The 57,671-nt window shown below is 57.4% G+C and carries 53 protein-coding genes and 1 tRNA gene (2 of these 54 running past the window's edge); 28 read left to right on the forward strand and 26 right to left on the reverse strand.

The features are described from left to right. Positions 1–1,030: the 5' portion of a hypothetical protein gene (locus ACQE3E_RS21205; RefSeq protein ID WP_427501030.1), read on the reverse strand. The gene continues 215 nt to the left of window position 1, outside the view; 1,030 of the gene's 1,245 nt are visible here — the first part of the coding sequence; it begins with the start codon at positions 1,028–1,030; its stop codon lies beyond the left edge, outside the window. 568 nt (positions 1,031–1,598) lie between these two features. Here ACQE3E_RS21205 and ACQE3E_RS21210 point away from each other — a divergent pair. Then, positions 1,599–2,030, forward strand: a complete 432-nt coding sequence (locus ACQE3E_RS21210) for a hypothetical protein (protein WP_427501031.1) — start codon at positions 1,599–1,601, stop codon at positions 2,028–2,030. Between the two features lie 218 nt (positions 2,031–2,248). Here the strand turns inward: ACQE3E_RS21210 and ACQE3E_RS21215 are convergent, their stop codons facing one another. The 3 genes from ACQE3E_RS21215 to ACQE3E_RS21225 all read right to left on the reverse strand — a co-directional run bounded on the left by ACQE3E_RS21215 (position 2,249) and on the right by ACQE3E_RS21225 (position 7,258). Beyond that, positions 2,249–4,102, reverse strand: a complete 1,854-nt coding sequence (locus tag ACQE3E_RS21215) for a hypothetical protein (protein ID WP_313730378.1) — start codon at positions 4,100–4,102, stop codon at positions 2,249–2,251. A gap of 47 nt (positions 4,103–4,149) precedes the next feature. After that, entirely contained in the window at positions 4,150–4,584 is a 435-nt protein-coding gene (locus tag ACQE3E_RS21220) for a putative lipoprotein (protein ID WP_064026690.1), read from the reverse strand. A gap of 286 nt (positions 4,585–4,870) precedes the next feature. Next, the gene (locus tag ACQE3E_RS21225; protein WP_313730377.1) at positions 4,871–7,258 is read right to left on the reverse strand and encodes a TonB-dependent receptor plug domain-containing protein; all 2,388 of its coding nucleotides are present in this window, start codon (positions 7,256–7,258) and stop codon (positions 4,871–4,873) included. 601 nt (positions 7,259–7,859) lie between these two features. Here ACQE3E_RS21225 and ACQE3E_RS21230 point away from each other — a divergent pair. Together ACQE3E_RS21230 and ACQE3E_RS21235 are read left to right on the forward strand one after the other, a co-directional pair. Further along, complete coding sequence (locus ACQE3E_RS21230; protein ID WP_313730376.1) at positions 7,860–8,627, forward strand: exodeoxyribonuclease III; 768 nt, start codon at positions 7,860–7,862, stop codon at positions 8,625–8,627. A gap of 53 nt (positions 8,628–8,680) precedes the next feature. Further along, positions 8,681–9,229, forward strand: a complete 549-nt coding sequence (locus ACQE3E_RS21235) for a uracil-DNA glycosylase family protein (RefSeq protein ID WP_409521131.1) — start codon at positions 8,681–8,683, stop codon at positions 9,227–9,229. Here the strand turns inward: ACQE3E_RS21235 and leuA are convergent. Continuing rightward, positions 9,210–10,871 carry a 2-isopropylmalate synthase gene (gene leuA, locus ACQE3E_RS21240; protein ID WP_313730374.1) on the reverse strand — a complete coding sequence of 554 codons (1,662 nt, stop codon included), beginning with the start codon at positions 10,869–10,871 and terminating at the stop codon, positions 9,210–9,212. The two genes, ACQE3E_RS21235 and leuA, sit on opposite strands and share 20 nt — an antisense overlap. Before the next feature lie 159 nt (positions 10,872–11,030). Here leuA and ACQE3E_RS21245 point away from each other — a divergent pair, with 159 nt between their 5' ends. After that, entirely contained in the window at positions 11,031–11,504 is a 474-nt protein-coding gene (locus ACQE3E_RS21245) for an Lrp/AsnC family transcriptional regulator (protein WP_313730373.1), read from the forward strand. Positions 11,505–11,521: 17 nt separating this feature from the next. On the opposite strand, the gene ACQE3E_RS21250 is transcribed toward ACQE3E_RS21245, so the two are convergent. Genes ACQE3E_RS21250 through rluD form a run of 3 tightly spaced genes read right to left on the reverse strand, consistent with a single transcriptional unit; the run spans position 11,522 to position 14,050 of the window. Beyond that, positions 11,522–12,394, reverse strand: a complete 873-nt coding sequence (locus ACQE3E_RS21250) for a ZIP family metal transporter (protein WP_064030968.1) — start codon at positions 12,392–12,394, stop codon at positions 11,522–11,524. Then, a complete protein-coding gene (gene pgeF / locus ACQE3E_RS21255) occupies positions 12,391–13,119 on the reverse strand; it encodes a peptidoglycan editing factor PgeF (RefSeq protein ID WP_427501032.1) in 729 nt (242 codons plus the stop codon). Before pgeF ends, ACQE3E_RS21250 begins: the two co-directional genes overlap by 4 nt. Next, positions 13,100–14,050, reverse strand: coding sequence for a 23S rRNA pseudouridine(1911/1915/1917) synthase RluD (rluD, locus tag ACQE3E_RS21260; RefSeq protein ID WP_064030970.1), 951 nt, complete (start codon positions 14,048–14,050; stop codon positions 13,100–13,102). The genes pgeF and rluD overlap by 20 nt, the downstream gene beginning before the upstream one ends. 82 nt (positions 14,051–14,132) lie before the next feature. Between rluD and ACQE3E_RS21265 the strand changes: the two genes are divergently transcribed. From ACQE3E_RS21265 to ACQE3E_RS21275, 3 genes are all read left to right on the forward strand, one after another. Next, positions 14,133–14,975, forward strand: coding sequence for an outer membrane protein assembly factor BamD (locus tag ACQE3E_RS21265; protein ID WP_427501033.1), 843 nt, complete (start codon positions 14,133–14,135; stop codon positions 14,973–14,975). Between the two features lie 70 nt (positions 14,976–15,045). Further along, the gene (locus ACQE3E_RS21270) at positions 15,046–16,200 is read left to right on the forward strand and encodes a hypothetical protein (RefSeq protein WP_427501034.1); all 1,155 of its coding nucleotides are present in this window, start codon (positions 15,046–15,048) and stop codon (positions 16,198–16,200) included. 228 nt (positions 16,201–16,428) lie between these two features. After that, complete coding sequence (locus ACQE3E_RS21275) at positions 16,429–16,983, forward strand: DUF2058 domain-containing protein (protein WP_427501035.1); 555 nt, start codon at positions 16,429–16,431, stop codon at positions 16,981–16,983. 4 nt (positions 16,984–16,987) lie between these two features. Here the strand turns inward: ACQE3E_RS21275 and ACQE3E_RS21280 are convergent, their stop codons facing one another. After that, on the reverse strand, positions 16,988–17,953 hold the full coding sequence (locus ACQE3E_RS21280; RefSeq protein WP_313730369.1) for a helix-turn-helix transcriptional regulator: 966 nt from the start codon (positions 17,951–17,953) through the stop codon (positions 16,988–16,990). Between the two features lie 263 nt (positions 17,954–18,216). Between ACQE3E_RS21280 and ACQE3E_RS21285 the strand changes: the two genes are divergently transcribed. Then, positions 18,217–20,196, forward strand: coding sequence for a TonB-dependent receptor (locus ACQE3E_RS21285; RefSeq protein ID WP_313730368.1), 1,980 nt, complete (start codon positions 18,217–18,219; stop codon positions 20,194–20,196). A 113-nt stretch (positions 20,197–20,309) separates the two neighbouring features. After that, complete coding sequence (locus tag ACQE3E_RS21290; protein WP_313730367.1) at positions 20,310–21,530, forward strand: amidohydrolase family protein; 1,221 nt, start codon at positions 20,310–20,312, stop codon at positions 21,528–21,530. Positions 21,531–21,532: 2 nt separating this feature from the next. Here ACQE3E_RS21290 and trmB read toward each other — a convergent pair whose 3' ends face one another. The 3 genes from trmB to ACQE3E_RS21305 form a co-directional block, all read right to left on the reverse strand. Then, complete coding sequence (trmB, locus tag ACQE3E_RS21295) at positions 21,533–22,222, reverse strand: tRNA (guanosine(46)-N7)-methyltransferase TrmB (protein ID WP_313730366.1); 690 nt, start codon at positions 22,220–22,222, stop codon at positions 21,533–21,535. 144 nt (positions 22,223–22,366) lie between these two features. Further along, positions 22,367–22,690 (reverse strand): hypothetical protein, encoded by a 324-nt coding sequence (locus ACQE3E_RS21300; protein ID WP_168028322.1) that lies wholly within the window; start codon positions 22,688–22,690, stop codon positions 22,367–22,369. 82 nt (positions 22,691–22,772) lie between these two features. After that, complete coding sequence (locus ACQE3E_RS21305) at positions 22,773–23,870, reverse strand: AI-2E family transporter (protein ID WP_313730365.1); 1,098 nt, start codon at positions 23,868–23,870, stop codon at positions 22,773–22,775. Positions 23,871–24,005: 135 nt separating this feature from the next. Between ACQE3E_RS21305 and moaB the strand changes: the two genes are divergently transcribed. The 16 genes from moaB to ACQE3E_RS21385 all read left to right on the forward strand — a co-directional run bounded on the left by moaB (position 24,006) and on the right by ACQE3E_RS21385 (position 40,188). Then, entirely contained in the window at positions 24,006–24,560 is a 555-nt protein-coding gene (moaB, locus tag ACQE3E_RS21310) for a molybdenum cofactor biosynthesis protein B (protein WP_427501036.1), read from the forward strand. Continuing rightward, positions 24,557–24,937 carry a DUF423 domain-containing protein gene (locus ACQE3E_RS21315; protein ID WP_313730363.1) on the forward strand — a complete coding sequence of 127 codons (381 nt, stop codon included), beginning with the start codon at positions 24,557–24,559 and terminating at the stop codon, positions 24,935–24,937. The genes moaB and ACQE3E_RS21315 overlap by 4 nt, the downstream gene beginning before the upstream one ends. After that, entirely contained in the window at positions 24,930–25,475 is a 546-nt protein-coding gene (locus ACQE3E_RS21320; RefSeq protein ID WP_313730362.1) for a phosphate-starvation-inducible PsiE family protein, read from the forward strand. Before ACQE3E_RS21315 ends, ACQE3E_RS21320 begins: the two co-directional genes overlap by 8 nt. 2 nt (positions 25,476–25,477) lie before the next feature. Next, positions 25,478–28,114, forward strand: coding sequence for an aminopeptidase N (gene pepN / locus ACQE3E_RS21325; protein ID WP_313730361.1), 2,637 nt, complete (start codon positions 25,478–25,480; stop codon positions 28,112–28,114). A gap of 48 nt (positions 28,115–28,162) precedes the next feature. After that, positions 28,163–28,756, forward strand: a complete 594-nt coding sequence (gene hisB, locus ACQE3E_RS21330) for an imidazoleglycerol-phosphate dehydratase HisB (protein ID WP_064029236.1) — start codon at positions 28,163–28,165, stop codon at positions 28,754–28,756. 46 nt (positions 28,757–28,802) lie between these two features. Then, positions 28,803–29,444 (forward strand): imidazole glycerol phosphate synthase subunit HisH, encoded by a 642-nt coding sequence (gene hisH / locus ACQE3E_RS21335; RefSeq protein WP_064029234.1) that lies wholly within the window; start codon positions 28,803–28,805, stop codon positions 29,442–29,444. A gap of 54 nt (positions 29,445–29,498) precedes the next feature. Continuing rightward, the gene (gene hisA, locus ACQE3E_RS21340; RefSeq protein WP_064029231.1) at positions 29,499–30,245 is read left to right on the forward strand and encodes a 1-(5-phosphoribosyl)-5-[(5-phosphoribosylamino)methylideneamino]imidazole-4-carboxamide isomerase; all 747 of its coding nucleotides are present in this window, start codon (positions 29,499–29,501) and stop codon (positions 30,243–30,245) included. Between the two features lie 10 nt (positions 30,246–30,255). Beyond that, a complete protein-coding gene (gene hisF / locus ACQE3E_RS21345) occupies positions 30,256–31,029 on the forward strand; it encodes an imidazole glycerol phosphate synthase subunit HisF (protein ID WP_313730360.1) in 774 nt (257 codons plus the stop codon). Further along, positions 31,026–31,412 carry a phosphoribosyl-AMP cyclohydrolase gene (hisI, locus tag ACQE3E_RS21350; RefSeq protein WP_427501037.1) on the forward strand — a complete coding sequence of 129 codons (387 nt, stop codon included), beginning with the start codon at positions 31,026–31,028 and terminating at the stop codon, positions 31,410–31,412. Before hisF ends, hisI begins: the two co-directional genes overlap by 4 nt. A gap of 10 nt (positions 31,413–31,422) precedes the next feature. Next, positions 31,423–31,498 (forward strand) — tRNA-Thr (locus ACQE3E_RS21355). Between the two features lie 131 nt (positions 31,499–31,629). Next, on the forward strand, positions 31,630–33,798 hold the full coding sequence (locus tag ACQE3E_RS21360) for a type I restriction-modification system subunit M (protein ID WP_427501038.1): 2,169 nt from the start codon (positions 31,630–31,632) through the stop codon (positions 33,796–33,798). Positions 33,799–33,803: 5 nt separating this feature from the next. Continuing rightward, a complete protein-coding gene (locus tag ACQE3E_RS21365; protein ID WP_313730357.1) occupies positions 33,804–34,820 on the forward strand; it encodes a virulence RhuM family protein in 1,017 nt (338 codons plus the stop codon). After that, positions 34,817–36,289, forward strand: coding sequence for a restriction endonuclease subunit S (locus ACQE3E_RS21370; RefSeq protein ID WP_427501039.1), 1,473 nt, complete (start codon positions 34,817–34,819; stop codon positions 36,287–36,289). Before ACQE3E_RS21365 ends, ACQE3E_RS21370 begins: the two co-directional genes overlap by 4 nt. Continuing rightward, positions 36,286–36,681, forward strand: coding sequence for a type VII toxin-antitoxin system MntA family adenylyltransferase antitoxin (gene mntA / locus ACQE3E_RS21375; RefSeq protein ID WP_313730355.1), 396 nt, complete (start codon positions 36,286–36,288; stop codon positions 36,679–36,681). The genes ACQE3E_RS21370 and mntA overlap by 4 nt, the downstream gene beginning before the upstream one ends. Beyond that, entirely contained in the window at positions 36,671–37,093 is a 423-nt protein-coding gene (hepT, locus tag ACQE3E_RS21380; RefSeq protein ID WP_313730354.1) for a type VII toxin-antitoxin system HepT family RNase toxin, read from the forward strand. The genes mntA and hepT overlap by 11 nt, the downstream gene beginning before the upstream one ends. 8 nt (positions 37,094–37,101) lie before the next feature. Beyond that, positions 37,102–40,188 carry a type I restriction endonuclease subunit R gene (locus ACQE3E_RS21385; RefSeq protein ID WP_427501040.1) on the forward strand — a complete coding sequence of 1,029 codons (3,087 nt, stop codon included), beginning with the start codon at positions 37,102–37,104 and terminating at the stop codon, positions 40,186–40,188. 198 nt (positions 40,189–40,386) lie between these two features. Here the strand turns inward: ACQE3E_RS21385 and ACQE3E_RS21390 are convergent, their stop codons facing one another. The 6 genes from ACQE3E_RS21390 to ACQE3E_RS21415 form a co-directional block, all read right to left on the reverse strand. Beyond that, a complete protein-coding gene (locus ACQE3E_RS21390) occupies positions 40,387–41,286 on the reverse strand; it encodes a phosphoribosylaminoimidazolesuccinocarboxamide synthase (RefSeq protein WP_071159031.1) in 900 nt (299 codons plus the stop codon). Positions 41,287–41,489: 203 nt separating this feature from the next. Continuing rightward, positions 41,490–41,651, reverse strand: a complete 162-nt coding sequence (locus ACQE3E_RS21395) for a hypothetical protein (protein ID WP_168028338.1) — start codon at positions 41,649–41,651, stop codon at positions 41,490–41,492. Between the two features lie 236 nt (positions 41,652–41,887). Next, complete coding sequence (locus ACQE3E_RS21400) at positions 41,888–42,451, reverse strand: IMPACT family protein (protein ID WP_313730352.1); 564 nt, start codon at positions 42,449–42,451, stop codon at positions 41,888–41,890. A 1-nt stretch (position 42,452) separates the two neighbouring features. Continuing rightward, on the reverse strand, positions 42,453–43,196 hold the full coding sequence (locus ACQE3E_RS21405) for an ABC transporter ATP-binding protein (RefSeq protein WP_313730351.1): 744 nt from the start codon (positions 43,194–43,196) through the stop codon (positions 42,453–42,455). Continuing rightward, positions 43,193–43,951 carry an ABC transporter permease gene (locus tag ACQE3E_RS21410; RefSeq protein ID WP_313730350.1) on the reverse strand — a complete coding sequence of 253 codons (759 nt, stop codon included), beginning with the start codon at positions 43,949–43,951 and terminating at the stop codon, positions 43,193–43,195. The genes ACQE3E_RS21405 and ACQE3E_RS21410 overlap by 4 nt, the downstream gene beginning before the upstream one ends. 2 nt (positions 43,952–43,953) lie before the next feature. Continuing rightward, positions 43,954–44,919, reverse strand: coding sequence for an ABC transporter substrate-binding protein (locus ACQE3E_RS21415; protein ID WP_313730349.1), 966 nt, complete (start codon positions 44,917–44,919; stop codon positions 43,954–43,956). 193 nt (positions 44,920–45,112) lie between these two features. On the opposite strand from ACQE3E_RS21415, the gene ACQE3E_RS21420 reads away from it, so the two are divergent. After that, complete coding sequence (locus ACQE3E_RS21420) at positions 45,113–46,255, forward strand: hypothetical protein (protein WP_313730348.1); 1,143 nt, start codon at positions 45,113–45,115, stop codon at positions 46,253–46,255. On the opposite strand, the gene ACQE3E_RS21425 is transcribed toward ACQE3E_RS21420, so the two are convergent. From ACQE3E_RS21425 to ACQE3E_RS21450, 6 genes are all read right to left on the reverse strand, one after another. Beyond that, entirely contained in the window at positions 46,248–49,529 is a 3,282-nt protein-coding gene (locus tag ACQE3E_RS21425; protein WP_427501041.1) for an EAL domain-containing protein, read from the reverse strand. The genes ACQE3E_RS21420 and ACQE3E_RS21425 overlap by 8 nt on opposite strands. Positions 49,530–49,559: 30 nt before the next feature. Then, positions 49,560–50,033 carry a HugZ family protein gene (locus ACQE3E_RS21430; protein ID WP_064029200.1) on the reverse strand — a complete coding sequence of 158 codons (474 nt, stop codon included), beginning with the start codon at positions 50,031–50,033 and terminating at the stop codon, positions 49,560–49,562. Continuing rightward, a complete protein-coding gene (locus ACQE3E_RS21435; RefSeq protein ID WP_427501042.1) occupies positions 50,030–50,605 on the reverse strand; it encodes a DNA-3-methyladenine glycosylase I in 576 nt (191 codons plus the stop codon). Before ACQE3E_RS21435 ends, ACQE3E_RS21430 begins: the two co-directional genes overlap by 4 nt. After that, the gene (locus ACQE3E_RS21440; protein WP_064029196.1) at positions 50,605–50,964 is read right to left on the reverse strand and encodes a YajD family HNH nuclease; all 360 of its coding nucleotides are present in this window, start codon (positions 50,962–50,964) and stop codon (positions 50,605–50,607) included. The genes ACQE3E_RS21435 and ACQE3E_RS21440 overlap by 1 nt, the downstream gene beginning before the upstream one ends. Positions 50,965–50,979: 15 nt before the next feature. Further along, a complete protein-coding gene (gene moaA, locus ACQE3E_RS21445; RefSeq protein ID WP_427501043.1) occupies positions 50,980–51,993 on the reverse strand; it encodes a GTP 3',8-cyclase MoaA in 1,014 nt (337 codons plus the stop codon). 118 nt (positions 51,994–52,111) lie between these two features. After that, positions 52,112–53,122, reverse strand: a complete 1,011-nt coding sequence (locus tag ACQE3E_RS21450; RefSeq protein WP_427501044.1) for a hydrolase — start codon at positions 53,120–53,122, stop codon at positions 52,112–52,114. A 279-nt stretch (positions 53,123–53,401) separates the two neighbouring features. On the opposite strand from ACQE3E_RS21450, the gene ACQE3E_RS21455 reads away from it, so the two are divergent. Further along, positions 53,402–54,469, forward strand: a complete 1,068-nt coding sequence (locus ACQE3E_RS21455) for a lytic transglycosylase domain-containing protein (protein ID WP_427501045.1) — start codon at positions 53,402–53,404, stop codon at positions 54,467–54,469. Positions 54,470–54,644: 175 nt separating this feature from the next. On the opposite strand, the gene ACQE3E_RS21460 is transcribed toward ACQE3E_RS21455, so the two are convergent. Further along, positions 54,645–55,988 carry an AmpG family muropeptide MFS transporter gene (locus ACQE3E_RS21460; RefSeq protein ID WP_427501046.1) on the reverse strand — a complete coding sequence of 448 codons (1,344 nt, stop codon included), beginning with the start codon at positions 55,986–55,988 and terminating at the stop codon, positions 54,645–54,647. A gap of 41 nt (positions 55,989–56,029) precedes the next feature. Further along, entirely contained in the window at positions 56,030–57,337 is a 1,308-nt protein-coding gene (nhaD, locus tag ACQE3E_RS21465; RefSeq protein WP_175463725.1) for a sodium:proton antiporter NhaD, read from the reverse strand. A gap of 213 nt (positions 57,338–57,550) precedes the next feature. Between nhaD and ACQE3E_RS21470 the strand changes: the two genes are divergently transcribed. Then, positions 57,551–57,671, forward strand: partial view of a nitrite/sulfite reductase gene (locus tag ACQE3E_RS21470; protein ID WP_427501047.1) — the start only. 1,532 nt of this gene lie beyond the right edge of the window; 121 of the gene's 1,653 nt are visible here — the first part of the coding sequence; the start codon lies at positions 57,551–57,553; the stop codon falls past the right edge of the window.

Below are 57,671 nucleotides of genomic sequence, written 5' to 3' on the forward strand. Positions count from 1 at the left end.
TAATTTCAGTCAACAGTTGAATTTTGATCAAATCAGTTAATTCCCGCAATTCCAAGCCAGTGCGCTGATCGATATTCGCCGTTTGCCCGGTTCCGGCTTGAGCGATCGAACCTGTAGCTTGGTTCTGAGCCAAATTTCCGATATTTCCGTTGAAGTTATTGGTTATTGCCATGAGTCGCTCTCCTGAGTGGCCTTCAGTTGATGGCCGAGAATTTGAAATCTCGTTTAATTGTCTTGAAAACTCATTAATTGCGCTATCTAATCGACTGGGTGTCATTATTTGGGATAACAGAATATCGGTTTGATCCGATTGAAACATGATCGGTATTTCAAAACGCTCGGCGACAGGAACCGCGTCCGCCGGCCGCATTCCGGAATCTTTTACCACGACGCAAAAACTCTTTTTCAAGAACAGCGAATCTCGTCTTTCGAAAAGCTGATCTGCTTCCGCATCGCTTAACGGTTCGGAATCCAGCGCGCTAATGCCGGCCGACTGTTTGTTTTCGAAAACCCGAGTATAAACCGAACGTTCGAAGCACTGCGATTTGTACTCGCCATTTCCGGCCGGCAGCAATTCGTATACATCTTTTGGCTGAATAAGCTCCGCCTGTTGACTCACATCCAATTCCAAAATGCCGCCATAAAATGCCTTGGTAATAATCGAATAAATCACACCACTACTTTTTGGCACAAAATAGACATGCTTGCCTTCGCGTTTAGTATTTGAGTTTACCAAACGCATTGATGCCAGCAAATATATTCCGATAACGGCTTTAACCACGTTATTAACGTCAAGCTCCGTCAGTTTCAGGTAATCTATCCCTACCAACGCTCCTCTGGCGAGCATAAGCGCATTTCTAACATCCTCCGGCTGGCAATTGGCAAAATAACTCACCATGTCTTCTTGAGTAGAAGGAATACTGGTTTTACCGAACTTCTGTCCAAAATCTTTTTGCAAACTTTCGAAATAAACGAACGCATTTTGCAATGCCTCTATCGCCATTGCTATATGGTCGGCGTTAGTTTGCATGAACTATCCTTGGAAAATAGGCTTTATTATCAAAGTCGCTGGGAAAAGTACCGACATACTCGTGTCGGTACGCTCTCAATCGCGGCTGAAGCCGCTCCTACAACCATCTTTATCACGTTCCTCGAAAAGAATCCTCAATGTTCGCTAGTTCGACGAAATCGCGCTTTTCGCCGGCGAACGAAAAGGCGATGCGAAAACGTTTGGGACCAGTGTCGGTGGCCATGACGCTGAAATTTCCTGGATTCGAATGGGCCGCATTCTAGCTCAAGTCTAGCCAGCCCGATCGGTTTACAGCCCGGCCTAAGCTCAAGCCATCCCGCGCCTTTTTAACAGACTGCGGCGAGGTTTACGGCAGCGCTCGCTCGGCCAAAATCGAAGCATCGCCTGCCGCAACAGCCGATCGAGTGAATACTTCACAGACAACGCGGGACTTGGGCTTATACCCTAAGTTGCGAGGCTAGGCCGCGCGCGGAGCGGGCTTCAGCCTCCGATTCGCGATGACGACCGACGCGATGCAACGCTCATCACGCCCTGAAAACCCAAATTTTGCTTTTGACGAGGTATCACGATGAACAGATTAATAGGCGGAATATTGTCCTTACTCTTGATTAGTCCGGTGGGCATGGCCATGGAAAGCAATGGATGGTGTGCGCCGGAATTCGCTAGCTGCGACGGCGACGGAGACTTTGGCGGCTGGAGCAGCGGCGGTGGTGATTTCGGTGGCTGGGGCGGCGGAGGTGGCGGCGGAGGTGGCGGCTGGGGGGACGGTGGCGCTTCTTGGTTACCCGGTTGCCGCGATTCCGCCGATTACAATCTGGCTCGCGCTGCCAAGTCTGTCGCGACCCGTTGCCAAAACGACGGCGGCGAGGTGTATCTCGATGGGGCTAACGGCTGGATATACGGCGTGGAGTGCACGATCGACGGGGTGTCGGACTACACCAGCCTGGGCACGCCGGCCGAATGCTATATCTCGTGCGCCTATGACGGCAGCTGTCAATAACGAGTCTAAGCAGCCGTTCGACGCAAACCTAGGCTAGGCTAACCGCTGATCCTAAAAAAAACCGTTCGAACGCGTCAATCCGTTCGTGCCGAGTTTGTCGAAGCACGAACGGATATTAAACCTCGCCCATTTGGCGAGCATTCCAAATCCCGCCTACCCATCGGCTGGGCTCGGAACGGGGTTTGGAATGCTCGACTGATTTTTCTAGGCTGATCCACTCACTCCGCCGCCGCGTCGGCGAGCGCATCGGCGTCCGGTAACAAACCGGGAAACGAGCCTTTGCGGATGTTGAAAAACACCAGTTCGGGCAGGCTGACGGCGGCGCCCTTGAGGCCGTTGCGCAGATTTCGGCCGCTGTCCCAGGGCCAGCTCAACAAGCCGAGCGCCGCCTGTCCACCGGCGGCGGCCAGATTGAAGCCGGCTTGCAAGGGGCGGGGCCAGACCGCATCCTGGGTGAAAAACACGAAGACCGCGTCGTTGCCATGCCAAGCGTACACCGTCGAAGTCAGCGCATTGGATTCGCGTAACGCCACCCGCCAGGCCGGCTCGGTTTGGTATTGGCGGTTCAGTTGGCGTTCGCGATACGGCGGTAGGCGCTCGCTGGCAACTACCCGGTAGCTGGCGCCAACGCTGTCGTAAGCCGCGAACGGAATCCGGTTGGCGCCGCTGTCGTCCAGATAGCCGCCGAGCAGCGTCCGCGAGGCATCGGCCAGCGCCTCGGCCGATCTCGCGCCGCCGGTTCGGCCGACCGTGGCGTTGAGCATCCGAAACAGCTCGGTCACGCAATTACGGCCGAGCAGGTCGTAACGGTACAACTCGGTCAGTTGCGCGCGGTATTGGTTCAGGCGCCGTTCGGCCAGCGCCAGCTCGGCCGCCAGTTGCTCCGTTGCCAGCGGCAAGCTGAGCAATTCGGCGGCGGCGGGCTTAGCCGGCGTGGCTGTCAGTACCGCCAACGGTTTGGGCGGCGTTTGCCGCAGCGGCTCCGCCACTTGCAGCAGTGCGGTGGCGCCGCGTTCGATTTCGGCGTAACCGCGTTCGTCCAGCGCCTCGCCGTCCGTCAAACGGCGGCTGGCGGCGGCGAGCAAGGCCCGGCCGTATTGCAACGCGACCGGTAAATCCGCTTCGGCCAAGGCCGGCGCGGATTCCCGCTGAAGGCTGCGATCCAACACGCTCAGTTCGCCGGACGCGATGCTGGCATCCAGCGCGTGCAGTCTGGCCATGCCGACCAGCAGCGGATAGCCCCAATCCGGCCGCCGGCTGTCGAGCAAGGCTAATAGATCGGCAATCAAGTTTTCCCGAAAGCTCGCCAAGGTCCGAATTTGCGCCGCGTTTAAGGCCAGCTCGGGCAAACGCGCTTGCAACAGCGTCTCCGGGCGCGGCGACAGACCGGCTTGCAACACGTCGAGCGCGGCCAGATTCAGCAGTTGGTTTTCGTAACGTTGTCCGAAGCTAAGTTCGCCGACCTCGAAGCGTTCGGCGGAGATTGGCGGATTTTGCGCGGGCCGGGCCGGCGTCAGTGCATGCAGTTGTTCGCGAATCCGCCGCCGTTTGGCAGCTAAAAAGTCCGCGCCGTAACGGTCCGCCGCGAGTTGCCGCAACTCGGCCAGACGCGGACTGGGCCGATCCGCCGGCATCGCTTGGGCTGGGCGGTAGCGTTCCAGAAAATAGCCCAAGGCCTTCAACGCCAAACTCGGCCGGACCTCCTCCGGTTCGAGCAATCCTTGCAGCAAATCGCGGTCGGCCGCCAGCGCGCGCAAGCGGTCGAAATGCTGGGTCTGTATCAATTGCGTGCGGTTGAAGACTTGTTGCAAGTCCTGGAAAAACCCTTCGGATACGGCTATGCGGTGGCTGTGTATGGCGCGGTTTTCTTGAAAGCCGTAGGCAAAACGGAAGGCGGCGAAATCGTCGCGGTACAGGCGCAGCCAGCCCGGTTCGACATGCTGAAAGTGATAGACCGCGTCGTCCAGGCGAAGCGCGGCGTGGCCGCCGCTGGCGCTGCCTTCGTTGGCTTCGATGTACAGAAACTCGAACTCGCGCGCCGCTGCCGGCGCGGCGATTGCCAGGCAGATCAATGCCGCCGCCCAGCTTCGGCGGCGGCTTAAGCCAACGTCGCGGCGATTTATTTTTTCAGCCCGTCTTCGATTGCCTGCTGCTTCATCGGGTCCTTGCCGCTCAGGCTTTCGGTGAAGGCGGAGATTTGCGGCTTGCCGAGATCGGCTTTTTTCAAGCCGCGGCCTATGCCCAGATAACTATGACGGTCGGCTTCCCAGTTGCTGATGCCGTATTTGTCGGCCAGTTCGCCGACGTGGGCGCGGAAGGTATCCAGCGAGCCGGACGAGCCGACCACGAATTCGGCGGTGTAGTCGGCGACCGAGTCTTCGAACTTTTCCTGGTCGGTGCGCGACGAGTCGGAACTGGAGCTGATCGGGCTGGACGCCATATCGGATACGCTGCCGGAGCTGTCCGACGAGCTTTTCGAACTGTCGGAGAACGAACAGGCCGCCAACAGGCAGGCGGTCAGGCTGGACAAAATCAATGCTTTTACGGGTGTCATTTGCGGGTCATCCCAGATTGCCGGAGTGGCCGCCAGTATACCGGTTGGCTCGGCAGGATTTAAGCCCTCTGGTGAAAGTCGCGGGAGCCGGTGAACCTTTGGCTATTCGCGCGTTTCGATCGGTGCCAACGCCAGCGGCTGGCTGAACCATAAGCCGCTGGCTGAGCGGAGTCGAAGCCAGCCGTTCACTTCGACTCCACTCAGCGAACGGCTTAAAACTGAACGACATTGCTCCCGGAGGGGCTATTCGAACTGTTACGGCAACTAAAAAAGAGTGTCGCCGGCCTTAGTATCGGATCGTGACGCCGACGTAAGCCGAGCGGCCCAGGCCGGCCACGTTGCGGCCCCACGGCACGGTGACGTTGGATGCGGCGGTCGGGTTCATGCCGTAACGGTCTCCCAAATAGCTGCCGGCCAGCGGTTGGTAGTATTGCTTATCCAGCACGTTATCCAGACCGATGTCGAAGCGGACCTTGCCCCATTCGTAACCGGTGCGGGCGTTCAACAGGATGTAGGACGGCGTGGTGGTTTCGTTGCGGATGGCCTGCACATCGTCCTTGCCGTCGACAAACTGCATTTCGATCGCGCTTTGCCAGCTTTGCAAACGGTGATCCAGGCTCAACTTCATGTTGAACGGCATGATGTGATAGAGATTGCCGCCGTCCATGCGTTCGCCGCGCACATAACTCATCGTGGTGTGAGTAGCGAATTCGCCCACGTTATTGTCTTTATACAAGCGGGTCCGGCCTGAGACATCCACGCCCCACAAGCGAGCATCGTGGTTGGCGAACTTCAGGTAGACGAAGCTATTGGTCGCGGTTTGCGGGGCCGTACCGCAACCGGCCGCGGTACCCGGCGTGCCGGAGCAGCGGTCGGCGTCTATAAAGTTATTGACGTAGCTGATGTACGGCGTGGCGCTGATTTCCCACAAGTTATTGGCCGGTTCGTGAAAGGCGGCGGTCAGGCTGACGGTATGGGCGGTTTCCTCGGTCAGATTCAGATTGCCGGTGTAGCCGTTGCCGTCGCCGAACCAGCCTATCATTGCCATGTCCATTTTGCGCGGCCCCCAAGTGTAAAGCTCGTACATGTTCGGCATCCGGTTTTTGCGGGCGTAACCGAATTCGAACTGGCTCATATCGTTGTGGGTGTATTGCAATAGGGCCGTGATGTCGTAGGTGTCGAAATTGCGCTCCTTGTCGCGGGCATTGAAGGCATTCGCGGCGTTCAGCGCGGTGATCGCGCCGGCCCGGTCTATCGAGAACGTCGGCCCGGTATTCAACAGGTCGGGATTATAAGGGTGGACGTTTTCGGCATTCATGTTGGTGTGGTCGTAACGCAGGCCCAGCAAGCTCTTCCAATGATCGTCCCAACGCGCTTCCCATTCGCCGAAAAAACCGACTCGGTCGCGCACGCCGTTGTGAATGTTCAACATCGCTTCCGGCGCCATCATCCAGTAAGCGCTACGGGCATCGTTGTTGTTGGCCGCGATGGCGGTATCGCCATGCACCGCCGGCCAATAATCGTTGATTTTATTGCCGTGAAATTCGTTGCCGACCCGGAAGGTGTCGCGTTTGTTGAACGGAATCTCGGCCATGATTTTATAGCCCAGATTGCGACCGCGGGTTTCCATCGGCATCCGGTCGTTGGGTGGTGCGAAGGCGCCGCCGGAGACGCTGCCGTCCAGGAAGTGATTGTGCTTGTCCTCGCCAATGTCCATGCTGTGCTGGGTGCTTTCGTAGTAAAACCGGCTTTCCAACGTGCCCCAGTCGAATTCGCCCTTATGGCTGATATTGCCGAAGATGCTGTCGTTATTGGTCAAGTCCATCCGTTGATTGGGAAAGCCCTGAAACGGAATATGCTGCTGGCCGCCGCGTATCACCAGCAAATGCTTGTCGAATTTGAACGACAGCGCCGCCGAGTGGTTTTGGTTTTCGTAGGCGGTGGAACTGACGATGTTGCCGTTACCGTCGTTGTAATTCATGCTCTCGGTGTGCGAACCGGTGTATTCCAGCCGAGCGTATTGGTTGGCCACCGCGGCGGCGATGCTGCCGCCGAACGCGTCGCCGTTGCTGCGGTAAAACGCCGAGGCACTCCCTTCCAGCAGTATGTCCTTGCCCGGTTCGGCAAACACCGGGTCCGGGGTTTTCACCGAGATGGTCCCGCCCAAACTGTCGCCGCCCAGGCTGACCGGCGCAATCCCGGTCAGGATTGTGATTTTGCCGATATTGCTGCGGTCGATGTAGGACAGCGGCGGATTCATGTGGTTGGCGCAGGCGGCGGTCAAGGTCATGCCGTTGATGTCTATCTTGACCCGGTCGTCGTTCAAGCCGTGAATCGCCGGCAGGCTGGACACGCCTCCGGCACCGTACAGACTGACGCCGGGCGTGTCTTCCAACAGTTTGGCGGTATCGCTGATCGCGGCGCGCTTGCTGGTGACGATGTCGGCTTCCATTTCCGAGGCATTCAGGGCTTTGACGCTGGGAAATTTGTCGGTGACGATAACTTGTTCGAGCACGGTCTCGCCGGGCATTTCCGGCTCGGCGACGGTTTCCGCCACCGTCGCGACTAGCGGTAACCAGCCGAGTGCGATACCCCATGCGGACGGGAATAATCTCCGTGGGGTTTTACGTTGCGAATCACAATGAACGGGAGATGGATAAGCTGGAATGTTCATGATCTAGTCCTTGTCTCGGGGCCTGGAAACAGCGGCTGTCTCGTGTCAAATCGCGACGGAATCCACGTCTAATGATCAGTTTTGGATGACGCGTCCGCGTGGTTCCCAAACGATTGGCATAAAGCGGTCCCCACTTGCCGCCGGGCGGGGTGAAGACAATCGGACAGCTAAAGCTGCCTTAAACTAACGTTAGCCGATTACTGGCGAATTTCCACACGTTTTTAACGTAATTTCATTCAAAAACCTCCTCCTGCGACAATAAGACACACTAACGCTATATATAGGCCGACAGCTTGCCTAGTGTCGCGTCGCCGACGACTAGCCGCTGATAGCAATAATGCAACGGCAGGAACGTATCGCTATATTTGTATATTAATGCTTTCTAATATTAAACCAATATGCCGCATGTCGCCACCTTGAAGAAACAAAAAGTCTGGCTACCTCGTGATTGTCGGACGAAGCGCGTTGCACAACCCGAATCGACGAGACCGATGGACCGCCGACAAGCCGAAGCTAGGCTAGGCCATGCCACTTCCGCCTGGCTTCCGCCCGCTACAGCCCTTAAAATAGGTCGATCTTCAACCGCCCTGGCTATTTACCGATGAAAATCGTCTCCTGGAACGTCAACGGCATCCGTGCCGTGCAAGGCAAAGGTTTTGCCGAAACCCTGGCTCGAATCGACGCCGATTGCATATTGCTCCAAGAAACCAAGGCCCAGGAAGACCAGGTCGCCCAAGCCTTGGCCGGCATAGCCGGTTACCACGTTCACGCCAACTCGGCCGAACGCAAGGGCTATTCCGGCGTCGCGCTGCTATGCCGACGGGAGCCATTGCAGATTCTGCGCGACATCGGCCAAGCCGAACACGACCTGGAAGGCCGGGTCATCGCCGCAGAGTACGAAGGCTTTTATTTGGTCAACGTCTACGTACCCAATTCCGGCGACGGGCTGTCCCGGCTGGAATACCGGCAGACCTGGGATCGTGCCTTCGGCGATTATCTGGCCGACTTGCAAAGCCGCAAGCCGGTCATCGTCGGCGGCGACTTCAACGTCGCCCACCAAGCCATCGACATTGCCCGGCCCAAGGCCAATTACAACAAGTCGGCCGGCTACACCCAGGCCGAGATCGACGGCTTCGGCGGCATTCTGGCGCGCGGTCTGGTCGACAGCTTCCGCCATTTCCATCCTGACGAAGTAGCTTACAGTTGGTGGAGTTACCGCGCCAACGCCCGCGAAAAGAACATTGGTTGGCGGATCGATTACCTGCTGGCTAGCGAGCCGTTGCTGCCCGGCATCCAAAGTGCTTTCATCCTGCCGGAGGTTACCGGCTCCGACCACTGTCCGGTCGGCATCGACCTTCAACTGGCTTGAGCGCGCTGCACGCGCATAGGGCAGCCTTATTGGCGTGCCGGCGCTGTCCGGACATGGTCGGCCCGGTAGTTTGTTGTCAGCCGGTGATGTCGAAGGTGATGCTGATCGGCCAAGCGCCGGGCGGTAAGGAAGGCCAGTTCGGCAAACCGTTCGCCTGGACCGCCGGCAAGACGCTGTTCGGCTGGTTCGGCCGCTTGGGCCTAAACGAAGAGCAGGTTCGGCAACGGGTGTACATGGCGGCGGTGTGTCGCTGTTTCCCCGGCAAGCAGGCCGGCGGCGGCGACCGGGTGCCGAGCCCCGCCGAAATCGAAAACTGCGCGGCGTGGCTGCGTGCCGAAATCGAACTGTTGCAACCGCAATTGATTATTCCGGTCGGCAAACTGGCGATCCGGCAATGGCTGAAGGCGGACAAGCTCAGTGCGATCATCGGCGAACAATATCGGATCGAAGCCTACGGCCACGCCGCCGACCTGATCCCGCTACCGCATCCCTCCGGCGCCTCGACCTGGCACCGCACCGAGCCGGGCATCGGCCTGTTGACGAAAGCGCTGGCCGCGATCGAGCGCCATCCGGCCTGGCAAGCTATCCGACCAAACGATTGATACCGCTGACCAGCGCCTTGAGCGAGGCCGTGACCAAGTTGTCGTCGATGCCGACGCCGTAGCCAGTGCGCGAGTCCGGCCCGGCCAGTTCGACGAAGGCGCAAGCGCGGGCGTCGCCGCCGTGCCGGCTGACGCCTAGCGAACGTTCCTCGTAACTACGCACAGTGAGCGTGTAGCCCAACACCGCCACCGCCGCAACCGCCGCATCCAGAGGGCCGTTACCCTCGCCGGTCAAATGGCGATCTTCCCCGTGCCATCGTACACCCAGTTCGACCCGCTGGCCGTCGGCGGTATCGGTCAAACGATGCCCGACATATTGCAACGGTTCGCTCGCCTCTAAATACGCCTCGCGCAACAAGCGCCAAACTAACTCGTGGCCGATTTCGCCGCCGGCAACGTCGGCGTGTTGCTGTACGATTTGAGCGAATTCAACCAGCAAGCGGCGCGGCAAAACGACGCCGTAATGGCGTTCCAGTAAATGGGCGACGCCGCCCTTGCCGGACTGACTATTGACCCGGATCACCGCGTCGTAGCCACGGCCGACGTCGGCCGGATCGAACGGCAGATACGGCACGTTCCAGTAAGCATCCGCCGTTCGCGCGGCAAAGCCCTTGTTGATCGCGTCCTGATGCGAACCGGAAAACGCCGTGAACACCAAGTCGCCGGCGTAAGGCTGGCGCGGCGGCACCGTCAAACCGGTACAAGCTTCGAAACTACGCGCGACGGCGTCGATGTCGGAAAAATCCAGGCCCGGCGCGATGCCCTGAGTGTACAAATTCAAGGCCAAGGTCACCAAGTCGACGTTGCCGGTACGCTCGCCGTTGCCGAACAAGCAGCCTTCGACCCGTTCGGCGCCGGCCATCAAGGCCAGTTCGGCGGCGGCCACCGCGGTACCTCGGTCGTTGTGCGGATGCACGCTCAGCACCACGCTGTCGCGACGGGCGATGCGGCGGTGCATCCATTCGATCTGGTCGGCGTAGACGTTCGGCGTTGCGTTTTCCACTGAAGACGGCAGGTTCAAAATGATCTTGTTATCCGGCGTCGCGCCCCAGGCTTCGACGACGGCGTCGGCCACCGCCAGCGCGTAATCCAGCTCGGTGGCGGTGAACGTTTCCAGGCTGTATTGCAAGCGCCAGTCGGTACCGGGTTGTGCGGTGGTCAACTCCTTGACCAAGAGCACTGCGTCTACCGCCATCGTCAGCACTTGGGCTTTGCTCATGCCCAATACCAGCTCGCGGAACGGTTGTGAGGTGGCGTTAACGATATGCACGATGGCGCTACGAGCGCCGTGCAAGCTTTCGATGGTGCGGCGCAACAGCGGCGCGCGGGCGTGACTGAGCACTTCTATCGTCACGTCGTCCGGGATTCGGTTTTCGGTAATCAGTTGGCGGACGAAGTCGAAATCGGTCTGCGACGCCGACGGGAACGCCACTTCGATTTGCTTGAAACCGATACCGCACAAAGTCTCGAACAATCGCAGCTTACGTTCGGCGTTCATTGGCTCGAACAGGGCTTGGTTGCCGTCGCGCAAGTCAGTGCTCATCCAGATCGGCGGCCGGGTAATGACGCGGTCGGGCCATTGCCGGTCCGGCAAGACTACCGGCGGGAAGGGTCGGTACTTTAAAGAAGGGTTGCTTAGCATCGCTGGTCTCCTGTGTTTCGGTTGGCGATACGATAGGCCAAGCCGACGCGCAGGCGATTGCGTTGTTAGTCTTGACTAAACGATAAATTGGAGGAATATTGCCAATTTAGTTTCATATGTTTAAATTAATTGCGCACTTTTAATGCTGAGCGGAATTTCATGGAATTGGATCGTTACGACCGACAAATATTGACCATCCTGCAAAGCGATGGCCGGATCAGCAATCAGGAATTGGCCGACCGCATCGGCCTATCGCCGTCGCCGTGTCTGCGCCGGGTGCGGGTGCTGGAAGAAGCGGGGCTAATCCTAGGCTACCGGGCGATTTTGGACGCGAAGGCCTTGGGCTTGAGTCTGACCGTCTTGGTCCAGATTTCGATGGACCGACATACCCCGGAGCGATTCGCCACCTTCGAGGCGGCGGTCGCCGAGATCCCGGAAGTCATGGAATGCCTGCTGATTACCGGCCAGGCCGCCGATTACCAGCTCAAGGTCGCGGTCAAGGACTTGGACGCCTACCAGGAGTTGCTGCTGAAACGCATCACCGGCATTCCAGGCGTCAGCGGCGTGCATTCCAGCTTCGTGCTGCGCCGGGTAACGGACCGCACCGCATATACGTTGGCCGCGGCGGAATAAAGCCGCTGAATCAGGCTCTAATCCGCGCGTTCCGAACTCGTTGCAAGCGGATGGGCGACTATTTTCGCTTCGTAGCGGTGAGCGATGTTTTGCATCGTCAAAATCAACACTACGCCGGCCAGGATGAAGCCGATTTGCTGCAGCGATGCCTTGCTGTCGGTCTTGCGATGCAGCGACGGAATCAGATCGGCCACAGCAATGTAGATAAAACTGGAGGCCGCTAGGGTTAGGAAATACGGCAGGATGTGATGCAGATCGCCCAGGCTGAAATAGGCCAGTATCCCGCCGATCACAGTGGTCAGGCTGGCGAGCATATTGTAGAACAAGGCTTTGCGGCGGGTGTAGCCGCTGTGCAGCAGGATGGCGAAGTCGCCGACTTCCTGCGGAATTTCATGAGCGGCCACGGCCAGGCTGGTGACGATGCCCAGTTGGGGATCGGTCAGAAACGCCGCGCCGATCAGTACGCCATCGACGAAATTGTGGATGCCGTCGCCCAGGATGATGAACATCCCGGCCACCCGGCGCCCGTGGTCTTCGCCGGCCGGATGACCGTGTTCGTGGTGGTCGTGCGAATCTTCGCCGTGCGCTTCGCAGGCATGGGAATGACAGTGGCGCCACACCAACAGCTTTTCCAACGTAAAAAAGCCGAGGATGCCGGCCAGAATGGTGGCGGACAATCCGGCAATGTCTTGCCGCGCCACGTCCTCGAAGGCGTGCGGAATCAATCCGCAAAACGCGCCGGTCAGTAAAGCGCCGATCGCGAAACTGATGCCGTGCGGCAGCACTTGCTGACGCGCGCGTTCCGGCAACAGCAAGAACACGCTGGCGGCCAACACGCTGAGCACGCCGCCGATGGCGGTAAAAATCACGATCAACAGCAGCGTGTTCAAACTTCTCTCCAAATCAGACTGGCCATCCGGCCGGTCGCGGCGCCGTCGCGGCGGTAGGAATAAAATCTGCCTGCATCGGCGTAGGTACAATAATCGCCGCCGTAGACTCGGCCGACACCCAGCGCCGCCAGTTGCCGGCGAGCCAGTTGGTAAATATCCGCCAACCATTTGCCGGTGCCACATTCGGTAAAGGCCACGGCGCTGCCGTTGTCTTCGGCTAAAAAAGCGTCGCGGACATCGTCGCCGACCTCGAAATGCGCCGGCCCGATCGCCGGCCCCAGCCAAACCGTGACGTCCGAGCAGTCCATCGCCGCCAGCGTTTGTTTGACGACACCTGCCCGCAGACCGCGCCAGCCGGCATGGGCGGCGGCAATGACCCGTCCGCCGTCGCCGCAAAATAACACCGGCAGGCAGTCGGCGGTCAACACCGCGCAGACGGTGGCGCCACGGTTGGTGAAGCTGGCGTCGGCTTCCGGCACGCCATCGACTTGATCGGCCTTGACCACGGTCACGCCGTGAACCTGTTGCAACCAGACCGGCTCGGCCGGCAAGGCCAACATATCGCGGATGATCGCGCGATTAGCGGCGACCGCGCCCTGATCGTCGCCGACATGACTGGCCGGATTCAAGCTGGCATAACCGCCGACACTGACCCCGCCGCTCCGCAGCGTAACGGCGGCGCGTACTCCAACCGGCAGCGGCCAATCAGGCTTGATCCAGCTCATTCTCGGCCAATAGCTTCAGCAGATTTTGCATATCGTCCGGCATCGCCACGGACCATTCGCAATACTCGCCGGTTTCCGGATGTTCCAGACCCAGCTTGGCGGCGTGCAAGGCTTGGCGCTTGAAGCGGCGCAGCGCTTCGGCCAAGTCCGGATTGCATTCGGCCGGCATTTGGAAGCGGCCGCCGTAAATTTGGTCGCCGACCAACGGGTAATTGATGTGCGCCATGTGTACCCGAATCTGATGGGTGCGGCCGGTTTCCAGTTTGACCCGAATCAACGTGTGGCGCTTGAATCGCTGCTCGAGACGGTAATGCGTGATCGCTTCCTTGCCGTCGCGCCGCACCGCGTTGCGCTTGCGCTCGACCGGATGACGCCCGATCGGTTCGTCGACGGTGCCGCCGGCGGTCATCCAACCCTTTACCAACGCCAGATATTCGCGCTCTATGCTGCGTTCCTGCAATTGCTCGACCAGACTGTTATGGGCTTGCAAGGTTTTGGCGATCATCAGCAAGCCGCTGGTGTCCTTGTCGATGCGATGCACGATGCCGGCGCGCGGCAGCACGGCCAGGTTCGGTTCGTGGTGCAGCAAGGCATTGACCAGCGTGCCGCTCCAGTTGCCGACCGCCGGATGCACGACCAGTCCCGCCGGTTTGTTGACGATCAGCAACGAGTCGTCTTCGTGAACGATGTCCAACGGAATGTCTTCGGCGTTGTCTTCGATGACGATCTCGGCTTCGGCATCCAGCTCGACTTCCTCGCCGCCGTCCAGCTTTTCCCGCCCCTTCAGCACCTCGCCGTCCACCAGCACCCGGCCGGCCTTGATCCAGGTTTGCAATTTGCTGCGCGAGTAATCCGGAAAAATCTCCGCCAGACACTGGTCCAAGCGCATACCCGCCAGTTCTTCGGGAACTCTAGCCGTCAATATCGTCATAGTCGTTTTTAAGTTATACTCGCGGCATTAGGCCGCCAAAAGCTGCAAAAAACCTGCAATATTACAACGTGTTGATAAACGCATGCGACTTCTTTTAGTAAAAACCGTTTTTGTCGCCGCCCTGGTCGGTTCGCTGCCGGGCTGCGAAACGCTGGAAGCCTTCTCGAGTAACAAGGATAAATCGCAGGAAGAAGAATACGCCGGCTGGGACGATAAAACCTTCCACGAAAAAGCCAAGGAAGCGCTGGACAACAAGAATTACCAAAAAGCCGTGACCTTGTACGAGGCACTGGAAGCCCGTTATCCGTTCGGCGATTACGCCGCTCAGGCCCAGCTCAACGTCGCTTACGCCTATTACAAGAACGACGATCCGGAAGCGGCGATCGCGGCGGCGGAGCGCTTCATCAAGATACACCCGCGCAATCCGCATGTCGATTACGCCTATTATCTGAAAGGCCTGATCAACTATAACCGGGGGATTGGCTTCATCGACCGCTTTTTGCCGACCGATTCGTCGCAGCGCGATCCCGGCAACGCCAAGGATGCCTACGATAATTTTCAGGAATTGATCCGCCGCTTTCCCAACAGTCAATATGTCGATGACGCCAAACTGCGGATGGTGGCCTTGCGCAACAACATGGCGATGTACGAAATCCACGTCGCCGACTTTTATATGCGCCGCAAGGCTTACGTCGCGGCGGTCAATCGCGCCAACCACGTCGTCAAGGAATTCCAACGCACGCCGGCGGTACCGTTCGCGCTGCAGATCATGCAGGACGGCTACCGGAAACTCGGCATGGACGATCTGGCCGCCGACGCCGAACGCGTGTACCAAATGAACTATCCCAACGGCACGCCGGTCGCCAATTACAAGGAGTTGAGCACGATGGAACAAGTCTGGGACTCGTTGGGCTTGGACAAGTAAGCGATTGGCCCGCTTACCGAAAACTACCCTCTCCGTTCTGCTCTGGCTCGGTTGCTGTCACACGGCCGCATTGGCCGCTCAGCCGCTGTTTCAAAACCGTTTCTTCACGCTGTCGCAGGGTAACGAATTGTTATGCGCAACCAGCGAGCAGCAGTTCCTGTCGATCGAACGGCTGGCCGACGTTATTCAGTTTTACGAAGCCGGGCATCCCGATTTGCGCGGCCAGGCCGTGGCGGTGTTGACCGACCACAAAAACCCGGAGCGTCTGGACGATTTGACCGACTACCGCGCGGCCTGCGCCGGCCAGCCCGACGGCGACTTGTGCGTGCTGGAGAAGTACTGGGGCGACCGCGAAGCAGCGTCACGAGCGCTAGCACTGTTTTACGACACCAAGACCGTCGTCAAGCACGCCGACGACCCCAATTATTTGATCAAGCCGTTTAGTGCCGATCATCTGCGGATTTTCGAGAAAGCGGTCCGCAAGATTCCGGCATTTTTGCGGCAGACGATCAGCAAGGCCAAGCCGGTCGAAAAACTCGAACAGGAAATCGCCGGTCAGCCGGCCGCGCTGCAAGCCCTGATCCGCGACGCCTACCAGGAAGATTACGACACCAGCATCTGGCAGGCCGACCACACCCATCCGTTGACTTTTGTGCCAGGTATCGGCTTTCGATCGCAAACGGTGGCCCAGGTGTTCAGCGGCCAGAATCTGATCGTGTTCACGGTCAAGGCCTTCGACAACGGCAAGGAAGGCTCGGTCTACCGCGACATCGGCGTCGAATATCTGGTGGATTTTCGATTGCCGATCGTGGTCCACGAAATCGCCCATACCATCGATAACTTCCATTTCTGGAACGGCGAGGACGACCTGTATTTTTTTTACAAATACCGCAAGATTTCCAACGACGAACAAACCCTAAAAATCATCGCCGACGCCAAATTGGCGCTGTGGCCGTCGAAATGGTTCGAAGCCTTCGAATTTCTCGCCGAGGTCAACGACGGCCGCTACGACGGCAACGTTCAGGAAAAACTGGCGGAACTGGTCGCCCAATACGTGCTGATTCCGGAACGCTTGCAACAAAGCGCGCCGGCCGCATACCAATGGCTGCGCGGCGACGTGTTTCGCGGCATCGAATATCAAGGTTACGACCGCTGCCCGACTCCGTTGACCAAACCGTTGTCTTGGTGGCAACGTTATGCCAGCGGCAAGCTGCTGGGACGTTGACAGTCTGGTATGCTTGCCCGGCGCACGGCACTGCGCCCGACCAACCCAGCAACTCAGGATTCGCGCCATTCTCCGGGAGGCTGTTATGGGCTTTGCATTGGAAAACGACAAACGCTACACCTATCGCGACTATCTGACTTGGCCGAACCCAGGTCGCGGCATTGCCCGAGGTGATGATCGATTGGGAGGCAGAAGCCCCTTATTTAATGAACGAAGACGCCTGACACCATGAAAAAACCGCAACTCAATCCGCTGCAAGCCCAGCTACTGAAATCCGGCCTGACCAACGACGCCAAGGCTCGCGAGGTGAAGGCCGAGAAACGTAAGCAAGACAAACTGAAACGCAACAACGGCGTGGAAATCGTCGACGAAATCAAGCTGAGCGCCGAACAGCAACGGCAACAGCAAATCGAGCGCGATCGGGAACTGAACCGCCAACGTAAGCTAGCCGAAGAGCAAAAAGCGCTGGCCGCCCAGATCAGACAAATCGTCGAAATGAACCGTATCCCCCAACACCCGGACGGTGTGACCTACAACTTCACCGACGACGGCAAGGTGAAGTCGGTGCATGTCGCCGACAAAGTGCGGACGGCTCTGGTGAACGGCCGGGCCGGTATCGTCCGCCTGGACAATCGCTACGAGATCGTGCCGGCCGAAGTCGCCCGAAAAATACAGGCCAGAGACGCCGGCCCTATCGTGGTTTTGAACCAAGCCACTCAGGACTTGCCGGCGGAGGACGATCCTTACGCCGCGTATCAAATCCCCGACGACTTGCTGTGGTGAAACCTTAATCGCGTCTGGCGATGCGTTTGGGCGGATAACCGAAATAGCGAGTGAAAGCGGTGCTGAAATTACTGGCGTGGTGATAGCCGACCAACTCCGCAATCAAGCCGATGGGCTGACGGCCCGCCTCCAGCAAACGGTGCGCTTCGCGCATCCGAATCTCCAGTAACATGCCGTAGGGTGTCGTTTCGAAATAGCGATGGAACAATTGCTTGAGCTTGCAGGGATTGGTGGCTAGCCGACGCGCCAGCTCCTCGACGGTCGGCGGATCGACAAATTCGGCGTACAAAATATCACGCGCCTGATGGGCGATTTCCCGATCGCGCTGGCCGCCTCCCCCAACGTCTGGGGCTTCGCCAAACAAATGATCCAATTCGGCCGCGAGTATCGCCAAAGCCTGACCGTGCCGAAACATGGATTTGGCGGGCGAAGACACCGGGCAACGCAACAGGGCCTGCGCCGCGGTCAGGCCGGCGCTCGAAATCGGCCTGAAGCTGACTTGCCGGGTACGAGCGGCCGGCTCGAACAAGGTCGGCAGCTTGTCCGCGCCGAAGGCCTGAGCCAACCAAGTCATGTTAACCGCGAAACGCAATTGGGTGACCACTTGATCCGCCGCGTATTCCCTGACGCCTTCGGAGGCGTTAAAAATCGTCACCGACGTATAACCTTCGCGAAAGACAATACTTTCGCCCTGCGTGGGGGTATAGCGCGACTGCCCTTCCAGCGCCAAAGTCACCACCATGCGCGGCTCCGCCGCGTCGGTACGCGCCCAAACCGCAAGATCGCGGCTGGGCCGGTAGCGGGTTTCGATGTAATTCAACGCGGGCGCCAAGGAATAAACGCTGGAGACGCCTAGCCCGAGATTGTCCGGCAATCGGCTGAGCGCGCAGTTGTCCTCCGCCGAAAAATCGGCCGGCAAATCCTGGCTATCGATACGCCAGCAAGCGGAAGAGTGGGCGTTGCGGTTCATAAGGCAATTGCACAGTGGGCTAATTCCGAGCAAAAGCAATTTATACGCCATTGCGTCCACGACCCGAGCTCGCAGAGAAATTCACCCAATGCAGCGAGGAACATATTAATATCTATGTTATATAACTCAATTTCTTATTTAAATCGCGCCATATCCCGGCTTAATTAAAGAGTTCGTTTTTAATATAAAAAAAGCCGTTTTGCATAAAATAGATTTTAATTTGCCGAATATATTGGGAGCTTGTTTTTTGTTTGGAACACGCCATGCCTACTCCCGCCATTCTTCGCAAAACCCTGTTTTTAGCACTTAGCCAATCGCTAATCAGCACGGCGACAATCGCCGATCAGAAGCCAGAGGAATTAACCGGCACCGAGGTCATCGCCGACCCCATCATCGAAGAGAATCATGTCGACGAGTTTTCCAACGTGTCGGCGGTCACTACCGAAGACCAGATTCGCGACCAGAACGCCGTCGATCTGGCTTCTGCGCTAAAGCGCACGCCGGGCGTGCAGATTTCGCGCTACAACCCGGTCGGCGCGTTCGGCGGCGATCAGGGCGGCGCGGTGGCAATCCGCGGCCAAGGCGCCGGCCGTCCCGGTAGCGAGATCAAGACCTACATCGACGACATCCCGATGTATATGGCGACCTGGAACCACCCCTTGCTGGATTTGCTGCCGGTCAACGGCATGCATTCGATCACGGTCTATAAAGGCCCGCAGCCACATATCAACGGCAACAACTTCGGCTCGATCAATCTGCGGACCAAGACTGCGGTCGAAGACGGATTGCACGGTAGCGGCCGTTTGTCGGGCGGTTTTTTCGGCACCATCATCGAACAGGCCGACGTACAGGGCAAATACGGCGACTTCGACTTTTCGGTGGCGCAAGGCTACGCCAAGTCGGACGGCAACCGCCAAAACGGCTACGGCGAATTGCGCAATGTACTGGGCAAGGCCGGCTATCAATTCAACGCCAACTGGCGCTCGGACGTGACCTTTTTGTACGCCGACAACCGCGCCGGCGATCCCGGTCAATACGGGGTGACAGCGCCGATCGGCGAATACGACACCGTGGCCGGCATGGTGGCCGCCAGCCTCAGCCATCAGCACGGCAGTTGGCAGGGCAAATTCACGCTGTACCATAACGGCGGCGACGGCAATTGGCTGAACCAGGGGGTTTACTGGGCCGGCTGGACCGGCGCGGCATTCGCGTCCGCGCCGCGCGCCCGCTCCAATTTGTTGTCGCAATACAGCATGGACGGCTTCCGCTGGAAGGAGCAATTTTCGCCTTGGCAGGGCGCTACCTTGCTGGCCGGCATCGACAACGAATGGCTGAACGGCAAGATCAATAACTTGATTCCGGGTTCGGACGAGCAAATTTATCAGTTCACGACGCCAACCTTCCGACTGACCACGCCTTACGTCGCGCTTAGCCACGATCTGGTGCTGAACAAGGAATGGACCTTGGTACCTTCGGTCGGCGTGCGCTTTTACGACCACAGCCACTATGCCTCCAAGGTTTCGCCGCATGCCGGCTTGTCGTTGATCTCCGAGAACTTGACCTTGTTCGGCAACGTATCCAACGGCGTCAATTATCCGGGCATCGACGCCGCCGCCAATTCCGGCGCGCTGGCTAACGTGCCGTTCTTCAGCTTCTCGCCGCAAGGCTGGCAAGGCTTGGCGCCGGAAAGCGTCGATCACGCCGAAGTCGGCTTGAAGGCATCGCCTTTCAAGTCCACCCAAATCGATTTGAGCTTTTTTATCGACAACATCAAAAACCGCTATGTGTTCGACGTCAGCCAAGGCGCTTATCTGAACTATGGCGCCTATTGGATGCGCGGCTTGGAAGCCTCGATCAAACAGGAATTGATCGCCGACTGGAGCTTGTTCGCCGGCTTAACCTTGCTGAACCCGAGCATCGAAAACTTACCCTACACGCCAGAGCAAGCGGTCACCGCCGGCATCAACGGCCCGATCGGACCGTTGCGCTTCTCCTTCGATTTACAATACCAATCGCGGACCTGGGCGCTGAATCGTAGCCGTAACATCAGCGACGTGAACACCCAGCGCGTCGAAGCGTTCACGGTCGCCAATACTCGGCTGGCGCTGCCCATCTCCGAGCTGGGCAAAAAGGGCGAAGTGTTCGTCAGCGTCGAAAACTTGTTCGACAAACGCTACGTCTATCGTCCCGGCTATGAAATGCCGGGCATCTGGGGCCAAGTCGGCATCGCCGCCAGCTTTTGATCGCTAAGTCGGCAAGGGCGGCCGCTCGCCGCCCTTCAGCGCGTTCCCGCCCGTCGAGCCGGATATCCGTCGATGCCTGGATTCAACCGTAATAACCACCACAACCTGATTCGATGACCGCAACCACCGGATTTTTCATACGCCCTGCTTCGCTAGCGACAGCGTTGACCCTCGCATTGACGGCGCCGAACGCCGGCGCCGATCAAGCCTTGTTGATTCGCGCCGCGCGGATTTTCGACGGCTATACCGTGCATACCCATGCGGCGGTTCGGATTGAACAAGGCCGGATCGCCAAACTGGATAGCGCGGAAGCCGTACCCGCCGACGGAGCCAAGATCCTGGACCTGGGCGAAGCCACGCTGTTGCCGGGACTGATCGAATTGCACGCCCATCTCACTTATCGGCACGTGCCGGCCGACACGGTACTGAGCCACGGCATCACCACGGTGCGCGATGTCGGTGGCCCTTTGCATCCACCATACGGTGGCGACGGTCATCTAAGACTCATGACGTCGGGGCCGATTATCACCGCGCCGGCCGGCTACCCTATCCCCAGCCTCGGCGAGGCCGACATTGCCATTCCGGTCAGCGACGAACAACAGGCCAGGGCGACGGTCCGTGAGCTGATCGCCGGCGGCGCCGTCGTGATCAAGGTGGCTCTGGAGCCCGGCGGCGAAACCGGCGCCCCCTGGTCGAACCATCATGCGCACGGACACGCTCACCAGCACGACAAGACTCACTCGGCTGCGGCGAAATCCTGGCCGATGTTGACCCCGAACATTGTCAAAGCCATCGTTACCGAAGCACACGCGCTGAATCGAAAAGTCACGGCCCATCTGGCCGAGCCGCGCGGCGCGCAAATTGCGTTGGAGGCCGGCGTCGATGAATGGGCGCACACGCCTTGCGAAGAACTGCCCGAGGCCCAACTAAGGCGCGCCGTCGCTCAGGGCGTCAAGATGGTTTCGACGATAGATACCTTGGCGCAGTGCGCCGGTGTCGCAAAAAATGCCAGCCGCTTCGCGGCGCTGGGCGGCGAATTTTTGTACGGGGCGGAAATCGCCCATCCCGACATTCCTTGGGGCATAGACGCCCAGGAATTGCTGTACTTACGGCACCTTGCCGGCATGGATGCCCTGGAAGTCCTGCGCACCGCCACCTCCAAGGCGGGTCTACATGTAAACCAAGCCTTGCTCGGCAGTTTAATGCCGGGGGCACCGGCCGATTTGATCGCGGTGCGCGGCGATCCCACCGAGAATCTGAAATTGCTGGAATATCCGGATTTGGTGATTTCCGGCGGCAAGCTCGTGGTCGACCGGTTTAGCGACGCCCGCTAAACTCAAATTTTGGTGAAAATTAAGTCCCAAACCCCGTGGCCTAACCTTAGGCCGCGGTTCTCGAACTTGGTGAGCGGACGATAGTCCGGACGCGGGCAATAGTCCCCGGTCGGGCTGGCGTTTTTCAGTCCGGCATCGGCCGATAGGGTCGCCAACATGTCTTTTGCATATTCCCGCCAATCGGTCGCGGCATGAAAGTAAGCGCCGATCGCCAATTTCCGGTTCAGCAACGCTAAAAAACTCGGCCGAACGATGCGCCGCTTGTGGTGGCGGCGTTTATGCCAGGGATCAGGAAAAAACAGATGTACGCCGGCCACGCAATGGTCCGGAATCTTCCGCTCCAAAACCTCGATCGCATCGTGGTGATAAATCCTCACATTCGCGATGCCGCGCTGCTCCAGCAACATCATCAAATGACCGACGCCGGGCCGGTGCACTTCGATACCGAGATAATTCAAGTCGGGATTGGCTTCGGCCATCGCCGCCAAACTGTCGCCATTGCCAAAACCGATTTCGACAATCAGCGACGCGGCTCGGCCAAAAGCCAGCTCGGCGTTGAATTCGGCATCGGGTGATAGACAGTATTTTTCCCAATGGCTTTCCAAGGCCAACTTTTGGCCGGCGGTAGCCCGGCCTTGACGACGAATAAAACTTTTGATGCGGGCGGGGTCGATTTTTTGAGGAACGGTCATCAGTCAAAAACCAAAGTCAGTCGCGTCGATCACGGGCTAGGTGATGTGTGGAAAGTAAAATTAGCGGCGGTAATTATCCGATTTGGCAGTGGCTTTTACTATGGAAATCTGCCTCAATGCTCAAAGACATGCTCGACTCGCAGACTAGTCCAGACTTAACTTCTCTAGTCTGACTCGCGCCGCTTTACCGAACTCGCTGTCCGCTTCATCGACGGCAATTCGTTGCAGCACGGTGCGGCTCGGGTTTTCCAACAAGGCAATCGCTCTTAACCTGACCGAGGCGTGATGCGCCCGCAACGCGGCCAGCTCGGTCAGATAGGCGTTGCCGCGGCCCACCAGTTTTAGAATCACCCGTTCGGGATCTTCGGTCATCAGGTCGCGGACCAATTCGCCGTATTGTTCCTGCAAGCGAATCAGCTCGCGGCGGTCGAGTTTTTTCGGTTCGGTCGGATCGTCGCGACAGGCCATGGGCGTCGTCTTTTGGCAAACAGGTCGAATGGATATGCAAGCGCGATTGTAGAGGGCCGACGCCGATCTGAACAGTCGCGGCTTAAGCCTGGTCGTCTCCAGCCTCGCAAGGCGGCTTGTCGGATTCGGCAAGCGTTTCCTGTTCCGTGCGGATCAACCAATCCAGCAACAAAGCATAACTGGTGGCCAATAGCGTCGGCCCCAGAAAAACGCCGATAAAGCCGAATGCCAACAAACCGCCGAAGATGCCGAACACGATCAAAACAAACGGCAGTTCGACATCTCGACTGATCAGTAGCGGCCGCAACCAGTTATCGATGGTACCGACGAAGGCCAAAAACCAGACCGCGATAAAGACCGCCCAGCCGGTTTCGCCTTCCGCCAATAGCCATAACGAGATCGGCAGCCAAACCACGGTGCCGGCGGCCGGGATGATCATCAAAAAAAACGCGAACACGCCCAACACGAAGGCATAAGGCACGCCGGCAATCACAAAGCCGAGCATCGAAGCCAGCGCTTGTACCAGCGCGGTGCCGAGTATGCCGTAGACCACGGCCAGCAAACTGGTCCTGACGATGTGCAGAATCCGTTGGGTGCGCTCGCCGGCCAAACGCTCGACCGCGATCACCACGTGGCCGGCGACATGCTCGCCGTCGCGGTAGAAGAAAAACAACACCAGGATGCTCAGACCCAGATGCATCAACTCGCCGGCCAGACCGATGCTCTGTTGCAACAGCCAGCCGCCGGCCCCAAGGGCGTATTGGCGGGCAAAATTGACGAGGCGACTGGAGTCTTCCCCAAAAGCCAGCCAGCTATCGGCCGCGCTGTCGCCGATCAGCGGTAGGCCGCGCAGCCAGACCGGCGGCGCCGGCCATTCGTGAGGGCTTTGATTAAGCCATTGCAGCATCCGATTGATGTCGTCGGTAAATGTAAAACCCGCGGCGGCAAACGGCGTCAGCAGCAGCGCCCCTATCGGCAACACCATCGCCATCGCGGCGCGGTTGGCGCTCAAATTCCAAGCCCGCAAACGGCTGTACAGCGGCCAGGTCACGTAACAGAGGATAGCCGCCCACAACAGGTCGAAGAAAAACGGCCGCAACACTTGATAGCAGGCGAACAACAACAGACAGAACGCGGCCAGACTGGCCAGTTTTTCGTAGCGGGAAGTGGGCGGAAGCATGGCGGACTCGGATGCGGCGAGGGCATGGAAGGGCCGTCAATCGGCGGAATCGACAGCATAGCCGATTTTGAGGTCCGGGCATTCGCCAAATGTACACGGGAACGTCGCTTGCAGTGCCGGCGCGGGTTTCTTAGAATGCGGGACCATTGCCAATCCGGAGCAGGCGCCGTGACCGACAGCAGAGCATTCATTCCAATCAATATCGCGATATTGACCGTGTCCGACACCCGCACCGAAGCGGACGACGTGTCCGGCAAAACCTTGGTCGACGGCTTGCTGGCCGCAGGCCACAAACTTCACGAGAAACGCATCGTCCCCGACGACATTTATCAAATCCGCGCGGCGATCAGCCACTGGATCGCGGATGCCGACGTAAACGCCGTGATTACCACCGGCGGTACCGGCATCACCGGCCGCGACGGTACGCCGGAAGCGGTCAAGCCGCTGCTGGACAAGGTCTTGGACGGTTTCGGCGAAGTGTTCCGAATGATTTCCTATCAGGACATCAAAAGCTCGACGGTACAATCGCGGGCACTGGCCGGCGTTGCCAACGCCACTTACATTTTTTGCGTACCCGGCTCGTCCGGCGCCTGCCGTACCGCTTGGGAGACACTGATCAAAGACCAACTGGATTACCGCACCAAACCCTGCAATCTGGTGCAATTGATGCCAAGGCTGTTGGAGAAATGAGCCAACGCCGGTTTTTGTTTTACGCGGCGATTTGCGGTTTCCTCGGCGTCGGCCTGGGCGCGTTCGGCGCGCACGGGCTGAAAAACGTTTTGTCCGAACACGGCTTGGACATCTACAAGACGGCGGTAAGCTATCAAATGTGGCATACGCTGGCCTTGGCGCTGGTCGGCATCATGCCGGAACACCCAGGCTTACGCTGGGCGGGCTGGTGTTTGCTGATCGGCATCGTTTTGTTTTCCGGCAGTTTGTATCTGTTGGCGATTTTTAATCTAAGCTGGTTGGGCATGATTACGCCGTTCGGCGGCGTCGCGTTTTTACTGGCTTGGGCGGCCATCGCCAAAGCAGCACTACAATACTCTGGAGGTTCCGATGGATAAACCGCCCGTTCGCCCCAGCGCGCCCGCGCCGGCATCCCCGCCCCGCCCTAGCGGCGGCCGAAATTCCCGAGATAGCGACGGCGAAGTCAAATTGCCGCCGCCGGTAGAGGACGCGATGATCAAAATCTTGCACGCGGTGATCCATTTCGCGGTGCGCATCCTCGCGGTGTTGATGGTTTTGGTGATACTTTGGGGCGTCGCCGACGTCGCCTACGTAATGTTTCAAAAACTGGTCGAAGCGCCGTTCATGATGCTGACCGTCTCCGACATTCTGGTGATTTTCGGCTCGTTCATGGCGGTGCTGATCGCGATTGAAATCTTCGTCAACATCACCGTTTACATCAAACACGACGCATTGCCGATCAAAATGGTGATCGCTACCGCGTTGATGGCCGTGGCCAGGAAGGTCATCATGCTGGACTTCAAGGAACTCGAATGGCATTACATCGTCGCGATCGCGACGGTGATCCTGGCCCTGGGCTTGACCTATTGGCTGATTTCTCCTAAACCCCAACCGGTGAAAACCGACGACCGATAAGCATGCGCGACGCCACCCCGCAAACCGTTTACCTGAAAGACTACACCCCGCCGGACTATTTGATCGATCAGGTCGAATTGGTTTTCGAGCTGGACGAACAACGCACCCTGGTTCGCGCCGGCCTCGACGTTCGGCGCAACCCAGACAGCCGGAGCGCGAGCGAGGCGCTGACGCTGTTCGGCGAAGAGCTGCTATTGGTCGGTATCTTGCTGGACGGCCAAGCGCTGGCGGCCTGCGACTACACGCTGAGCGACGAAACGCTGACGATACACCGGGTGCCCGGCGATCGGCCGTTTCGAATCAACATCGAAAACATCATCGATCCTCAAGCCAACACCGCGCTGGAAGGCTTATATCTCTCCAGCAGCATGCTGTGTACCCAATGCGAAGCGCAGGGATTCCGCAAGATCACCTGGTTTCTGGATCGACCGGACGTGATGAGTCGGTTTACCACCAAGCTGATCGCCGACCGGGCCAAATATCCGGTGCTGCTGTCCAACGGCAACAAAATCGGCGCCGGCGACGTGGACGGCGGCCGGCATTGGGTGGCGTGGGAAGACCCTTTCGCTAAACCCTGTTATTTGTTTGCACTGGTCGCCGGACAATTGGAATGCGTCGCCGACGAATTTACGACGGTGAGCGGCCGGCGCATCGCGCTGGAAATCTTCGTCGAAGCTCATAACGTCGACAAATGCGGCCATGCGATGCAATCGCTGAAAAACGCGATGCGCTGGGACGAGGAGACCTACGGCCTGGAATACGATCTGGATTTGTACATGATCGTCGCGGTCGACCATTTCAATATGGGGGCGATGGAAAACAAGGGCTTGAACGTATTCAACACCAAGTTCGTGCTGGCCCGGCCCGATACCGCCACCGACAGCGACTACGAACACATCGAGGGCGTGATCGGCCACGAGTATTTCCACAATTGGTCCGGGAACCGGGTGACCTGCCGCGACTGGTTTCAATTGAGTCTGAAGGAAGGCTTCACGGTGTTCCGCGACCAGCAATTCAGCGGCGACCGCTCGTCGCCGGCGGTCAAGCGCATCGAAGACGTCAACATGCTGCGTACCCGTCAGTTCGCCGAGGACGCCGGCCCGCTGGCCCACCCGATCCGGCCGGAAGCCTATATCGAAATCAACAATTTCTACACGCTGACCGTTTACGAAAAAGGCGCGGAAGTGGTACGGATGCTGCACACCCTGCTGGGCGCGGCCGGATTTCGGCAGGGCTGCGACCTGTATTTCAAGCGCCACGACGGCCAAGCGGTGACTTGCGAGGATTTCATCAAGGCGATGGAAGACGCCAACGGCGTCGAGCTGACCCAATTCCGCCGCTGGTATTCGCAAGCAGGCACGCCGGTATTGGAGGTCGAGCAAGCGTTCGACGCAGGTCGGTTGACGTTGACCGTCAAACAAAGCTGTCCGCCGACGCCAAATCAACCGGAAAAATTGCCGCTGCACGTGCCGATCAAACTGGGCTTCTTGGCGGCGGACGGTAGCCCGGCGCGCTTCCAGTACCGAGGCGAATTTTGCGAAGAAGCGACCGTAAGCCTGACCGAAGCCGAACAACGCTTTGTGTTCGAGAGCTTGACCGAAAAGCCGATCGTCTCGCTGCTGCGCGGCTTCTCCGCGCCGGTCACCTTGAAGATCGACCGAGACCCGGAAGAACTGGCGTTTTTGCTCAGTTACGACAGCGACACCTTCAACCGCTGGGAAGCCGGCCAGCAGTTGGTTTCGCGGATTATTTTCGGATTGATCGCCGATATTCAGGCCGGCCGGACGCTGACCGCCAACCCGGTGTTGACCGAGGCATTCCGAGCGATTCTGGCCGACGCCGGCGCCGATCTGTCCTACCGCGCCCTGTTGCTGAGTCTGCCTGACGAAGGTTATTTGGGCGGCCAGATGGCCGTGGTCGATGTCGAAGCCATCCACCAAGCCCGCGAATTCGTACGTCTGTCGCTGGCCACCGCGCTATCCGCCGAATTCCAACGCGTGTACGCCGAACACCATCAGGACGAGTCGGGCTGTTTCGATGCCTCGGCAGTCGGACGGCGTCGCCTGAAAAACGCCTGCCTGAGCTATCTGACCGCGCTGGAAAAGCCGGATAGTTACGCGCTGGCCGAAACCCAGTTCCGTAGCGCCCGCAACATGACCGACCAGATTGCGGCGCTGTCGGCGGTCGTCAACAGCCGCAATCCGGCCAAGGCCGATTGTCTGGACAGTTTTTACCGGCAATGGCAACGCGAGGCGCTGGTCGTCGACAAATGGTTTACCTTGCAAGCCACCTGTCATATGCCCGAGACCTTCGCCACCGTGCAAAGCTTGATGCAACATCCGGCCTTCGATATGAAAACGCCCAACCGGGTGCGCTCGCTGGTCGGCGCGTTCAGCCAATCCAATCCGCTGCACTTCCATGCCAGAAACGGCGACGGCTACCGGTTTTTGGCGGATCGCGTCATTGAGTTGAATACCTTGAATCCGCAAATCGCCGCGCGGATGGTCGGCGGCTTCGCCCAATGGCGGCGTTACGATACCGACAGACAGGCATTGATGACACGCGAATTACGGCGCATCGTCGAAACCGAGCATCTGTCCAAGGACGTTTACGAAATTGCCAGCAAGAGTTTGGCGTAGCGGTCTTATTCACGTAAACTAATCGGCAATTACTCACGGTTTTCAGGCATGAACCCACGCACCGCCCAGGTCGAGCGCAACACGCTCGAAACCCAGATCACAGTCGCCGTCAATCTCGACGGAAACGGCAAGACCTCATTCCGGACCGGATTGCCGTTTTTGGATCACATGCTGGATCAGGTAGCCAGACACGGCTTGATAGACCTCGACATCGCATCTCACGGCGACTTGCACATTGACGCCCATCACAGCGTCGAAGATATCGGTATCACCTTGGGCCAAGCCTTCGCCCAGGCCCTGGGCGACAAGAAAGGCATTTTCCGCTATGGCCACGCGTACTGCCCGTTGGACGAATCGCTATCGCGCGTCGTAGTCGACTTTTCCGGCCGGCCCGGCCTGTTTTACGAAGTCGAGTTCAAACGGGCGCTGATCGGCAGCTTCGATGTCGATTTGCTCAAGGAGTTTTTCCAGGGATTCGTCAATCATGCCGGTGTCACGTTGCACATCGACAACCTTAAAGGCGGCAACGCCCACCATATTGCCGAGACCGTGTTCAAGGCATTCGGCCGCGCGATCAGAATGGCGATCAGCCACGACGAGCGCATGGCCGGCATCATGCCCTCCACCAAAGGCAGTCTATAATTCCGGCTTTCTCAGTCCAACCCGACCCCAAAACCTGTATCACATTATGTCGACAGTTGCCGTTATCGACTACGGAATGGGTAATCTGCATTCCATCGCCAAAGCGCTTCAGCATGCCGAACCGGCGACCGAGATTCGGGTGACCGCCGACCCGGCGATCATTACCGATGCCGACCGCGTCGTATTTCCAGGCGTTGGAGCCATTCGCGATTGCATGCAAGCCTTGAAAACCAGCGGTCTGGCCGATGTGATAGCCAGCGCGGCGGCCGAGAAGCCTCTGCTGGGTATTTGCCTGGGTATGCAAGCTCTGCTAACCGATAGCGAGGAAAACGACGGCGTGGCCTGCTTGGATGTGATTCAGGGTCGTGTTCGCCGTTTTGCCGACCATTTAACCGACGGTGCCGGCCAAGTGCTGAAAATTCCGCATATGGGCTGGAACCGAGTCCGCCAGCAGCCGCATCCACTTTGGGAAAGCATCCCGCAAGACAGCCGGTTTTATTTCGTTCACAGCTACTTTGCCGTACCCGACGTCTCCGAGCGGACGGCGGCAACGGCCGATTATCCGACTCCGTTCGCCTGCGCGTTGGCCCAGGACCGGATATTCGCCGTGCAATTTCACCCGGAAAAAAGCCAGACCGTCGGCCTGCAATTGTTGCAAAACTTTTTGCATTGGGACGGAACCGCCTAATTTCCAGCCTCGATGTAACTACAGACCCAGTGATTTAACCTCCGAGATTGAACTATGTTGCTGATACCCGCAATTGACTTGAAAGAAGGGAAGTGTGTGCGTTTGCGTCAAGGTCGTATGGAAGACGACACCGTATTTTCGGAAGACCCGGTCGCGGTGGCCGGACGCTGGGTAGAAGCCGGCGCCAAACGCTTGCATTTGGTGGATCTGGACGGCGCCTTCGCCGGCCGCCCGAAAAATGCCGAAATCATCCACGCCATCGTCGAAGCCTATCCGGAGGTGCCGGTGCAAATCGGCGGCGGCATCCGCGACGAAGACACGATTCAAGCCTATCTGGAAGCCGGCGTGCAATACGTGATCATCGGCACCAAAGCGGTCAGCGAGCCGCACTTCGTCCGCGACGTCGCGATCGAGTTTCCGGGGCATATCATCATAGGCCTCGACGCCAAGGACGGCCGGGTCGCGATCGACGGCTGGTCGAAGCTGTCGCGGCACGATGTCATCGACCTGGCGCAAAAATTCGAAGCCAACGGTGTCTCGGCGATCATTTATACCGATATTTCCCGCGACGGCATGATGCAAGGCGTTAATGTCGAAGCCACCGCGAAACTAGCTCGCGCCGTGAATATCCCGATCATCGCCTCCGGCGGCATTACCAATCTGGACGATATTCGCGCGCTCGGCGAGGTGGCTCACGAAGGCATCATGGGTGCGATCACCGGTCGAGCGATTTACGAAGGCACGTTGGATTTCGCCGAAGGCGAGAAACTGGCCGAATCCTTCAGTGGCGCCGATCTTTAATCGAAGCAGCATGAGCCTAGCCAAACGCATCATTCCTTGCCTGGACGTCGATAACGGCCGTGTCGTCAAGGGCGTCAAATTCGTCGACATCCGCGACGCCGGCGATCCGGTGGAAATCGCCCGCCGCTACGACCGCGAGGGCGCCGACGAAATCACCTTCTTGGACATCACCGCCACCCACGACGACCGGGCGACGATGGTACACGTCGTCGAGAAAGTGGCCGGCGAGGTCTTCATCCCGCTGACTGTCGGCGGCGGCATTCGCGTCCTGGACGACATTCGCCGCATGTTGAATGCCGGCGCCGACAAAGTCGGCATTAACAGCGCGGCGGTATTCCGGCCGGAATTCGTCAAGGAAGCGGCGGACAAATTCGGCTCGCAATGCATCGTTGTGGCCATCGACGCCAAAAAAGTCAGTCAGGACGGCGCAGCGGACCGCTGGGAAATCTTCACCCACGGCGGCCGCAAACCGACCGGCATCGACGCGGTCGAATGGGCCGTCAAAATGCAAACCTACGGCGCCGGCGAAATCCTGCTGACCAGCATGGACCGCGACGGCACCAAGTCCGGCTTCGATTTACCGCTGACCCGTGCCATTAGCGAAGCGGTGCCCATTCCGGTGATCGCCTCCGGCGGCGTCGGCAATCTCGACCATTTAGCCGACGGCATCCTCGAAGGCAAGGCCGACGCGGTGCTGGCCGCCAGTATCTTCCACTTCGCCGAATACACGATAGAGCAAGCCAAGCGCCACATGCAGTCGCGCGGCATCGAGGTCAGACTGTGAGCGGCGCCTGGCTGGACGAAATCGCCTGGACCGAGGACGGCTTGGTACCGGTCATTGCCCAAGACCATCTTAGCGGCCGAATTTTGATGTTCGCCTGGATGAATCGGGAATCGCTGGCGCTTACCGAACAAGAGGGATTTGCGGTATACTGGTCGCGATCTCGCCAGCGCTTGTGGCGCAAGGGCGAGGAATCGGGTCACCGGCAGAAAGTCCTCGATATCCAACTCGATTGCGACGCAGATGTTGTGTTGATTAAAGTCGAGCAGGAAGGCGGCATCGCCTGCCACACCGGTCGGGAAAGCTGTTTTTACCGCAGCCTGAAACACGGCGAATGGCAAGCCGTCGACCCGATCCTGAAAGACCCGAAAACCATCTACAAATAACCCATCACACGCCGGCATAGCTCAGCAGGTAGAGCAGCGCACTCGTAACGCGAAGGTCGTAGGTTCGATTCCTATTGCCGGCACCATCTGATTTGCAAAAAACCCTTCTATAGCCTATTTTCCCGGCTTTGGCCGCTGCTTGCGGCGGATCACGGAACGCTGTCGAATTCGGATTTTCGAACATCGGCTTCCGCCAATCAATCACGGAATAACAATAATGAACGGCGAAACTCATAGCCAACTAGCCAATTTTATTTGGGCCATTTGCAATTTGCTGCGTGGTCCTTACAAGCGCAACGAATACCGTAAAGTCATTCTGCCCCTGACCGTATTACGGCGCTTCGATTGCTTATTGGCACCCACCAAAAATGCAGCATTTGAAGAGTTTCAGTCCCTCAAAACCAAGCCTGAGCGAGTGATCCAGGCCAGACTGCAATCCATTACCGGCCATCGCTTTTACAATTTGTCGCGGATGCAGTTCGATAAGAATGCCGATCATTCCCTGCTCAACGATCCTAACAACCTGGCGCCCAATCTAAATAGCTACATCAACGGTTTTTCTCCAAATGTCCGCGCCATCATGGAGAAGTTCAAGTTCAGTGAACAGATTGCCCACATGGCGGAAAAGAACATTTTGTTCGAGGTGATCAAAGCCTTTGCCGCCATCGACCTATCGCCGCAATGGGTGGATAACGTACAGATGGGTTATGTCTTTGAAGAACTAATCCGTATCGGTGCCGAGCAATCGAACGAAGAAGCCGGAGAACATTTCACCCCGCGTGAAGTCATCAAACTAATGGTCAATCTGTTGTTGGTGCCGGAGCAAGATTTAGCGCAAAGTCATGTGGTCAAAACGATTTACGACCCGGCTTGCGGGACAGGCGGCATGCTATCGGTGGCCGAAGAGTACATCCGCAAGCTCAATGCTGATGCTCAGCCAAAACTATTCGGCCAGGATTTCAATGACGAAGCTTGGGCGGTCTGTAAGTCGGACATGCTGATCAAAGGCGAAGACGCCGACAACGTCATTCTCGGCGACACATTCACCCGCGACGGCTTCGACCGCGACAGTGATGGCAACAAATGGACTTTCGATTACATGCTGGCCAATCCGCCGTTTGGCGTGGAATGGAAACAGCAACAGAAATTCATCCAACAGGAAGCCGATACCTTGGGTTTTGCCGGTCGCTTTGGAGCCGGTACACCACGCATCAACGATGGTGCATTCCTGTTCCTGCAACACATGATTGCCAAAATGCGCTCAGTCGCAGCGGGTGGCAGCAGAATCGGCATTGTGTTTAACGGCTCGCCCTTATTTACTGGCGATGCGGGTAGCGGCGAAAGCGAAATCCGCCGCTGGATTATTGAAAACGACTGGTTGGAAGCGATTGTCGCCTTACCTGAGCAACTGTTTTACAACACCGGCATTTCCACCTATATCTGGATCATCAGCAACCGCAAGGAGCCGCAGCGTAAAGGCAAAGTGCAACTGATCGACGCCCGTAATTTTTGGGTACCGATGGAGAAATCGCTGGGCAACAAACGCCGCCGTATCGGTGACCCCAGCGATAAAGCCAAAGACCCGGATCATATCGGCGAAATTACCCGCATCTACGCCAGCTTCAACGATGGCGAAACGCGCCGTTTTACCATCGACGGCAAAGACAAAGAACTGGTTGTCAACAAGGTGTTCGACAACGAAGACTTTGGTTATCACAAGATCACCGTTGAACGCCCACTGAGGCTCAATTTTCAAGCCAGCACCGAGCGCATTGCCCGCCTGGAAGAGCAAACCGCCTTCATCAACTTGGCCAGCAGCAGTAAAAAGAACGAAACCGTCCGCCAGCAGGAAATCGAAGCCGGCCGCGCTCGCCAGCAACAAATCCGCGACTTACTGGCCGCCTTTGCCGAACAGCATGGCAACACCCTGTTTATAGACCGCAAACAGTTTTTGCTGACACTGCGAGACATCGACCGCGCCCATGACGTGCGTTTGTCTGCTCCGGAACTCAAAGCCGTGTTGGCTGCGTTGAGCGAGCGTGACGACGCCGCACAGGGAAGTGCCAGTGTCGCGGAAGGCAGGATGCCGGGAGCGACGGCAAACATCTGCACCGACAGACAAGGCAACCCGGAGCCGGATGCCGACTTACGCGATACCGAAACTGTCCCGCTCAAAGAAAGCATAGCCTCCTACTTCCAACGGGAAGTGCTGCCGCATGTTCCCGATGCCTGGATTGATCACAGCAAAACCAAAATCGGTTACGAAATTCCGCTGAACCGGCATTTCTACCGCTACGAGCCACCGCGCGAGCTGGAAGCCATCGAAGCCGAAATCAAGGCGCTGGAAGGTGAGATTGTTGATTTGCTGAGAGAGGTGACGGCGTGACGGATATGCAGCCAATCCAAGGACAAGGCGAAGTCATTCTTTACCAAACCGACGATGGCCAAGCCAATATCAATCTCAAGGCTATTGAAGGATCGGTTTGGCTCACACAGTTGGAAATTGCCGAGCTGTTTGCCGCGACCAAACAGAACGTCAGCTTGCATATCAAAAACATTCTTAAAGAGGGTGAGCTTTTGGAAGCTTCAGTTGTCAAGGAATCCTTGACAACTGCCGCTGACGGCAAGAACTACAAAACCAAACTATTCAGCCTCCCAATGATCCTGGCCATCGGTTACCGGGTACGCTCGCCAAGAGGTACGCAATTCCGGCAATGGGCCAGCCGCCATTTATCCGAATACTTGGTCAAAGGCTTTGTCATGGACGACGAGCGCCTGAAAAATCCCGGCGGCTGGGATTATTTCGACGAATTGCTGGCGCGCATTCGGGAAATTCGCGCCTCGGAAAAACGCTTTTACCAAAAGGTGCGCGACCTGTTTGCCCTCAGCAGCGACTATCAGGGCAACGAAACCAACGCGCAACTGTTCTTTGCCGAAGTGCAAAACAAGCTGCTGTTTGCCGTCACCCAACACACCGCCGCCGAAATCATCGTCCAGCGTGCCGATGCCAACGCGCCCAACATGAACCTGACCACCTGGAAAGGCAGCCGGGTGCGCAAAGCGGATGTGATTGTCGCCAAAAATTACCTGAGTGCCGACGAAATCGACTCGCTGAGTCGCTTGGTGGTGATCTTTCTGGAACAGGCCGAATTGCGCGTCAAGGAACGCAAGCAACTGACCCTGGATTACTGGCGCACTAATGTCGACCGTTTGCTGGAGTTCAATGACCGGCCAATTTTACGGGGTGCTGGCTCAGTCAGTAAGGCCGCGATGAAATCCATTGCCGAACAACGCTTTGACGATTTCGACGCCAAACGCCGCGCCGACGAAGCAATGGCTGCCGATGCCGAAGACTTGAAAGCTTTGGAGCAATTGGAGCAGGAACTGGAAAAAGGCGATCGGCAATGACGTATCCAGCTTATCCGCAATACAAGGACAGCGGTGTAGCGTGGTTGGGAGACGTACCGAAGGACTGGGAGGTTAAGCGCGGCAGATTTTCCATGTCGGTTAATCCTCCTTCGCCCAAAATGAGAGGTCTTGAACCAGATGCAGAAGTCTCGTTCTTACCGATGGATGCGATTAGTGAATATGGCGGCTTACGGCGTAACGAAACGAAAATTAAAGCCGACGTTGGCGGAGGTTACACGGAGTTTCAGGATGGCGATGTCGTCATCGCCAAAATTACGCCTTGCTTCGAAAACGGCAAAGGCTCTCTGGTTAGTGATTTGCTGAACTCGGTAGCGTATGGAACGACTGAGCTGCATGTCTTACGCACCTTTCGAGATTTGGATAACCGCTTTTTGTTCTACATCACCATTACGCATGGTTTTAGAAAATTAGGTGAATCTGAAATGTATGGAGCTGGCGGTCAGAAGCGGGTTCCGCCAGAGTTTTGCAAGGATTTCCGAATTCCATTGCCGCCAATAGGCGAGCAAACCACCATCGCCGATTTTCTGGATAGTGAAACCGGGCGCATCGATACGCTGGTGGCGAAAAAGCGCAAGCTGGTGGAATTGCTCAAGGAAAAACGTAGCGCGCTGATTTCCCGCACCGTCACCCGCGGCCTGCCAGCCGACGCCGCGCGGGAGTTCGGCCTGAACACCGACAACATCGCAGTCCATGAAGCACCCGCAAGCTACGGTAGGGGCGATTTCAATCGCCCGCAGGCCGAGGCGAATAAACTCGCCCCTACCAGCGAACGCCCTTCCGTCCAAGCCTTCAAGGATTCCGGGGTGGAGTGGTTGGGAGAAATCCCTTCGCATTGGCATGTTATGCCATTATTTCGAATTACATCATTAATTCAGACAGGGCCTTTTGGAAGTCAACTCCATGCTTCCGATTATGTTGAAGGAGGCATTCCACTAATTAATCCCGCGCAAATTGTTGGCGGTAAATTGGTCCCAGATGAATTATGTTGTGTTGATGAATCAACAGCGGATCGGTTGCAACGTCATAAATTGCAAGCTGGCGATATTGTCATGGGCCGAAGAGGTGAAATTGGCCGATGCGCATTGGTAACAACTGCTGAATCAGGCTGGATTTGTGGAACAGGCTCACTGCTGATTAGATTTATAAACTCCGACGCAACTTACTTTTCAAAGGTAATTTCAAATTCTGGATTTGTTGGAGTGCTTGAGTTGAACGCCGTTGGTACAACTATGTTGAATTTGAATCCAACAATAGTTGGCCGGATGCTTGTCCCCGCTCCAACTCTCCAAGAACAAACCGCCATCGCCACCTACCTCGACCGCGAAACCGCCAAGATCGACCGGCTGGTGGCAAAAGTCGAAACCGCGATTACTCGCTTGCAGGAATACCGTAGCGCGCTAATCACCGCCGCCGTGACCGGCAAAATCGATGTGCGGGGGGCGTTATGAATAGCGATGCCATCGTCGCCAAGCTACAATCCGAACTGAATAATCTGCTGGCGGTTTATGCTTTCGGCAGCCGGATTCAGGGTACGGCCGGGCCGGACAGCGATCTGGATCTGGCCGTGCTGGTGGCGGGTTACGCCAATCCGCAAACTTTATGGGCGCTAGCAGGCGACCTGGCGGATCTGGCCGGCTGTCCGGTGGACTTGCTCGATCTGCGTGCGGCCTCGACCGTGATGCAATACCAAGTCATTACCCAGGGCCAACGCTGGTGGGCGAGCGACACGCAAGCGGCACTGTACGAAGCGGCGATTTTGAGCGAAAAAACCGAACTCGATACCGCCCGCGCCGGACTATTAAACGACATTAGCGCCCGAGGCACAGTGTATGGCCGATGACGTACTGATCAACAAAGCCGCAACTATCGAACGTTGCGTGGCGCGGGCACGCGAGGAATACGCCGCCAACCCGGATGGTTTTGCAGCCGATTTCACCCGCCAGGATGCGGCGATTTTAAACATTCAACGCGCCTGCGAGGCGGCGCTGGACATGGGCCAGCATCTGATTCGCCGCGAAAAACTGGGCGTACCGCAAAGCGCCCGCGACGTGTTCGAATTGCTGGCGCGAGGCGGCTGGATAACTGCCGATTTGGCCGCCTCGCTAAAGCACATGGTCGGTTTTCGCAATATCGCCGTCCATGATTATCAGCAATTGCATCTGCCGATTACCGTCAGCATCATCAACCGGCATCTGGACGAATTTCTGGAATACAGCCGCGCATTGCTATTGCGCGATGCTAACTCACGTTAAGGACGACCATGAGCCAGACCACTGAAAAAGCCTTCGAAAGCTATGTCGAGCAAATGCTGCTGGCCAAAGGTTGGCAAGCAGGTTCTGTAAAGGAGTGGGATAAGGATCAAGCCTTATTCCCGGCGCAAATCCTCGATTTTATTGCGGCCACCCAAGCGCCGCTTTGGGACAGCATGAGCGAGCAACATGGCGCTAATCTACAAGCCCTGTTAATCAAAGAGCTGGTTAAGGAACTGGCGATTAAAGGCTCGTTGCATGTATTGCGCCACGGCTTTAAGTTTTACGGCAAAACCTTCCGGCTGGCCTATTTCAAACCGGCGCACGGCTTGAATGCAGAGGTGCTGGGACATTATCAACAAAACCGGCTGACGGTGACGCGGCAGGTGCCATGCCATCCGGGTGATCACAGTACGTTGGACATGTTGTTTGCGGTTAATGGCTTGCCGGTGGCAACTTGCGAGCTAAAAAATCCTTGGACCGGACAAAATTGGCGGCATGCGGTTCAGCAATACCGCAACGACCGTAATCCGCGCGCACCGTTGTTCGAATTTAAACAGCGGGCGCTGGTGCATTTTGCCGCCGACCCGGATGAAATCCATATGACCACACGACTGGCGGGCAAAAAGACCTTTTTCTTGCCGTTCAATCGCGGCAGCCATCCCGGTGAAGTGGTGTGCGGAGCGGGTAACCCTCAGCACCCGTCCGGTTACCGCAGTGGTTATTTTTGGGAAGAGGTGCTTGAGCGCGAGCAGTTTCTGGACATCCTCGGTAATTTTATTTTCATCGAACGCAAGGAAGAGAAAGTCGAAGATGGCAAGGGCGGCAGTCGCTTGCTGCAGAAAGAGGCGGTAATTTTTCCGCGCTATCACCAGCTCGATGCTACCAGGCGATTGGTCAATGCGGCGCAATTGGAAGGCACTGGCCAGAATTATCTGATTCAGCATTCGGCTGGCAGCGGCAAGACCAATTCGATTTCCTGGCTGTCGCATCGCTTGGCCAGTTTGCACAATGCCGATGAGCAAAAGGTATTTGATTGCGTGATTGTGATTACCGATCGGCAAGTGCTGGACAGGCAATTACAGGACGCTATTTACCAAATCGAACACGCGCAAGGCGTGGTCAAGGCCATCGATCAGGATTCCAAGCAGTTGGCGGCGGCGCTGATCGACGGCACCAAAATCGTGATTACCACCTTGCAGAAGTTTCCGTTTGTGTTGCGCGGTTTGCTGCATGCCGCTGGCGCCGATAATCTCGATGCAGCGGACGAGCTGGCAAAAACGCAAGCCAAAGTTTGGGAGCAGGAGATTGCCAAACGCCGATATGCGGTGATTGTCGATGAAGCGCACTCGTCGCAAACCGGGGAAACGGCCCGAGAACTCAAGTCGATTTTGGGTGCGAATGCCGCCAACGCTGAAGACGACGACGCCGATTGGGAAGATCGTTTGAATCAAGTAATGGCTTCGCGTGGTCGTCAACCCAACATCAGCTTTTTTGCCTACACCGCCACACCCAAGGGCAAGACTTTGGAACTGTTCGGCCGCGTTGGCCATACCGGCAAGCCGGAACCGTTTCATCTGTACAGCATGCGTCAAGCCATCGAGGAAGGTTTTATTCTGGACGTGTTACAAAATTACACGACCTACAAAACCTATTTCAAATTGGTTAAAGCCATGCAGGACGACCCGAACCTGCCCAAGAAAAAGGCGGCACGGGCCTTGGCCAAATTTCTGGTATTGCATCCAACCAATATTTCCCAAAAAATCGAAATCATCGTCGAACATTTCCGCAACCACGTTAAACACCATTTGGGCGGTCAAGCCAAGGCTATGGTGGTAACCAGTACCCGCTTGCAGGCGGTTAAGTACATGCAGGCCTTTCAGGCTTATATTGAGCAACACGGTTACCATGATGTGCAGCCCTTGGTAGCGTTTAGCGGCACGGTACTCGATCCTGAGAGTGGACAGGAATATACCGAACCGGGCATGAACATCGACAGTGTGAGCGGTAAACCGATCAGCGAAAAACAATTGCCCGAGCGCTTTAATTCACCCGATTATCAAGTGCTGCTGGTGGCTAACAAATACCAAACCGGTTTCGATCAGCCAAAGTTGATGGCGATGTATGTCGATAAGCGTTTGGATGGTGTGCAGGCGGTGCAAACGCTGTCGCGCTTGAATCGCATGTTGCCCGGTAAGGAGGCACCGTTCGTGCTGGATTTTGTCAATGAAGCTGAAGACATTTACCGCGCATTCAAACCTTATTACGACGCCACCAGTTTGCAGGAAACTTCCGACCCGGCTTTGCTGGAACAGGTCAAGCATGACTTGGACAGTATGCAGGTTTATTACTGGAACGAAGTGGAAGCGTTTGCCCGTATTTTTTACCGATCACCCAATAAGCAAAATCCGGCCGATCACGCCCATTTGCAACGCCATTTACAACCGGCAGTCGACCGCTTCAAGGCGATGGGCGATGAAGAGCAGCGCTCGGTGTTTCGGGACAAGCTAAGCGGTTATGTGAATGTGTATGCTTTTTTGAGCCAGATCATGCCTTATGCCGATCCCGATCTGGAAATGCTCTATAGCTTTGGCCGCTTGTTATTGCCGCATTTACCGCTGGATAGAGATAACACCAACGTCAAGCTGGGTGACGAAGTCGATTTACAGTATTACCGGCTGCAACGGGTGTTTTCCGGCGCGATTAATTTGGCGGATGGGCAAGGCGAGTACACGGTAAAAAGTCCGACCGATGTCGGCACCGGTAAAGCCAAGGATGAAAAAGCCCCGCTGTCGGAAATCATCGAGATATTGAACAACCGGTTTGGCACGAACTTTACCGAAGAAGACCGCTTGTTCTTCGAACAAATCAGAGAAAAAGCTACCAATACTCCCGAGGTGATACAGCTACGGCAAGCCAATCCGTTTGATAAGTTTCAGCTAGGTCTGCGGCAAATGTTGGAGGACTTGATGATCAAACGCATGCACGAAAACGACAAGATCGTCACTCGATACATGGACGACAAAGCGTTTGAAGATGCGGCGTTTGCGGTGCTGTCCAAGGTCATTTTCGACAGTATTCCTCAAGCCAAGGGTTAGGTAGAATTTGCCATGTTCGAAACCCGCTACATCCGCGCTGCATCTTGGCTTACCCGTAACCTGTTGTGTAAGAGCTATTTCGGCGAAGTATCGTAGTTTTTCGACTATCCGTATGATACGCGCCCTAGCTCGAACTATTCGAATCCTGAAAGCTCGGTCGGCCCGTCGATATGCCGCGCCGACCTCAGTATTGGCCTGCTAGACTCCGACCAACTTCAACTCTGCTTCCCGGTACTTTTCGGCGCATTTGCGGCTGACTTCCTCGGGGAGTTTTGGGCCGGGGGCGGTTTTGTTCCAGTCGAGGGTTTCCAAGTAATCGCGCAAATATTGCTTGTCGAAGCTGGGTGGGCTAATGCCGACTTGGTATTGCTCGACCGGCCAGAAGCGCGACGAGTCTGGCGTCAGCGCTTCGTCGATCAAATAGACCTTGCCGCTGTCGTCCTGGCCGAATTCGAATTTGGTGTCGGCGATGATAATACCGCGCGCCAGCGCGTATTCGGCGGCGCTGCTGTAAAGCCGGATGCTGACGTCGCGAATCTGGTCGGCGACTTCGCGGCCGACCAGGTTAACGGTATCGGCAAAGCTGATGTTTTCGTCGTGAACGCCGACCTCGGCCTTGCTCGAGGGCGTGTAGATCGGTTCGGGCAGTTGCTGCGCTTGTTGCAAGCCGGCAGGGAGCGCGATGCCGCAAACCTGGCCGGTGCGCTGGTAGTCTTTCCAGCCGGAACCGATCAGATAGCCTCGGACGATGGCCTCGATAGGCAATGGTTTGAGCCGTTTGACTATGATCGCCCGGCCTTCGACGGGTGCCCGCAAGGCCGGGTCCGGAATCACGTCGGCCAGTGACAAATCGTCGCTCAAATGGTTGGGAATGATGTCGCGCATCCGGGCGAACCAGAAGTTGGACACCCGTGTTAAGACTTGTCCCTTGCCCGGAATCGGGTCCGGCATGATCACATCGAAGGCCGACATCCGATCGGTCGTGACGATTAGCAAATGTTCTGCGTCGATTTCGTACATATCGCGGACCTTGCCGCGACCCAGCAGTTTAAGATGAGGCAGGTAAGATTCGTAAAGTGCGGCGGGGGCGGTCGTCATTGGTTTGGCGTGGTCTGCAGTGAATATTCGAAGATTTTACCATCAAGCGACGGAGCTAGGCAGCGCCGGCTTGGAGCGGCGAATAGAGAAACCAGTGGGGAGAGTAACGAAAAAGACCCGCCGCCCCGGAGTGAGGGGCAGCGGACAAGCACAGAGCTATGGAACGAACGGCTTAAAAAACAACGAGGAGGTACAACTAAAAACTAGGCGCGAAACGAGCCGTTGAAATCGAGGTTGCTCGAGATCGTGGCGGCTCCAAACAGCATCGTGGAAATCACGAATTCGCCGGACATAAAGCCAAACACGCCGGTCGTGAAAAACAGGCCGGTCAGAATGTCACGGTAAAGGTTTTTGGATGATTTCATTTGGACTCCTAGACTGAAACAGTCGAATGCAATGAACACGACTTCACTATAAGGCCCAAGCGTTTTATTTACAATACAGCAATCCGTAGATGCTTTGTTTCAAATTTGGATACAATGTTGCCATCAAGTTGTCATCTGTGCCAGATATAAATTGAATGTTGATGATTCGCAACAGAATAAGTTAGGTTGCGACCGGTATGATTCCGGCGTCCACGCGTGGCCATTTGATTGACGGGCTAAATCCGAATCAGCGCCTGAAGCGCGGCGAGTTGGTGTTTGGGTAGCTTGACGCGCAACGTCACCGAATCGGCGAAATCTTGGTGGACAATAACGCCGTCCAGCTTTTTCAAATGGTAGTCCAGCATTTGGAGACGCGAGTAATCCAGGGATAGTTCGCACTCGGCGAATTCGATATGTTCAACGATTTGCGCGGCGTCGATGACCTGCTTGGCGAGACTGCCATAGGCGCGGGTCAAACCGCCGGCCCCCAACTTGACGCCCCCGTAATAACGCACCACCGCGACGCACAGGTTGATTAATTGCTTACCGTCCAAGTGTTGAAAAATCGGCTTGCCGGCCGTGCCGCTGGGTTCGCCGGCATCGTTGCAGCGGCCGATCAGTCCGTCCGCTCCGAGAACTCGGTAGGCAAACGCGACGTGACTGGCGCCGGAATGTTGGACGCGCAAACGCTCTATAAACAGCAGCGCATCGCGTTCCCGGGAGCAGGGGCAAACGACGCCGATGAAACGCGATTTTTTGATGAGTTCTTCGACCGCCCATTCGGCGGCTACGGTTTTCACGCTACAGCAGGTCGGCGATCTGGGGATGCCGACTATACAAAGTGCCCCGGAAGGTTTCGATTTGAACTTCGTCATTTCGGAGCGGCCGGGGAATGTCGACCACGATGTCGGCGACGATGCGCATCGGCGATGGGGATAAAAAAATCAGCCTGTCGGCCAATGCGATGGCCTCGCGCAAATCGTGGCTGACGAACAACACGGTGTGCGGGCGCTGTTGCCACAGCGTGTATAACAGGTTACGGACCTGACGGGCACTCGGCGCGTCCAGCGACACGAAGGGTTCGTCCATCAACAGCAAGTCCGGATCGATCGCGAAGGCGCGTATGATCGCGACCCGACGTTGCATGCCGAGCGACAGGCGCTCGGGAAATTCGTGCTGAACATCGCGGAGTTGCATCGCGTCCAGCAAGGCATCGATCAATTCGATCGGCGGTTTGGAGGGAAAGACCAGTTCGATGTTGCGGCGCACGTCGTACCACGGCAGCAATCTGGGACTCTGAAACACGTAGCCGATTCTCGGCCGGCTCGCGAGGCGGCCGATACGAATCTGGCCCTGGTACTGGCTGTCCAGGCCGGCGATCATGTTCAGCAGCGTGGTTTTGCCGCAGCCGGACGGTCCCAGCAGGCAGACGAACTGGTCGCGCGCCACCCGAAGCTGCAAATCGGCGATGGCCTTATGCTGGCGGTCGTCGGCATGCTCGGGTCGGTAAGTCTTGTCGAGGACGCTGATTTCTATATCGGTCATCGCCGCCACCGTCGCGCCTTGGCATCCAGCGGTCTGAGCACCAGCCATTCCAAGAGTTGAATCACCGCGACGAACGCAATCGTATAAGCCAACAAGCTGGCGACATCGAACAACTGGAAAAACAGATGCAATTGATAGCCCATGCCGTTGCCGCGGCCGAGCAACTCGACGACCAGGATGATCTTCCAGATCAGCGCCAGACCGGAGCGGGTCGCGCTCATCACGAACGGATGCAGTTGCGGCCAGACGACGTGCCGCAGGGTTTTGGCGGGACTGAAGCCGTAACTGCGGGCCATGTCCAGTAAATCCCGGTCCAACGCGCGGGTGCCCTCGCGTATCGTCACCGCCACGTTGGGCAATTTGTTGATGACGACCGCCAGGATCGCCGCGGATTCGGACAGACCGAACCAGACGTAACATAGGATGATGGTGACCAGGGCTGGGATGTTCAAAAATAACACCAACCAGTTGTCGAAAAAGGCATCCAGCTGTTTATGCCGGCCGAGTACCAAGCCCAGTCCGCAGCCCAACAACATCGCGATCGTAAAACTGATCGACAGGCGTAGTAGCGTGACGCCTAAGTGATAAGGCAATTCGCCGGAAGCTACTGCCCGGTAAAGGGTGACAGCGACACGGCTAGGCGGCGGTAGGCTGGGATTGGCCGCCGCCGTGGCGACCAGACTCCACAGCGCGATCAGGAGCGCCAGCGAGGCCAGAGGCACCGCAATGCGGGGCAAGCGAAATGGTACCGCCACGGTCAGTCGGTCGACCAGAATGTCCCGGCTTGGAGACGATCGGCGCCGCCGGTCAACTTATTGCCGCTTAAGCCGTGCAATAGCGTGAAAATGGCCCGAGCAGCGTCTTGTTGCGGAGCGCCCCAGGCTTCCACCCGGCCTTGGCAATAGCGCTGACGCAAGCGGTCTTGCTCGGTCGGCGTCGCGGCGTCGGTGAGCGGTAGTATTTTTTGCCAGGCGGCATCGGAGCTGCACAAAGTATCGCGAGCTTGCCGGCTCAAGGTCAGAAACTGCAAGAAATCGGTCTTATGCGAATCAGCCCAGTCCTGTTTGAACACGTAACCCAGGCTGGGAACGGTTTCGGTAATGCCGAGTTTGGCGATGATGTCTTCGCCGCTAAGCAAGGCTCGGTAACCGAGGCTCTCCAGATGCGCGGCGAACTGCCAATAGGTCAACAAGGCGTCCAGCCGCTTGCTCTGCAATTGCTGGCCGAGCAACGGCGGAGCGGCGTAGACTTTCTCGACGCTGGCGTTCAAGTCGAGTTGCTGTTGCTTGCCCAAGGCTTGCAGTAACAGCCAGTTCTTATCGAGCTCGCCGCCGGCCACGCCGAGTTTTTTACCGGGCAAATCGGTTAGGGTTTTGATCGGGCTATCCGCCGGGACCAACAACACGCCGGAGGTATCGGCATAGGGATAAAAACTGTAGGCGTGGCCTTCCGCGCGCATTGCGGAAGTCCAAATCCAGTCCGAGACGATGACGTCGACCGCGCCGGCTTGCAATGCCACCTTGCCGGCCTGCTGATTGGCGATCGCCACCGCTTCCAGGCTGAAGCCGGCTTTTTCCAGCAAGCCCTGGTCGCGCATCGCCGCCAATTCCCAGTTCAGGGTACCGGCCGCCATGGTACCCAGGCGAATGGGCGTCTTATCGGCATACGCCGCATTGCCAATGCATAAAAACACTACGCTGAGTAAACAATTTTTGACGTTCATCGGTTTAAGTCGTAAGTTTTGTGTCGCGCGGATTTTAGCTCAGCCGCCGCCGATTGGAGAAGGTTTGTTGCGCGGGCATGCAACAAACGCGAATTTGGAGCGCCTAACATTAAATTTCGCGCTGTTTCGGGACAGCCGTCGCCGGAGTAGCCCGGCAGCCAAATGCAATTACAACGAAACATCAGGAGAACGTATGAATAAAACTAGGATACTTTGGGCGAGCGGCTTGTTGGCGATTCTAACGATAGCCATCGCCTGGCTGCTAGTGCCACCGGAATGGGATATGTCGATCGAACAACTCAATCAAGCTTCGCCGCCTTCCGCCGGCGCGACGATCGAACCCAAAACCTCGGACGGCGCGGTTTACGGCAAATTCTTAAAAGACAGTCTTTCCTTCATTACACCGGGTATTCCACCGACCGGTAACTACTTCCTGGGACGGAACTATCAATGGAACGGCATGTTCAGCCCGCGTTGGCAATTGTATAGCGGCAAGGCCACGCGCGCCTTGTTGGCGGCCGGACGCTTGGCCGACGCCCGCAAGGCTTTCATGGCAATGAAAGTGGGAGCCGATTCAATAGGCGTGGACGGCAGCGTGCCGTTCCAGTTGCCCGAATCGATGCGAGGCTACACGATCACGCCGGGTATCGTTGCTCAAGCGGCCAGTTTTTTTCTCGGCGAGTCCTGTTTGGCGGTTAAGGCGCTGAATCAATATCCGAGCGAAACAGCGATCCAAGTCGGAAGCGATGCCGAGCGCAAGACGGTCAGCGCCGCCCTGGCCCGGTCGCTGGCCTGGTTGGAGTCTCAAGACGAATCCTTGTACAACGCCGACCTTTACGCGGCAAATCGCTTGCTGTTCGATGCCGTGGCTTATCAAGCCTGCGGCTCCCTGTTCGAAGACGAATTCGCGCTGAATTTAGTTGAAGGCTACTTGGAAACCGCTTTGGAAAAGTTCGACGGTACCGCCGGCTATTTCATCGAGAAATCCGGTTGGGATACCCACTATCAAGCCGTAGCGATCAATCAGATCAATGAGCTGCTGATGGCGGGCTATGACGGCGTTCATACTGAGACCCTGCAAGCCGACTTGAAGCTGGCCGCGCAGTGGCTGGCCGCCCGAGTCGGCGACGACGGCGTGCTGCACTCGGACGGCAATACCCGCACGTGCTGGAGCGGCGAAACTATTTTGGGCGGCGACAAATTGGTGGATGCCCGCGAAGTCTGGCGGGCCTTGGCCTATAGCGGCATGCGTTTCAAGGACGACGCCATGCAAAGCGCCGCCAATCGCCTGGCCAATTGGTTGCGGACCAAGCCGACCACGACTTGCGTCAGGTAAGCGGCGCGGCCGGATGCGTTCGCCGGCCGAAGCTGTCGGCGGACGCCGGTCTTCCGGTATAAAACCCTTGGTAGGACAAGCAGCCCTTGGCCTGTAGAAACTCGATTTGCTCCTGGGTTTCGACGCCTTCGGCAATCACGTTCAAGCCCAGATTCTTGGCCATGTTGATGATGGTTTCGACAATCACCGCGCCGTTGGGATCGACGGCGATGTCGCGGACAAAGCTTTGGTCGATTTTCAATTGGGAAATCGGCAACTTCTTCAGGTAGTACAGCGATGAATAGCCTACCCCGAAATCGTCGATCGAGGTCAGGATGCCCATGCCTTGCAGGTCGCGCATTTTCTCGACGGTATCGTCGATGTCGCTGATGACGCAACCTTCGGTCAATTCGAGGACCAAGCGGCTGGCATCTATGCCGGTTTCGGCCAGAATGTGGCGAATGCGCGCGACGAAGCCGGCATGGCGGAATTGCCGGGAGCTGACATTGACCGCGATATGGCGTACCGGCACGGCTTGTTGATCCCAGCGGCGGATTTGCCGGCAAGCCTCTTCGATTACCCATTCGCCGATCGGCAGAATCAGTTGGGTTTCCTCGGCAACCGGAATGAATTCGGCCGGCGAAATCATGCCTTTTTCCGGATGCTGCCAGCGGATCAGCGCCTCGACGCTCAACACCCGGCCCAGGTGGTCGACCTGAGGCTGGTAATGCAGCAGAAACTGGCGGGACTTCAGCGCCTGGCGCAACTCCTTTTCCAAGGTCAGGCGCCGATCGGCCGACTGCTGCATCGACGGCCGGTAAAAGCTAATACTGTTGCGGCCGTTGGCCTTGGCGCGGTACATCGCGGTGTCGGCTTGCTGGATAACCGCCTCGGGTTGGTCGGTCGCCTCCGGAAATAGCGTGACGCCGATGCTGGTCGAAAAATGGTGTTCGCCGCCAAAGACTTGAAACGGTTGATTGATGGTCTGCAGAATTTTTTCCGCCAGCATCGCGGCGTGATCGCTGACCTGTTCCATCAAGTGATAACGGCCGGGCACCATGACGATGAACTCGTCGCCCCCCAGCCGGCAGGCAGTGTCTTCTTCGCGGATAATATTCCGCAAGCGCCGGGCCACCTGGGTCAGCAAGTCGTCGCCGACATTGTGGCCGAGCGAATCGTTCAAATGCTTGAAATGATCCAAATCCAGAAAAAATAGCGCGCCATAGGTCTGCTGACGTTTGGCGGCGGCGATTTCTTGTTTCAGCCTGTCCAGTAGCAAACGGCGGTTAGGTAAGCCGGTTAACGGGTCGTAAAACGCCAGCTCGTGAATTTCCCGTTCCGCGGCTTTTTGTTCGCTGATGTCCGAAAATATGGCCACATAGTTCAACAAGCAGTTTTGGTCGTCGCGGACGCCAGTCACGGTCAGCCAGCCGGGGAAGGGCTTGCCGTCCTTATGCCGGCTCCAAAACTCGCCTTGCCATTGGTTCTTGTCCGCCAGGGCGCGAACAATCCCGCGGCCAATCTTGCGCGCCGGCGTGCCGCTCAATAATAGCCTGGCATGGCGACCGACGATTTCCTCGGCCGGATAACCGGTAATATCCGTAAAGGCGTCGTTGACCCGAACGACGGCGCCGTGGGGATCGGCAATCAGGATGGCCTCGTGGGACTGAAACGTCGTCGCGGCGACGCGCAGTTCGTTCTCCTGCTGCTTGCGCCGCTCGATCTCGATGTTCAGGGCTTGATTGCTGCGTAGCAGGTCGCGGGTCTTCAGCGCCACCAGTTCCTCTACCCTGGCGGTACGGCCGGTGATCAGCATCAGACCGAACGCGGTCAAGGCCGAGAACACGAAGCCGCCAAGCAGCAGCCAACGCGCGTCCCAGGTGTGCTGAAGCGCATAGAACTCTGGCGCCGGCCGATAAATCAAGGTCCAAAGACGGTCCGCAAAAGCGATGGTTTCTCGTTTTTCGAAAGCAGGCAAATGCAGACTGTCGAAGCGGTTCTGGGTTTGATTGTCGAATAGCGGTGTATCGCCCTCCTTGATCGCCAGAACCAGCCGACTGTCCGGTAGTAGCGCGCGCGGATGGGCGATTTCGTCGCTCAACGTGAACACGCTGGCGAGCATACCGATTAATCCGGCTCGGCGTTCGGACGCGGACCGACCGACGCCGCTGGCGTATACCGGCGTATACAGCGCCCAAGCGCGATCTCCGCGGCGGGCCAATGTCGATTCGCCGCTGCCCGCCGCCGTCAGAATCGCGGCGGCGGCCTCGGGTTCGCTCGCGGCGTCGAAGCCATCGGGCTGGCTGGCGCCGACCCGATAGAGTTGGGGGAAATAGTAAGGGCGGTGTTCGGCGGCCAACCAGCCGCCGGCGGAATACTCGAGTACATCTAGGCGATACTGGCCTTCGAAACCCAGTCGATCTTCGGCGCGCACCAGCGGCAACCATTCCAGCGCTAAAAACTCGGGATGCGCCTCGAGCAGCGCTTTGCCAAACACATTGAATTGCTCGCGGCCGATGAATTTGTTGCTGTCGAATAGCGCCCGCAACGTGCGGTTGACTGACAGGTGATCGGCGATGTGTTGGCGCAGCGTCGCGCTCAGCAATGCGGTTTGCTTGCCGAAGCCATCCCGGAGACGTTGAATCTCTTGGTGCCGGTTAAACTCGAAGGCGGCGGCGACCAAACCGACGCAGACCAGGAGCGGCATCACCACCGACACCCGCCGACGCCGCCAAACGTGGCGCGGCGCGGCAATGAAGGGTAACAACAGCGGCGCGAAAATCACCGTGCCTATCGAATCGCCGACCCACCAAACGCCCCAATTGAAGGCCAGATCGGCCGGCGCGACCAATCCTCTGCTGAACAAGTAGGTACAGCCGACCGTCGCGGAAACCAGGCAACTGAGGATGGCCAATGCAAAAAAACTGACGATGTGCCGGCTATCCATCAAGGGATTGAATTGCCCCAGCCAGCGCCGGATCGAAAAAGCGCCCAGCAGGGCTTGGCCACAGGCGCCGAGCGCGGCGGTAGCGCCCAACCACAATGGAGCCAGATTATCTTCGAATAGCGTTGGGTTTAAAAAGGCGTGGACCTGCGCGGCCAACGCGCCGAGGAACAATCCGGGCAGGATGGTTTTGCCGTAAACCAGCGTCACGGCCAGGGCGATGCCGGCCGGCGGCCACACCGGGCTGGCGTAGTTGGGCGGCGTCGTTAGCAGGCCACCCAGGTAACCGCCAACGAAATACGCCAGCGCCACCGTCAAATTCGCCAATATAAGTTTCAGTGCGGCAGGCATGATAGAGGCGCTGTTTTAGGTCGAAAGCCTCTAATCAGCGGATTCGCCGAAACGGCGGGTATCCAAATCGTAAGCCTGGCCAAAGCCGGCGATATACCGGCCGTGGATAGGGGTCAGCGCCAGCAACCGAAAATCGGGCAAGCTTCGCAGCAATGCCACGGTCGCGCCCAAGCGTTGCTGCATCGAATCCAGCACGCTGCCGTATTCACCACTATCGGCCTCGACTTCCGCGACCCGACACTCGAAACTGGCCCGGCGCCGGGCGAAGGGATTCGCGGCGTCCGCTTCCGGTTCGATCAGCAGAACGCCGGCCCGACGATGCGTCAGCAGGTTACCGGTATGACTGGCCAAGGCGCTAACGAAAATGTGGAACGCGCCGCGATCGAACAGAAACGGCGCGTAACTGGCTTCAGCGTGATGTTGTTCGGAGCGGGTCGCCAGCATCAAGCTATCCAGACGCGCGATTAAGGCCAGGCATTCGGCGTCCGGTTGCGGTGAATTCATTGAAGGGCGGGCGAAAGTTGCGGGTGGCGAAAGCAATCGACGGTGTGGTCGTTGACCATGCCGACCGCCTGCATATAAGCATAGCAGATGGTTTTGCCGACGAATTTAAAGCCGCGCTTTTGCAGATCCTTGCTCATTCGCGCCGATGCTTCAGTGTAGGCCGGAATCTCGGCGTGAGCGCGCCAGCGATTTTGCACGGTCCGGCCATCGACAAAACCCCAAATATAGCGGTCGAAACTGCCATAGGCTTGCTTAACCTCCAAGAAGGCGTTGGCGTTGGCGACGGCGGCCAGGACTTTCAGTCGGTTGCGGACGATGCCGGGATTTTGCAACAGGCTGTCGATTTTGCCCTGATCGTAGGCGGCGATTTTCAGCGGATCGAAGTCGTCGAAGGCGATACGATAAGCCGGCCGCTTGTCCAGTATCGTTCGCCAGCTCAAGCCGGCCTGAGCCCCTTCCAGAATCAAAAACTCGAACAGCCGCAGGTCATCGTGTAGCGGCACGCCCCATTCGTGGTCGTGGTAATGCTCTTCGTTGGCGCTGGCCAGCGCCCAGACGCATTTGCCGGCCATCAGTCTTTGTTCATCAGCTTTTTCAGATCCGCGAAGGGGTTGAAGGTAGCGGTCGGCGACTTGCCGTCCGAGCTGCCCTTGCTACCGTAGCGCACTTGCTCCTCATAGCGTTGATGCTCGTTGTCGTGGCAATACAAGCACAGCAATTCCCAGTTGCTGCCGTCCGGCGGATTATGGTCGTGATCGTGGTTGACGTGATGCACTGTCAATTCGCGCAAGTTCTTGTGGTCGAATTCGCGGGCGCAGCGGCCGCAAATCCACGGAAACAATTTCAGCGCTTGCTCGCGGTAGCCTTTTTCGCGCTCTTCCTTGTAACGCCGGGCCTCGGCGATGATGTGATAAGCTTTGTTGTCCGACATGTCGATACTCCTGGGTCAGCCGCCGGTCGCGCTCATGTGCCGCAGAATGACCGGCTGTTCATGGATGTTGAATTCGTGCTTTTCCGGCTTGATGCGCATCGCCGCGACGATAGCCTGTTGCAAGACCGCCAAATCGCCCGGATGCTCGCGGACCACCGCCTTCAAATCGACCGAATGTTCGTTGCCCAGACACAGTAATAGCCTGCCTTCGGCGGTCAGGCGCACCCGATTGCAAGCGGCGCAGAAATTGGCGCTAAGCGGTGAGATAAAACCCACCCGACTGGTACTGCCGGCCACCCGAAAATACGCCGACGGGCCGCCGGTCGAGTCGGCGATGGCTTCGAGTTTGAAGCGCGGCCGTAAGTCGGCGCGGATCGCCTCGCTGGGATAATAACTGTCGCCGCGCCGGTGTTGATCGACTTTGCCCAACGGCATTTCCTCGATAAAACTGATGTCCAGACCGCGATCGACCGCGAATTGCACCAGATCGCCGACTTCCGCGTGGTTGCGATCCTTCATGACGACCGCATTCAGCTTGATGCGCTCGAAACCCGCCGAGCGGGCGGCCTCGATGCCGGCCAGCACTTGGCCGAGTTCGCCGGTACGGGTCAAGGCTTTGAATTTGACCGGGTCCAGGGTGTCCAGGCTGATGTTGATGCGTTTGACGCCGGCGGCATGCAAGTCGCCGGCCATATCGGCCAGATGCGAGCCATTGCTGGTCAAGACCAATTCGTCGAGGCCGGGTATGGCGCCGATGTTGCGCAATAAATCCAACGCGCCGTTACGCACCAGCGGCTCGCCGCCGGTGACCCTAATCTTGTTCACGCCAAGGCCGACGAAGGCTTCGCAGATGAACTGGATTTCTTCCAGACTGAGAATTTGCTTGCGCGGCAGAAACGTCATGTCTTCGGCCATGCAATACACGCAACGAAAGTCGCAACGATCAGTAATCGATACCCGAAGGTAATTGACGACCCGCCCGAAGCGGTCTGTCAGTTGGAAGGGTCTAATCGCTTGTACGGAGCCCATCGAAATCGTCCGGGAAAAGAGACCAAAATTCTACCACAGAGTCGCGCGGCGGCTATTTGCGGCGACCAAGCTCCTCTGAGAGTCCGGCGATAGACCGTGGTGGACGGGATGGGTTCAGTTATCCGCCGGTTTCGCGGCGACTTTCCGGTAAGTGCGCGAGCAGAAAATCGCCGATTCGTTGCTCCAGCCAAAATGCCGGCCGCCACGGCAAACGGCCGCCTACGAAGCCGACGTGGCCGCCGCCGCCACAAACCTGCAACGTCACGCCGGACGCCAACTCGGCGGCGGCCGGTAGCACCGCCGGCGTCATGAACGGGTCGTCCTCGGCCTGCAGGATCAAGGTCGGCACCCCGATGTGCCCGAGAAATTGACGAGAACTGGAGCGTCGGTAGTAATCGTGCGCGTCGCTGAAACCGTGCAGCCGCGCCACCACCCGGTCGTCGTATTCCCAAAACGAACGGATCGGCGCCAGATCGCCCAAGTCGTCGAGCAAGCCGGCTTGTTCGATACGGCCTAGGCGGTGCAGATGGCGGCGCTTGGCGACGATGTATTGTTTGAGCTCGCGCAATAGGTAATCGCGATAGATTCTGGATAGGCCGCGATCCAAGCGGTCGGCGCACAGATTCAACATCAACGGCACGGACACCGCGACGGCAGCGCACAACTCAATCGAATCACGCCGTTCTCCCAGCCATTTCAACAATACGTTACCGCCCAGCGAAAACCCGACGGCCGCCAACGCGGTGTCCGGCAGGCGCCGGCGCAGGGTATGGTAGAGAAAATCCACATCCTCGGTGTCGCCGGAATGATAGCAGCGCGCCAGCCGATTCATCTCGCCGCCGCAACCTCGAAAATTCAGGGCTACGCTGCCGATGCCGAGTTGATGGAGTCGCCGCTGCACGCCGACGATATAACCCGAACGGCTACTGCCGGCTAGGCCGTGCAGCAAGATCGTCAGTGTGGGTTGCCGGTCGTAGAGCCAATCCAAATCGACGAAATCGCCGTCCGGCGTCTCCAATCGCTCGCGCCGCAAGTCGATCGGTGCTTCGACGCGGCGCAGCAAGGCTGGATAGATAGTTTGCAAATGGCGGTTGTTCAGCCACCAAGCTGGGCGGAATTCGTTGGACATTGACTACCGCGGCATTTCAGGCGAACCGCAAAACGGTTCGGAGGCGTCCCGAGAATCGCCAACCGAGCGACCAAGAACCCAATCGGGACCAAGCCGCTCAACCGAGGCCGTCAGTTTGGAATGTAAGGACATCATTGAAACATTCGTTCGGTAATCGGCCGATTCGCCGCCCGGTCGGCCTGGTGTTACCATGATCTCATCTCAAGCTGGTTGCGTTGACCGACGAGCATAGACGATTTACCGGCCACAATGCCAGAACCCGCACCCGATTCGCTCACGATGTCCAGACCCGTTGCCGTTAAGCCCAAGAAACTCGCCGCGCCGGCTCGCAAACCGAAGCCTGCGGGGCCATCCGCGCGCAAACCTCGGCGTAAGCCGCCGCCGGCCCCGCCATCCGACTGGCGTTTGCTGGCGGCCGAGGCCGTCGGCTTGGGCTTGGCCGCCGTGTTGGCGACGATGGTGGTGCTGGGCTATTCAGCGAGCTGGTTATCCGGCTCGGGATTTTTTAGCAGCTTGCTACCGTTTGCCGGCGGCGTCGTGGCGTTGATCGTGACAGCGGCCTTGTTGTTGGTCGGCTGGTACCAATTGCGCGTGCCATTGGCGCGGCGGTTGGCGCAGCTGCCGGCCGGCCTGGCGCTGAGCCTGGCGTTGGGGATGCTCTGGTTTGTGTTCCACGACGGCTATACCCCGGTGTTCGGCCACTTTCGCACGTTGGTTGGCGGCAAGTCCGAGGCGGAGCGAGTGACGCTGGCTCACCAGGTTTATGCCGCTTACCGTCGCCACGAAATCGGCGGCCTGCAAAAACTGCTGCAACGCGCCGACGCCTACCGTTCGGCGATCCGCGAAGCCGCCGACTCCATTGGCGTCGACGAGCACCTGTTGCTGGGGGTGGCCGCCACCGAATCGTCCTTTTTACCGCGCGACAGTCATGACGGCGGAAAAGGCTTGTTTCAGATTACTGCGGTACCTCAGTTCATCACTCGTCGAGCCGCCGATTTACTCGATGTGACGGAACCGCTAGTGAACGATCCGCGCCATAACGCTTATTTGGCGGCGGCCACGTTAAAGCACTATCTAGAGGAAATGCACGGCGATTTATTTCTGGGTTTGCTGGCGTACAACATCGGCCCGCGCAACGGCGGTTTGCGCTTCATCATGCAGCAATACGGCGCGACCGACTTCGTGACCATGCAACCCTATCTGCAAACCTTGCCGCGCGATTATCCGATCCGGGTTTTGTCCTACGCCCTGGCTTTCAAACTGTGGCAGCGGGACGGCAAATTGTTGGCCTACGAAGAAGGCGATAATGCCGTCAAAATCCAGCAGCTTGGCATACCGGGGTTTTGATCGCGAGGGCTTAAACGCGAGCCGCGCGAAGTCGGCTGAAATGGGTCAGCGGAAACTCCGCGGATTTGAAGATCTACGATATTCGAATTTCTCGGGTTGCCAATAACCGCTCATTGGCCGATCTTGGACCTGGGTTAGGCAAGTTAGCTTGTATCGCATGTCGCCATATCCGCTGTTATTTGTCCGGGCTGGCCGTCGGCAAGCGCATCAGCACAAGCACCAACACTACCCCAGGCAGGCCGATCACGGCTGAATACACGAAAAAAGCATGGTAACCGAACTGCGCGACCACTTCGCCGGATATACTGCCGATCAATTTGGCCGGCAAGGTCATCAACGAGCTGAACAAAGCGTATTGGGTGGCGGTGTAAGCCGTATTGGTCAGACTGGACAGATAGGCGATGAAAGCCGCCGAGGCAATGCCGCCGCTAAGGTTGTCGGCACTGATTACGCCGGCCAATAAGCGGGTATCCGGCTCGACGACCGCCAATGCGGCGAACAGCAAATTGGTGGCGGCTACAATCACCGCCCCGAGCAACAGCGGTCGCATGATACCGAACTTCATCACCAGAACCCCGCCCAGCGAAGTACCGAGGATGGTCATGAAAAAGCCGAAAATTTTGCTGACGTCGGCAATATCCTTTTTACTGAAACCCAGTTCCAGATAAAAGGGGTTTGCCATCACGCCCATCGCGATGTCGCTCATCTTGTAAACCGCGATCAGCAGCAATATCAGCAACCCGGTTCTGCCGTTTCGCTGGAAAAACTCGACAAACGGACTAAGCACCGCGTCCGACAGCCAACACGTCAATCGCTTGAGGGGCGAAGACAAATCGGCAATACCCAGCGCCGATTCAAACGATGCTTCCAGCTGCCGTTCTTCAGCCGCTTGCGTGTGAGACGGCTCTTTGACCAACAGCGTCGTGATGATGCCCAACAACATCGACGCGGCCATGACTTGGTAAGCCAATCGCCAACTTGCGAATTCGGCGATATAAAAAACACCGGCTCCGGCGGCCAATAACGACAAGCGATATCCAAATACATACATGGCGGCCATCGCGCCTTGAAAGCGGACAGCGGCCGCCTCGATTCGATAGGCATCGATGGCGATATCCTGGGTCGCCGAGCAAAAAGCCACCAATACGGCCAGCAATGCGACATCCGCCAAGTGACCTACCACATCCGCACCGCTGATCGCCCACAGGCCAACCGCGATGCCGAGTTGCGCGCTCAGTATCCAACTACGCCGCCTCCCTAGCCAGGAATCCAAAAGTGGTAGCGGCAAACGATCGACCACCGGCGCCCACAACACTTTGACGGAATAAGCGACGCCGACCAAGCTGAAGTAGCCGATGACCGACAAATCGACGTGTTCGTCGGCCAGCCAAGCCGAGAGCGTGGTCGAAATCAACGAAAAAGGCAGGCCGGCCGAAAAACCCAGAAAGATCATCGCCGCGACCCTCGGCCGGGTATAAACAAAAAAAGCGCTGTGCCAACTACCAGAAGTATTTGACACGCGCTTTCCTTGGTTTACAACGACAATCCGACCGACGGCGCTTAGCCGTTGATCAGATAATGGGTCAAAATACTAGCCGCATAGCCGGCGGCGATAACCGGCGTCCATTTCAAGTGACTGAAGAAGGTGTACTTATGATTGGACTGCCCCATCAGCGCCACACCCGCGGCCGATCCGACCGAAAACAGCGAACCGCCGACGCCAGCCGTCAATGTCACCAACAACCATTGGTACAAGTCCATGTCCAGATTCATGTTCAGCACCGCGAACATCACCGGAATGTTATCGACGACGGCGGATATCACACCGACCAGGATGTTGGCGGTGGTTTGGCCCAAGCCGTCGTACATCGCGGCAGACAGCAACTCCAGATAACCGATGTAACCCAGACCGCCGACAGCGAAAACCACGCCGAAGAAAAACAGCAACGTATCCCACTCAGCTTCTTTTACCCGATCAAAGACATCGAGACGCACTTCATCAGCCGCGGAGAAACGAACCTTTACGTAATAAATGAATAGCATCAGGATGGACAAACCCGCCATCATGCCCATGAACGGCGGCAAATGCAGAAACTGTTTGAAGCTAACCGCCAAACCGATGGTAACGCCAAACAAACCGCACACCACCCAACCACCGGGCTTCAATTCAACAGCGGCCTCGTTGGTTGCTTCAGGCTGTCCGCTTGGAACCGCTTGCGCCATGAAAAACGCCGGCACCACGAAATTCACGACCGAAGGAATGAACAACTTGAAGAAGTCGAAAAATTCGGCATAACCGGCTTGCCAAACCATCAGGGTCGTAATGTCGCCGAATGGGCAAAACGCGCCGCCGGCATTCGCGGCAATCACCAAATTGACGAAACCGACAGAGACGAATTTTTCGTTATCCGCGCCGACCGCCATGACCACGGCGCCGACCAGCAAGGCAGACGTCAGGTTGTCGGCTACCGAGGACAGGAAAAAGGTGATGATGCCGGTGATCCAGAACAGCTGTTTGTAGCCGAACTGCTTTCTGATCAACCAGGATCGTAACGCTTCGAAGACGTTGCGCTCGGCCATGGTATTGATATACGTCATCGCCACCAGCAGGAACAGCATCAATTCGGCATATTCCTTGAGGTCGTGCTCGAATGCGCTGTGCAGCTCTTCGCCGGATACGCCGGCGTCGTGAGCCAAAATCGCCACGTGCGCCCAAATGACCGCCGCCGCGAATATGACCGGTTTCGATTTGCGCAAATGAGTAAATTCCTCGGCCATCACGAAACCGTATGCAACCAGGAAAATCAGAACGGTATAGACGCCCCGCTCGGTTCCGGTCAGCCCCAGATTCTTAAATTCTTCGGCCATGGCGAGTTCCGGTAGGAACAACAAACCGGCCAAAATCAACAGTGCGCGCAACAAGATAGCCCCCTTATCCTCTATATGTTCTAGTCGTTATCAAAAGCGGAAAAATCTAACCGGGCATGGTACCACTATACAATATTCTTTGTCATTTAATCCCAGCGAGTATAATATTCAATTACCTATCAAATTAGTCAGTAAAGCGATCCGCCCACCTAAATGTATCAATACAATCAAAGAGATCAAACACTTATCGAAGAGCGAGTCCGGCAGTTCCGCGGGCAGACCGAACGATTTTTGAACGGGGAATTGGACCCCGATCAGTTCCGCGTGCTACGCC

This window comes from Methylomonas sp. MED-D, assembly GCF_050276835.1.
Lineage (GTDB): Bacteria > Pseudomonadota > Gammaproteobacteria > Methylococcales > Methylomonadaceae > Methylomonas > Methylomonas koyamae_A.

Coding starts and splice junctions, on each gene's coding strand:
- rluD (WP_064030970.1), bottom strand. CDS start 14,050: ATGACGATATTGACGGCTAGAGTTCCCGAAGAACTGGCGGGTATGCGC.
- ACQE3E_RS21415 (WP_313730349.1), bottom strand. CDS start 44,919: ATGAACGTCAAAAATTGTTTACTCAGCGTAGTGTTTTTATGCATTGGC.
- ACQE3E_RS21385 (WP_427501040.1), top strand. CDS start 37,102: ATGAGCCAGACCACTGAAAAAGCCTTCGAAAGCTATGTCGAGCAAATG.
- ACQE3E_RS21210 (WP_427501031.1), top strand. CDS start 1,599: ATGAACAGATTAATAGGCGGAATATTGTCCTTACTCTTGATTAGTCCG.
- ACQE3E_RS21395 (WP_168028338.1), bottom strand. CDS start 41,651: ATGAAATCATCCAAAAACCTTTACCGTGACATTCTGACCGGCCTGTTT.
- ACQE3E_RS21305 (WP_313730365.1), bottom strand. CDS start 23,870: ATGCTTCCGCCCACTTCCCGCTACGAAAAACTGGCCAGTCTGGCCGCG.
- hepT (WP_313730354.1), top strand. CDS start 36,671: ATGGCCGATGACGTACTGATCAACAAAGCCGCAACTATCGAACGTTGC.
- pgeF (WP_427501032.1), bottom strand. CDS start 13,119: ATGAGCTGGATCAAGCCTGATTGGCCGCTGCCGGTTGGAGTACGCGCC.
- hisA (WP_064029231.1), top strand. CDS start 29,499: ATGTTGCTGATACCCGCAATTGACTTGAAAGAAGGGAAGTGTGTGCGT.
- moaA (WP_427501043.1), bottom strand. CDS start 51,993: ATGGGCTCCGTACAAGCGATTAGACCCTTCCAACTGACAGACCGCTTC.
- ACQE3E_RS21280 (WP_313730369.1), bottom strand. CDS start 17,953: ATGAACCGCAACGCCCACTCTTCCGCTTGCTGGCGTATCGATAGCCAG.
- hisB (WP_064029236.1), top strand. CDS start 28,163: ATGAACCCACGCACCGCCCAGGTCGAGCGCAACACGCTCGAAACCCAG.
- ACQE3E_RS21285 (WP_313730368.1), top strand. CDS start 18,217: ATGCCTACTCCCGCCATTCTTCGCAAAACCCTGTTTTTAGCACTTAGC.
- ACQE3E_RS21450 (WP_427501044.1), bottom strand. CDS start 53,122: ATGTCCAACGAATTCCGCCCAGCTTGGTGGCTGAACAACCGCCATTTG.
- ACQE3E_RS21315 (WP_313730363.1), top strand. CDS start 24,557: ATGAGCCAACGCCGGTTTTTGTTTTACGCGGCGATTTGCGGTTTCCTC.
- ACQE3E_RS21360 (WP_427501038.1), top strand. CDS start 31,630: ATGAACGGCGAAACTCATAGCCAACTAGCCAATTTTATTTGGGCCATT.
- ACQE3E_RS21245 (WP_313730373.1), top strand. CDS start 11,031: ATGGAATTGGATCGTTACGACCGACAAATATTGACCATCCTGCAAAGC.
- ACQE3E_RS21455 (WP_427501045.1), top strand. CDS start 53,402: ATGTCCAGACCCGTTGCCGTTAAGCCCAAGAAACTCGCCGCGCCGGCT.
- ACQE3E_RS21430 (WP_064029200.1), bottom strand. CDS start 50,033: ATGAATTCACCGCAACCGGACGCCGAATGCCTGGCCTTAATCGCGCGT.
- ACQE3E_RS21320 (WP_313730362.1), top strand. CDS start 24,930: ATGGATAAACCGCCCGTTCGCCCCAGCGCGCCCGCGCCGGCATCCCCG.
- nhaD (WP_175463725.1), bottom strand. CDS start 57,337: ATGGCCGAAGAATTTAAGAATCTGGGGCTGACCGGAACCGAGCGGGGC.
- ACQE3E_RS21420 (WP_313730348.1), top strand. CDS start 45,113: ATGAATAAAACTAGGATACTTTGGGCGAGCGGCTTGTTGGCGATTCTA.
- ACQE3E_RS21435 (WP_427501042.1), bottom strand. CDS start 50,605: ATGGCCGGCAAATGCGTCTGGGCGCTGGCCAGCGCCAACGAAGAGCAT.
- hisF (WP_313730360.1), top strand. CDS start 30,256: ATGAGCCTAGCCAAACGCATCATTCCTTGCCTGGACGTCGATAACGGC.
- ACQE3E_RS21230 (WP_313730376.1), top strand. CDS start 7,860: ATGAAAATCGTCTCCTGGAACGTCAACGGCATCCGTGCCGTGCAAGGC.
- trmB (WP_313730366.1), bottom strand. CDS start 22,222: ATGACCGTTCCTCAAAAAATCGACCCCGCCCGCATCAAAAGTTTTATT.
- ACQE3E_RS21370 (WP_427501039.1), top strand. CDS start 34,817: ATGACGTATCCAGCTTATCCGCAATACAAGGACAGCGGTGTAGCGTGG.
- ACQE3E_RS21275 (WP_427501035.1), top strand. CDS start 16,429: ATGAAAAAACCGCAACTCAATCCGCTGCAAGCCCAGCTACTGAAATCC.
- mntA (WP_313730355.1), top strand. CDS start 36,286: ATGAATAGCGATGCCATCGTCGCCAAGCTACAATCCGAACTGAATAAT.
- moaB (WP_427501036.1), top strand. CDS start 24,006: ATGCGGGACCATTGCCAATCCGGAGCAGGCGCCGTGACCGACAGCAGA.
- ACQE3E_RS21440 (WP_064029196.1), bottom strand. CDS start 50,964: ATGTCGGACAACAAAGCTTATCACATCATCGCCGAGGCCCGGCGTTAC.
- ACQE3E_RS21290 (WP_313730367.1), top strand. CDS start 20,310: ATGACCGCAACCACCGGATTTTTCATACGCCCTGCTTCGCTAGCGACA.
- hisH (WP_064029234.1), top strand. CDS start 28,803: ATGTCGACAGTTGCCGTTATCGACTACGGAATGGGTAATCTGCATTCC.
- ACQE3E_RS21425 (WP_427501041.1), bottom strand. CDS start 49,529: ATGCCTGCCGCACTGAAACTTATATTGGCGAATTTGACGGTGGCGCTG.
- leuA (WP_313730374.1), bottom strand. CDS start 10,871: ATGCTAAGCAACCCTTCTTTAAAGTACCGACCCTTCCCGCCGGTAGTC.
- ACQE3E_RS21265 (WP_427501033.1), top strand. CDS start 14,133: ATGCGACTTCTTTTAGTAAAAACCGTTTTTGTCGCCGCCCTGGTCGGT.
- ACQE3E_RS21365 (WP_313730357.1), top strand. CDS start 33,804: ATGCAGCCAATCCAAGGACAAGGCGAAGTCATTCTTTACCAAACCGAC.
- ACQE3E_RS21220 (WP_064026690.1), bottom strand. CDS start 4,584: ATGACACCCGTAAAAGCATTGATTTTGTCCAGCCTGACCGCCTGCCTG.
- ACQE3E_RS21300 (WP_168028322.1), bottom strand. CDS start 22,690: ATGGCCTGTCGCGACGATCCGACCGAACCGAAAAAACTCGACCGCCGC.
- ACQE3E_RS21235 (WP_409521131.1), top strand. CDS start 8,681: ATGGTCGGCCCGGTAGTTTGTTGTCAGCCGGTGATGTCGAAGGTGATG.
- ACQE3E_RS21405 (WP_313730351.1), bottom strand. CDS start 43,196: ATGACCGATATAGAAATCAGCGTCCTCGACAAGACTTACCGACCCGAG.
- ACQE3E_RS21225 (WP_313730377.1), bottom strand. CDS start 7,258: ATGAACATTCCAGCTTATCCATCTCCCGTTCATTGTGATTCGCAACGT.
- pepN (WP_313730361.1), top strand. CDS start 25,478: ATGCGCGACGCCACCCCGCAAACCGTTTACCTGAAAGACTACACCCCG.
- ACQE3E_RS21390 (WP_071159031.1), bottom strand. CDS start 41,286: ATGACGACCGCCCCCGCCGCACTTTACGAATCTTACCTGCCTCATCTT.